This window comes from Candidatus Woesearchaeota archaeon (assembly GCA_021734105.1).
Classification (GTDB): domain Archaea; phylum Nanobdellota; class Nanobdellia; order Woesearchaeales; family SKGA01; genus SKGA01.
On record JAIPJP010000006.1, the window covers coordinates 1 to 50,784 of the forward strand.

The window sequence follows — 50,784 nt, forward strand, 5'->3', positions numbered from 1 at the left end:
AAAAAGGCAACAAAAAAAGCTACCACTAAGCCTCGCACTAACAAAAAGACCGCTAAAAAAAAAACAAAGAAAACAGCTAAAAAGAAAACTGTTAAAAGGGCCACTAAAAAATAATTCTTACCAATGACTAAAAATCAATCGGAATTAAATTTAGCTGCAAAAATCACTCATTACAAAACAGCTACAAAGAAAAATAGAAATTGGGCGATTAGTAATTATGCCTTAACACTTGGTTTTCTTACTTCTTTGGCATACAATGTCAACAAAATTGAACAAATACAAGCTAGCGAATTAGAAATAACAACTCAAAATAATAAGATACAATATGAAATAATTAATCGTCAAAGAAAGCTTATTCAAGTAAGTCTTGCAGGCGTCGTGCTTACCACCATTGGAGGAACAAGAAGAGCCATACACGCAGTACATACATATTACTACGTAAAAGATCTAGAAGAGAAAAACTATCTCCATTCTCAAGAATAAATAAATGCGGGTAAATCTTATTAAGTCCAATACCATTTCTTTTTAAATGCAAATACTATAGGCAAAAATCATAACTACGCCAAATAAAAATAATAAACAACAAAGCAAGAACATGAAAACGTTTACAAATGATGAAATTGATGCTTTAGAAGATTTCTTAAGTCAAGAGATTAAAGAACGATCCTACACCTATACGCTTAATAAAAGTTTCATCGATTATAAACACATTATTTTTGATGCAAAAGAATATCTTGCAACAGAATTAACTGAAATAACAGCAAGACATGCGCAAGCAAGAAAAATTTTCTCACGAAAAGAAGCAAAATATCTTCATCCAGATGAGAAACTTGCTGCTGATAATACATTCATTAGTTGGTTTGAGTTAGTTCAAAAAAATGTTTGGCTCTGTTATAGAATACTCGATGAAATCGTCGCTGTTAAGAAAGGTGAAGATAAAAATTACAAAAATAAACCTCTACATATCCTTATTCCAGATAATCGTGTTCGTAACGCTATGCTGCGAAGTATTTTTCAAACCAAACAAATATTTAATGCCTACCATGATAAAAAGATGCAATTAAAAGCAAGTATCGTAAGAAAAACGCAACAATATACTCAAGCTATTGATAATATTATTACTGATGAAGACTTAACTATTGCTCAACGTGAACGAATACATAGTAGACTAAAAATTAGTTTTCCTTTCAACACCATCACTACGCAAGAATTCGATAAATTCAGCCAATACGAAACTGAATATTTGCACACAAAAGCCAATAGTATTTTCGGCAAAGATAATAATCAAAAAAAGTGATCAATTTTTTTCTGTCGTTTTTTTCCTCGTACGTTTCGTTTAGGGGGTTCAACGCGTGCATAACTAAAACCCCAATCTTTCATCATGTCAAAGGCATTACTTGTAATTGCAGGCGAAGCCATAATTCCAGTTACTTTATCTATTCCTTTGTCCAGTTTTACTTTCTCAACATAACGCCGAAGCTGCGTGACTGCTGCAAGTCCTGCAGTATATCTCTTACATTCAACTATCGCAAGTGTGCCGTCGCCTAGATGTCCAAATACATCAATAAATCCATATTTCGTGTGTTCTTCTCGACTAAGTGGCTGAAAATCTGGTCGTACAAGTGTTGGTTGATCACGGATCATATCGCTCATTTCCGCTTCATTGCCTGAAAGGTCTTGTTTTTGTCCATCTTCAAGTCGCTGCGAAAATAAGTCATAAACTTTAGTAATTTCTACATCTATTTCATCTTCCTTGCAACTTGCTCGAAAAAGAATATATTCATGTTCAACCCCATATTCCAAATTAAAACTCACTTGAGCTGGCGGCCGTAGATAATTAATAGGATTACCTCCTTCTGGTTGGTGAATAAGAACGGACCTATCTTGTTTTATCATGATAAGTCTATCACCAAAATCTAAATAGCTTTCAGCTCGGCCACTATACGTGACCCCGCAATGACAAAATAAGCAAATAAATTCTCCTCGAGAAAGGCTTTCATTAACCTGCTCGATAACATCAAGAAGTTCCATACAAAAATATAAAGCAGTACTTAGTTAAAAAGATTCTGTTAATTATTTGAATAAAAAGAGTTTAAACATAAGTATGCAACAAGCTCAAGCTGGCACACCTAAATAAATGTTGTGTTTGTCTCGCACAATTTTTATCTTTGCAGTTCCTTTGTCTTGATATAATCCTCGAACAGTAATAACTCTGTTTGCTGCAACGCAGAGTCGTTCGTTCTTCTCTCGTCCAGGTGCTACTATGCGCATCTTTACCACATCATTTTTGTGCAGTGGTTTGTCTACTGTTTTATCCTCATAAATCTTGAAAGGATTGTAGTCTTTATGTGGTGTGAGAATAAAGTCTTCTGTTTCAAAGGGCGTTAAAAGTTCATGAAATGCTTCAAAACTGACTTCAGATACTGGATTGCGACCTCCTTTATACAAAAGAAATTTTTGAAAGCCAATAGTTGGATAATGACTGTTTATTGTTTTTGCTAAGCTGACAAGTGGCGCAATATCTTTTGTAGGATTATCATTGTGGCCAGGAACAATAAGTGGTGCAAGAAGAACTGCCAGACCAATTCGTTGTGCATAGGCAACCATCTCCAGAACTTTTTGTGTTGGGTACATTCGTCCCGAGAGTGTATTATTCGTTGTTTCATCAAGCGAATTTAAGGAGAGATTAATTCTTGTAAGTCCTGCTTGGTGTAACGTATCGATGAGTTCTGTAGTGAGAAGCGTTCCGTTAGTATTTATGGAAATAACCTCGCAGTTTGGAATGGTAGAAAGTTCTTGTAGCAAGTCTTCTAAGAAAGGATACAACAGGGGTTCGCCATGTGGCCCAATGTTAAATTCTACTGGGTGTGTTTTGTTTTGTGCTAGTTTTGTTGCTTCAGCCACTAAATACTCAGGATCAATAAGAACATCGTGTGTTTTTTTGTTCACACCTTCATCTACGCTACAATAAATACAGTTCAGATTACAACCAGTAAGTGGTTTGAGTTCTAAGACATTCGTATTTCTATCAATAATACCAAATTCACTACTTCCTACAAGAGGTATTTCACTTGCTCCATCAATAAAAATAATTTTTTTTCCATTAAGCAGATGAGTCATATTGCGTAAACCGTTTTCCAAAATTCTGTTGAGTTTATTATCAGCACTTTTTTCGCTGGTGTTTGGAAAGTCAATAGAAGACATATTAATAACAACATTTGAATCAATACTAGTGAATTCTTCAAGCGGTGTAGTAAATCGATAACGTTTACCATACGTGGCATGTATTTGATTGCCATCTACCTGAAAGGAAAAGCGTGAAAATTCAATGAGCGCCATAAGAGGAAGTGAACAGTCTTGCAGTTTTAAAGCTTATGCACAACTGCCTTGTAGAATCAATAAGTTTAGAGCAGGTTACATGTTTTGCAAAATTATCACGATAAACAATATTCACTTGCCAGACAGAGTCGCAAAAAAACCTTCGCAGTTAAAAAAGGAAGATAAAATTACAATCTTGTTGTGACAAAAAACGCGCCAGAAAGTTTATAAAACATTAGACAAGAAATTTCCAGTACAGCAATGAATTTAAAAGAAGCCTTCGAAGTTAAACCAGGAGACAGAGTTATATATAAAAATGGTCCAGTAGGTGAAATACAAGTTGTTCAATCTTCTTGGAATTGGCTCCAAGAAGGAATAGAAATTGTTAGCGGTCTTGAGTATATTGTTTCTTCAGTAAAAGGATTCAGCAAAAGTGGAAAGCAAGTATTGTTTCATTATATCAAAGATAAAGGTTTGTTATTTGCTAATAAAGAAGATCCTTTAGTTAAGATTTATTTTGAATTAGAAATGTTTGATGATACTATTCCCTCAGATTTTTTTGAAAAATTTTCTGAGTATAAAGAAAGAACAAGCGTATACACTTCAGAAGATTTAAGCGATGAAAAAATTCATGAAATTATTCAACCATGGGAAGTCTTTGTTGAACTTGCCGATAAAAAATCTAAATTTAACGCATATAATATCTTAATTAATGATTATGTATGGTATCTTCAAGAAGAAATTAAGCGAACAAAAAATAACGATATGGATTTTTTTGAAGATATTTATGCAATGAGATTAGAGGAATTAGAAAAAAAAGAAGAGATTAATATGAGTGAAGAATACAGCTATTTCAAAAAAAGTTTAGAAATTCAAAAAAATTATTTTGAAGGAACTAAAAAAGTGTGCGAAGTTCTTGCTAGCAAGTACAATATCGATACATATGGCAATATTATTAAACGATTTGCTAATAATGGTGTTACATTAAAAGATATCAAACTTTTTTATGATAAGGGTTGGCTTGGAAAAAAAGAATTTCAACAAGCAATTATATGTTCATACAACCAATTAAAAATAGATCTGTTTGCTAAATACGAATGGTAAAAAAAGATGAAATTTGAAGAAGCATACGCATTGGAACCTGGAGATAAAATTATTTTTGTCCCGCCTCAGCATATTAAATTTGGTATAGGACCTCAAGAATCTTCTTGCCATACACCAACACAAGGAGTTCTATTTGCAGGTGATGAATACATCGTTAGTTTTTTAGCAGGTTACAGCAAAGAAAATAAAATTGTATTTGAGAATACATTCAAAGAAGGCATGGAAATATTTGCACTTGATGTGCACATAGCTTCACTCGGACTATATCTTGAAAACTTTGATGAACCTGTAAATTATAAATTTTTTGAAAAACAAAGACCACTACATCTCGAGTCTTCTATATATGACATGGAAAATTTCATTGACACCATAGAAAATAATTTAATTCCAGGTAACGATTACCTCACAGCAATAATTGATCACGATGCATTAGATAGTTTATATTATCTTAAAATAGACAAATATCTTAATTATCTTGATATAGAAATTAATACAGCAAATAAAGTGGATTTTGATAGTTTTGAGCGAAGTATCACCGCATACAATCAAAAAGAAAATAAACCAAGTAAAGAGTCAGATAATAATGAGCTTTACGGCTTATTTCTTAGAAGACAACAAGAAAAAAAGAATTTTTTCCAAGGAACAAAAAATATTTGCTCCATATTACAAAAAGAACATGATATTAATTATTATGGTGAAATTATTGAGTTGTTTAGAAATAGAAGCGTCTCAATTTCTGAAATTATTAAATTTTATGAAGAAGGTTGGCTTGGAAAAAAAGAATTTCAAATAGCTGTAATGAAAGGGTATAATCAACTATATCCTGTTGCCGCATTCAAAGAGTATAAATGGTAACGTTTCAACAAAAAATTATTCGGCAATAACCTTTTGCACTTTATCTTTTTTCAGAAGTATCGCCGCTATATTTTCAGGAAGAGAAGTAATAGTTCCAGTATTATAAGGTCCGAAAACTTCTTTATCTTTACCCAAAAATTTTGGTACAGGCGTTACAAATTTCACAAGGAGGGTTCCTTGCTTTGTTTGTGTTGTTTTTGTTTTTACAGTTGTTAAGGAGGCTTTCGTTGTTTGTTCATTTGTTTCTTCAGGTACTGTTTCTTCTGATGATATTGGCGCAGTGACACTTTCTTCAAGTTTAGTATCATCAACGTTATTCATAATAGAGGACTCTCCAAATCCACTAGTACCTGCATAAGACTGTGTATCTGTAACCATGTTTGCTGCTAATTCTGCATGTTTTTTTGTTGCCATGATTGGTGCTTCGTGAACAAATACTTGATCTAAAACACCTTCTTTATATTTTTTCAAAATAGCTAATGATTCATCAAATAATAATCGTTCTTCATAAAGCATGTTACGCGTATCTACAAATCCTGAATTATCTGTTCGAATAACATTAAGAGCCAACTGAAGTATTTTTTGCTCGCGCCGCTCATAAATTTCTTTTAATATTCGTTTAATATTGGAGAGTTGAATACGCATTTTCTCCTGTTCAATTGCAGAAGTTTTATCAAAGAACGCCTGTCGTTCTTTAAGATAATCTATTACATAAAGCCAAAATTGTTTATCTAGATCTTGAAGCTCTTCAAGACTACGCTCTTTTCGAAGCAAGTCAAATAGCGTTTCGTACGTAATATGTATATCCATTTCCCCCTAAGCAAAAGAATTAGAACCACGCTATATAAATCTTGCTTCTCATGGTTAAAAACAAGCCAACAAAGATACTAGAAACTATATATTAAGAACTAGAAATCAGTCAATTTCTTCTCAACAATAGTTGTATTTCCCCCAGCACCCGTTTTTTTGGTAACATGAATGAATTTACCTTCTTCAAGTTTGGCTATTTTTCGTTGGAAAGTTTTATAACTTGCTTTTCCACCCATTTTTTCATATTCAGTAAACAAGTCACCAATTTTTTTCCCGCTATGTTCTTTAACAATCTTAAAAATGAATTGTTCATCATCAGTGAGTTGTGTACTATTCTTTATCGTAAAGTCATCCAACTTTTTCATTGCTGTTTGTACATGCTCAGGCAATATTTTCTTTTGTGATTTTTCTTCAGCTAAAAGCGCGCTTTCTTTAAGTAAAAATAATCCACTTCTTATATCTTTAAGTTGGGAAGTTTTTTCTGCAACAAGTGCAAACGCACCATCTTCCCAGACACCCTCATAAAATGCATAATCTATTCTTTCTTTTAAGATGCCTGTTGTTTCTGAACCATTATACGCGCGAAACTCTTGAAGCTCAGGCGTCAATCTACTTCGAATACGCTCATCAAGACTAATAAGCCAAGATTTGTAATTTGTAAGTAAAAATATTGCTTTATGATACACATCCTCAACAAGCGTATAAAGAAAATCAAAGTCTTCGGCTTTATCTATCTCATCAAATACAAGCACCACAGAGTTTTTATTCAAAAGTTGTATTGCAATTTTAAAGAGTTCGGTTGTTTTTTTGTTTTGCGTGAATGCATAACCGAGTTGCTCACAAATTTCTACAACAACTTTATAACTCGTGTTAGATTGCCAACAATTGATATACAAAGGCACTACTTCATCTGTTTCATCTTCAAGTTCTCGAATAACGTGCCGAACAGCGACTGTTTTTCCAACACCAGGCGGTCCAAAAATCAAAAGATTTCTACCTGATCGTTTTGCAAAAAGTGGCTTAATACATGTTGCAAAATATTGTTGTTCTTGCTCTCGATAAGGAATAGTTTTTGGTAAAAATTCATAGTCAAGTGCCGCCTCATTTTTAATGAGTGTTTGGTTTGAAGATAACACATTATCAAAAAGTCCCATGAAAAAACCTAATAATTACCTACTTTTAAAGATAGCGGTTCTAAAACCGAAAATCGTTCAGAAAAACTCCAAAGAAACAATTATTAAACAAACAATCCAAAAACAACCTTATGAAAAAAATAATTCTTCTCGGACTCTTGAGCGTATTAATTATTCTTGCTGGCTGTACAAGCTATTCCTCACAAGATATTCCTCAAATTCCTAGTGAATGCGAGTTAGAAACTGACTTCACAAAAGGCTCGCAGTATCCTCAGCTACTCTTCGGAAAAATGTATACCTGCATTATTGAAGATAGTGGTGTCGTCATCTCACAAATGTTGATTAAGCCACTAAAAAAGAATATTTTTGAAGAAGAATTTGCCAGAAGTGTTATTGCATCTACTGAACCTCAGCAATACGATGAGTTAGAAGGATTTGAATTATTAGAAGATGAAACTATCAGCTGCAAAAACAAAATCTATCGATATAACACTATTAAATCACCCCCTCATGAAGAGCCAGAAATACAACCTGGTTGGACATATGAAGAACCTAAGCAATTAGCGCATGTAGACAAAAAGAGCCTTACCGAACAACTTCCTCTAATGGATAGCTCATTTCAGATAATCGACAATAATTTATTTATCGTTATTCACTCAACATATCCTGCAAACGAGATCATTCCAGAATATGAAGCAATAACTGTTGCTAAAGAAATGGGTTTACTCTGTGAAGAATAAAATCTACCTGAGTAATTAAAAAGAGAAGTAAGAAAAGAAAGAAATCAAACTTAAAGCTCAACAATCACTCGAAATTTAGCAGTTTTTGCTTCTTCATTTTTCAGGTTTTCAACAGTAAATTCTTTGTAGCCTTGCGCTTTTGCCCAGGATTCTGCTGATTCCTTAGTTTTGAAAGTTTTTGGTCGAGGAGCTCGATTTCGTCCACGAAGCCGTGAAAACCGTCGTGTTACTCGTAATGCATCTTTTACCATGATAGAAAGAAGGACTATCTTACCATTTATAAAGGTTATTATAGGATGAGGTGCTCTTATCAACACAGCTGCCTTGCAGAAGACCTAAACACGAACAATTTGCTATAAGCAAAATCGTCATGAGTGTAGAGATAACTTTGCTATGAAAACAGTAAGAAACAATTTACTTATCTTGATGCGCTAAAAATCTTTGATTTTTTAGCAGCTCACAAGAGTAGTATACATAAAAAAAGTAACTCAGTCTTAGTAACTCAAGTCTTAAAATGGTCGTAACAACCGTCCATCAACTTTGAAAAGCGGCTCTTTAAAGACTTGATCCAAATGAATAGGTGCACGCACATCTCCACCAAACCAAGCATTACTTCCTATTGCTAAGTGTGCTGTTCCCGCTGCTTTTTCATCGACAATTGTTGAGCCAATAATAGATGCTTCTGGATTAAGACCAATGCCTAATTCCCCTATTTTGCGAATACCCATTGTACTTTTTGCCATACGATGGGCTTGGGCTAAACTTTCTTGCAAGAGCCTACTTTCAGTTGTCGCATTCCAAGAAACAATCTCGCCTTTATGTATCTTGCAAATAACTGGTCGTTGTACAAGATGCGTTCTTTTTGTTGTGCGCATACTACCATCAATAACAAATGTGCCCGTGACTGATTTTGTATCTGGCGCAATATATGTTTCAGCAGGTATAGCATTTCCTCCTGTTCCTGGTTGGGTATAACGTCCCGAAGCAACAATTGCTTTATGATCTGCAATACCTAAAACAATATCAGTTCCTGCCGGAGTGAATACCTGTAGTTCACTTCCATTATCAAGTGTTTTTTTGACTTTCTCAGCTTTTCGTTCAAGTAGCCTTGTATCTGCTTGGAGTGGTCGAAGAATTCCTTGAAGTTTACTATTATCAACCATGCCCAGACTTGCTGTTGAAATAAAGCGATGACCTTTTTCTTTGCAATAGTTTCGAAAAGAACTTCCTAAAAAGGCCATTTGACCCATTCTATTAGAAACGTTTATGACAATGGCGCTTTGGGAAGGTAGTTTTTTGAGTTGTTTAAGCATGATTAAATCTGCTGGTTCTCCTCGAGATTTTGTTGTTTGATACACCGTGCTATGAGTAATTCCTAAATTATTTGCAGCAACACTATAGGCATGGGTAAGTGCTGGTGCAAGCATGTTTTGTGGACTAACGCCTTTATCACCAATAATAAGCAGTTCTTCATTAGTAACCCCCAGATTATTCGTTATAACATGTTCAAATAAAGATATGGGCATTTTTGATTGAAATTTTGCCAGATTAATGGAGAACATACATATATTTTTTATAATAACTCTTTTTAAACATTAGGATTAAACTAGACTAAAATAGAATTATAGCCCGAAGTCAAGGATACGTTTACCATTAAAACAGCGTCGTAATTTGCTTCCTGTCTACTACTTTCCATCTACTACTTCAGGTCTACGTCCTGTCCGCTAGTTCCTAATTAATTATTCGCTGATTTGCTGATTCTTAGTTGCTGTTTAGGGAACCAGAGCAAAAAAACCTTTGCAGTAGATAAAAACACTTCCTTTGGAAGCATCAGCTATACCCAGAAACATTTATAAAGAAGAACGCGTAAAAAGAAAGTATGAAAAGCAAGTTATTGCTAATAACAATGTGCATTATACTTTTTAGTGCAAGTTCTGCTCTCGCGCTTGTGGGCTCTTGTAACAATCAAAATAACTTTGAGACGCTCGTTTGCGGCGGAACTCCTAATAGCGTGAGTGGTTTTGGCGCAGTAGAAATCTGCGGCAATTGTTATCCTTGTGGGCAGGCCGACGGCATATGCCCTGAAGACTTCTATTCTACAGTTACACAAATGCAAGGTAATTGCAGACTTTGCCCCGATCCTGATTGTCCAGCGACAATTAAAGGATATGTGTTTGAAAAAGGCATAGAAGTGCCAAATGCAGAAATTATTACTACATACAACGGCCAAGGAGCAATTGAAGAAGTAGATAAAATTAATAAGACGAATACAAGCGGACAGTACACAGGCAGCATTCCGGCTGGCAAGCATAAGATGTTCATCCAATTTGGTTCATTTAAAAGTCCCACACAAATTGTGGAAATTAATCGCGGGGAAAATAAAGAAATAAATTTCACCATTAATAGAGGTTCTTGTAACGCTGATTGTACCATTGGAAGCACAGGCCTTTGTAGTGCTAATTGCAATAATCAAGAAGGATGTGTATTTCCCGAAAATACAACCATTGATAGTTCATTAACATCTGAATTCATTGCAAGCAAATGCGATAGTTTAGAAGGTGGAACAAGTATTCTTAATCTAGGTGAGTTTAATAATGAAGTTCACCGAATAACTTGTTGCACAGGACCATATCAAAAAACAACAGTAATTAAAGCACAAGTCGGCGCATCAATTAAATCAAAAATAAAAAGTTCTTCTGGCTGGAATACACCTGTTATCCTTTCTGATGAACCACTCATTCTAAAAGTTTTATTTGGAAAATAAAGTACATATACATTTCTCTAGGCTACAAAGCAGTATCCTCTTGCTAAGAATTACAAAGTAATTTTTTAGGACCATATAAAGAGTTTTGCTCGAAAAAATAATTGTTCATCCTGAAGAGTTTAGCTATCTAAGGAACAGATAAAATACAATAAATAATGCTTTCTACAATAAAATACCGCAGCATTTTTTAAATAACTATAAAAATAATCACTCTTTTCTAGAAGCATGAACAAAAAAATTCCTATAAAGAAAATTATTGCAGAAAAGAATCCTACTGAATGGATTATGGATAAAAAAGGCTATTTTCTTATCGATCCACGACCAAAAGAAGGTATTATTTATGCTCACCATTATACTAAAGAAAAAAAATATGATATTTCCATTGAAGGTAAAGACGCTGAAAGCATATATTATACTATTCTTCGAGAAGCATTAGTAAGTACACTCATGCATGCAGCTTATTTAGGCAGTGAACTCCAAAAAGCTGAACAATTTATTCTGAGCAATCAAGGAACCTACGTGCAAGATAAGCCCATTCAATTTCCCGATAACAATGAAAAGTAAACAGACGCCTGAACTGCTCATGCCAGCGGGCGATTTAGAAAAGGCAAAGTTTGCATTTGCTTTTGGTGCAGATGCCGTTTATGCAGGCGTACCACTCTTCTCGCTACGTACTAAAGAAAATAAGTTCAATATTGATGAAATCAAAGAAATTATTGACTATGCTCACAATCTGAACAAAAAAGTATATGTGACAACTAATATTTATCCTCATAACGAAAAATTAGAACCGTTTTTTGCAGCAATTAAAGAATTAGTAAAACTTGGTCCTGACGCATTCATTGTAAGTGACCCTGGAGTTATCCATCACTTTAGAACAACGTATCCACAGGTCTATTTACATCTCTCAGTCCAACAAAATAATGTGAATTGGGCAAGTGCGCAGTTTTGGGGCAGTCAAGGCATCAAAAGAATAATCCTAGCAAGAGAACTAACGCTTGATGAAATAAAAACTATTGTAGAGAAAAATCCTGACATGGAATTTGAAGCGTTTGTGCATGGCGAGATGTGTATTGCATATAGCGGAAGATGTCTGCTTTCTAATTACTTAACAGGTCGTGATGCTAATCAAGGTGCGTGCGCGCAGTCTTGTCGTTGGCAATATAAAGTGCTTGAAGAAAATCTTCGTCCAGGCGAATATCATGACGCGTATGAGGATGAGAACGGCACATACATCATGAATTCTAAAGATTTGTGCGCAATAGAATATCTTAAGGAATTAGCTGATATCGACATATGTTCCTTTAAAGTTGCTGGGAGAAATAAAGGAGTTAATTATGTGGCAATTGTTGCAAAAACCTATCGCCAAGCAATTGACAAGCTTGCTAAAGAAGAAACACCAGACTATGAATCACTCATCAAAGAGCTTGAGTCAGTGGGCAATCGTGGTTTTATTCCTGGTTTTCTAAAAGGTAGGCCAGAAGAACAAGGACAGCGATACGACAAGAACACCATGCTCCAAACCCATGTCTTTACCGGCATTCTTACAAACTATAACAAAGAAACAAAAGAAGCAACCTTTCTTGCCAAAAACAAAACTGATGTTGGCGACACTATCCAAATCATAACACCCACGCAAACAATCACGCACACCATTACTGAGATGAAAAACAGCGAAGAACAACCAATAACATCCATCGCTCCTGGTGCAGGAAAGTTCACCATCACATTACAAGAAGACCAAAACATAGATAGCGATTTCTGCATCGCAAGAAGAGCAGGCAAGCAAAAAAGAAAAGAGTGAGTAAGCGATACAAACATAGAAAAAAGTGCTGCCTTGCAGAAGAATTTAATTCAGCGCATGTTATGTTTTGTTAAAAACATAACATCTCAGTGATGAATGATAAGACGTTCGATGCCGCGCATCGGACAGCACTGCGCAGCACGACAAAAAAGAAAAAATGAAATCTCCAACACCTGCTCAAATCAAATCCTTTCAAAAAAAAATTCTCATATTCTACAAAGAAGAAGGTCGTCATGATTTGCCGTGGCGCCATACTACTGACCGCTACAAAATAATGGTTTCAGAAATAATGCTCCAGCAAACACAAGTCTCCCGCGTCATCGAGAAATATAATAATTGGATAGAAGAATTTCCCACCCCCCAATCTTTAGCAAAGGCAACGCTCGCACAAGTTCTAAAGGCGTGGTCTGGTCTTGGCTATAATGCTCGAGGAAAGCGATTATGGGATGCTGCAAAAATCATTGTAGACCGACACAAAGGAACGGTCCCAAAGAACTCAGAAACGCTGTTGAGCTTGCCCGGAATTGGCCCTTACACTGCTCGCTCCATTCTTATCTTCGCGGATAACGCGCCACTTGCAACTGTTGACACCAATATTAGACGTATTCTTATTCATGAATTTAATCTGCCAGAAACAACCAGTAACAAAGACTTATTCGAATTAGCCGAGCAACTCCTTCCAGAAGGAAAATCTCGTGATTATCACAACGCCCTCATGGATTATGGCTCAATAAAATTGACAAGCAAAAAAAGCGGTATCAAACCTAAAACAACACAAAGTAAATTTGCTGGTTCAAGAAGATTTTATCGAGGACAAATTATCAAATATCTCACAACAAACAAAACTATAACGCTTAAGCAAGCAAAAAAATTGTTCCCTAATTGCAAACATGACTTACAAAGCATTTTCGATGAGCTTATTGCTGAAAAAATATTAGAAGTTAATACGCGCTCTTTTTTTATAAAGAACTAAAACATTTATATGTTATTTCATCATCACAATAAATTATGAAACTAGGAAAGAAAGGCGAACCTGAAAAAAGCATCCTTTTTAGCAGACCAGTTCCTAAGAAAGCATTCTCTGGAAAAACACCAAACATCCTCATTGGTAGTTATGGTTATCCTGAAGTGAATGTTGGCGCGCTTGTTGATGAAGAAAACAATACGACCATTGATAATCCTAAATTTCTTGCTAAAACCAACCGCGATATTAATAATATTCTTACGCAACGTCAATCTCTTATTAATTCTCAGCTCAAAGTTCGCGTTAAAGATATCAAACACAAGTTTGCACAAACTTCGCAAGATATTGCAAAAAGCGCGCTTCCTGTTGACTCTGAAGTACAACTAGAAAAACCATTATCATTAAACGCATCATTTTATGATCAAGCGATGCCTCATGGTCCTAGTGCTCTTCTAAAAAAAATGGATCTCACGAGTAATCCTAAAATTCCTAAGCATATTGAAAGCGCAACGAGTGATAGTGATGTGAAAGCGCAAACAGTAATGGATGAGTTAGGTAAGAAAGGTTTTGATGAATATTATCTTACTCGTCTTCTGAGTACTGGAACCCTTGGGATCGATAGAAAAATTGTGCCGACCAAATGGGCTATTACTGCTGTTGATGATAATCTTGCAAAGGAACTACATAAACAAATTCTTGATTTTCCTGATGCAAATTATGCGCTCCATACAGGTAATTATCTTGGTAATTATTATATTATCCTCATTATACCTGGAGATTGGAGTTTTGAACTTATTGAATACGTACATAAAGGAACTATTTACAATCAAGGTAACGACATTATTGTTGGACAAGACCATGAGTTTGCGCAAGGAAGAAAAAAATATGCAGAGAATACGACGGGAGGGTATTATGCAGCGCGTCTCCCCATTCTACAATTTCTAAAAAAGCATCGTAAACAAGGACGAGTCATTATATTTCGCACTATTACTGAAGAATACACGGTGCCACTTGGCGTGTGGGTAGTTCGTGAAGGGGTACGAAATAGCCTTAACAAACCAGTCAATTCTGATGAGATAAGTGATAGCGAGTCACTTCTTCGCGCAGCAAAAAAAGAAGCAAAAAAACTTAATATCGCAGACCCCGACAAATTTATTAATCTTAGCATTGTCTTAAAAGAAGAACAAAAAAGTTTGAAGCGTTGGTTTTAGTAGTTAGGATAAGAGTTCAATAAAATAATTTTTATCTTAAATTCAAATCAAAGAATAATGCCAGAAAAAGATAGAAGACATCAAACTTTTTAATGCAAAAAATAGTTTTCTTACACTAAAAAAATCTTCCATGCCTCAAAAAAATGAGGGTGAACAATCTCGCGCTAGAATTAACATACAAAACAAATTCCCAATAGCATAAAAAATTTTATTCAAACAAAGAATTAAGGAGGAAACACTTTAAAAAAAATTAAAACGCATCATCAAGTACTGGTGTTTGAAAAAGATTTACCAAATTATCGCCGTCTCCATTTGAATCAGGAATTATTGACTCTACAAGCAATAAGGGTTTTTTAGTTACAAGTTCTCCTTTATGAGTATAATAATCTTGAGGAAGCGCATAACCTTGAATAGCAACATTTTTTGTTGGAAAACCATAACTAACCGCTTCTTCATACTCTTTACGATGAGAATCTAAATACAATGAATAAGAAAATAATCCTTGAATAGACTGGCCCAACATATCTACAATCTCAAATTGCCTATGCGAATGTTTATATAAATTAACCACAACAGGTTGCGAAGGAATTTCTCGAAGAAATACATCATTAAGAAAAATGTATCGGGGATTAGTTACTTTTTCTAAATGAGCATATTTAAAACGAAAAACATCCGTAAGGGTTGCAATACAATGACTCAATGGTTGCGCTGAAAAATCTTGAGGTGTAAAACGACTATATTGAATAGCTAATAAATTAATATGATAAGGATTAGGTTCTGAAAGAAATGCATAGTTTGCTAAAATATCAGAAACATTATCAAGTAAAAAAGATTGCAACCTATGTGTTTTAAAAAGATGTGCTAGTTCAAACTCATTATCGTTAATAAGTGCAGCGAGTTGTTGCTGTGTAAATTCTTCCATTAAAAACTTGACTCTTAACGCATTTAAAAAAATTTCTATTAAAAAAGTTTAATTATACTTAAAAACAACATAAAAAATTATTTCCAAAAGAAATCCTGGTAAAAAAACGTGTTCCAAAAGAAATAAAAAATAGTTACGCCTATAACACTTGTCAATTGTTTAATCTCGCCAAGTTACATCAACATCATCTGTTCTTAAATAAGGATCGATTTTAGAATTTTCAACCTCTGTACACTGACCATTACCACCGACCCCCGAACGCAGTCCATCCGCACCACTCCCCGAACCCTGACCCTCATCACCAACCACTGAACCCTGACCCCTTGTATGCTGCAATATCCCTTGCCAGGCTATCATTGCTGCATTATCCACATTAAATTCATTGGGCAAAACAAAGCATGTTGCTCCTCGCTCCGCACACATCAGGTGCGCCATTTCTTGGAGTCGAGTATTGCACGCAACACCGCCGCCTAAGAGCAATTCTTTTTTCTCTGTGTGCGCTAGTGCTCGTTCAGAAACTTCAAGAAGCATTGCAAACACAGTTTCTTGAATACTATAACATAAATCTTCAATACGATGGTTTCCATCTTTAATAAGTTGCTTCAATTTTGTTTGAAGTCCTGCAAAATTTACATCCATGCCTTTCACTCCATAAGGAAGCGAAATAAAATTTTCTCCTTCGCTAGCTAACTTTTGAATTTTTGGTCCGCCAGGAAAACCTAAACCAAGTTCTCTTGCAATGGTATCTAAAAAGTTTCCAACACCAATATCTAATGTTTCACCAAACACGCGATACTTCTTGCCCTCATATGCAATGACTTGTGTATTTGCCCCACTTGCATATAACAATACAGGGTCATCGCATCGTTGCTCAGAATCACTCTCGCCGTAAGGTTTTCCTTTCAGTCTACCAATTTCTAAGTGCGCAATGCAATGATTCACACCAATAAGTGGAATATGCAATTGCAATGCTAAGCTTCGGGCTACCGCCGCGCCAATACGAAGCGCGTGTCCGATGCCTGGACTTTGTGAAAATGAAATAAGACTCAGCTCAGAAAACGTAACGCCAGCCTTCTCAACTGCTTGTTTAATGATTTCATCGCAAATATCTGTATGATGGTCAGAAAGTTCAGCGGGAATGAGCCCGCCTTGTTCTGTAGTAAAGAGTTTTCGCTCATTAGAAAGCACTTCGCCATCAAACGTCACAACGCTCACACCGAACGTGTGAGCAGTACTTTCTATTCCTAAGCATAATTGTTTGTCAGGCATAAAAAAAAGAGAAGAAAAGATTATTATAAATCTATTGAAATAAAAAAGTTGTTGAAATTATTATTGAAAAGTGTAATTAGGAACTTTCTTCACGATTTCTTTATCAACGCTTTGCATGAATCGATACACGCTTGCTTTGAGTTCTTCGAGTTGATCAGATAACGCCATAAAAAGAGTTTTGTCGATATATTGCAAGTCATAGGCCAACATAAGAAGCACTTCAACTTCTCGACAGCTTCCATAACTATATTGCAAGTGATTAAAAAATACCTTATTTGACACGTTACTTGCTCCTTCAACAATATTTAAAACGATGCTTGTCCCTGCACGTTGGAGTTGAGAAAACATGTTGCGCTGTTCGGTGTCAGGTAGCAAGGACAAGACATCATAAATCTCCAAGAGAAACGAATAAGATAAATGAAAAATTTTTAATTTCTTAAAATTTCTTCCCATACTCTATTCTTGAGCTAGGTGGTTAAAAGGTACTTCTATTGATTTTCCGAAAAGTTTTCGAGTTTCGAAAAAAAAAGTTCTCTTTGAGGCAAGCTAAAGCAAGCTCCAAAACTTCTCAGAGGTTTTTCGCTGTGAGGCAGTTTGTTTGTGTAATAAAAAAAGATGAAGGAATTGTTTAGTGTAAAAAAAGAAAAGAAGGGGAAAGAAGAAAACGAACAGGACTAGAACACGTAAAAAGAAGAATAAGACGCGAGGAAGAAAATCAAAGGAAGAAGACAATAATGCTGTCGCTAATCTTATAACGGTATCAATTAATCATTTTTTTAGAAAAAGAAAAAAATGAAGAAGAGACCCGTGCAAAAGAAATTAGACATTAGTAAACATTCACGCTAGTAAATACAAAAAGTACGAACGGTTAGTAACCGCGGACTGAATACCTCGTTGCCTCGGTACGTACATCCCGGTCCTATCAACCCCATCTTCTATGGGAGTTCTCATGTCTCTTTTCAAGGAGAGTTTCGTGCTTAGATGCTTTCAGCACTTACCTCTTAACGCGTAGCTGCTCGTCGTACCCTATCGGATAAACGATCCACCAGTGGCGTCGAACCATCGTTCCTCTCGTACTAAATGGTCCTTCCCTTCAGACAATAAACAATTCCAGTAGATATTAAACAAACTGCCTCACAGCGTTCTGAACCCAGCTCACGATCCCTTTTAATGGGTGAACACCCCCACCCTTGGCACCTTCTGCAGCGCCAGGATAGGAAGAGCCGACATCGATGTAGCAAGCCGCGCCGTCGATATGAGCTCTCGGGCGCGACAACTCTGTTATCCCCGGAGTAACTTTTCGGTCATGCCTACCCCCCAGTCAAGGAGGTGTAGGAGTTCGCTAGACCAAACTTTCGTTACTGAGATCAATCTTGTTATGATCCCAGTTAGGCTGACTTTTGCTCTTGCACTCTACAGCGGATTTCTGACCCGCTTGAGTCAACCATTGGGCGCCATTGATACCTTTTCAACGGCGTGCCACCCCAGCCAAACTGTCCACCAGCAGCGGTCCCACATTACGTGGTAGAGTAATGTAAAATTCAAGAAATGGTGTTACATTGTTGTCTTCACAGAATCTGGCGACTCTGCTTCAGAGACTCCCATTTACGCTATATAACAAATCTCACATCACAACAACTGGCTACAGTAAAGTTTCACGGGGTCTTCACTTCCCACTGGAATTCTCCGGCTTTTGCACCGGAAAAGAGTGTTCGGAGGGTACTAGTTAGGGACAGCGGTAATCTCGTTACGCCATTCATGCAGGCCGTCAATCAAACGGCAAGGCATTTCGCTACCTTAAGAGAGTTATAGTTACCCCCGCCGTTTACCAGCTCTTAGCTCCCTTGAAAAGGAGTTTTAAGTACAGGCACTGGGCAGACGTCACCGACTATACACACTATTACTGGCTTGCAGTCGGTTATGTTTTTGTTAAACAGTCGGACTACCTTTGTCACCAAGCCCTACAAAAGCATATATACATACACTAAAGTAGGGACCCCTTATACCGAAGGTACAGGGCCAATGTTGCTGAATTCCCTTAACTAGTTTTTCCCTTCACACCTTAGGCTTCTCACCTAGGGGCACCTGTGCTGGTTCTGGGTACGAATTTTAGTGATCTTTTTGTGTTCCTTTTTCATGGGCTCCAGGCATCAACGAAATAGTGCATACACACTACCATTCCTAGAATTGCTCAGTTTCTCAACATGACGTTACTCCACTGACCTGTTCTAGTTAGCAACAACGATAATCGTTGTTCATCTAGCCCGAAGCGTCAGAAACACAACTTGTGTTACCACACATACACTAAAAGTACAGGAATATTAACCTGTTTCCCTTTCCCGAATATTCGAATTACGAAGTCGGTTAGGATCGACTGACCCTTGACTGATCTACATTGTCAAGGAACCCTTGCCCTTTCGGTGACAGCGATTCTCACGCTGCTATGTTCCTACTCTCACCAGGATTTTCATTACTGCAGGATCCACACATGCTCGTGCACATGCTTCTTCTCTTGCAATACGCCTGCCTACCGCACTGCTTTCGCAGGCCCGTAGTATCGGTAATCTATTTAGCCCCGTCCATTTTCGGCGCCCACAACCTTGACAAGTAAGCTGTTACGCACTTTTTAAAGGGTGGCTGCTTCTAAGCCAACCTCCTCGCTGTCTGTGGTTATGGACAACCTTCACCCTTTAACACTGAATAGATATTTTGGGACCTTAACTACGGTCTGGGTTGTTTCCCTTTCGCGACTCACCCTTACGACGAGCCGCCGTCCCCCAAGGTCTACGACGTAATGACATTCGGAGTTGGAAAGTGAACCGAGGGATTTCTCCCCCTAAATCCTCTATCCGTCGCTCTACCTTCATTACAATCTCGCTTGAGACTTGACTACGGCCAACTTTGGCAGGAACCAGCTATCACCGGTCTCGATTGGCTTTTTACCCCTAATCCCAGGTCAGAAAAGCACTTGCTCGTAGCACTTCTTCAGGCCTCCACGATGTGTTACCACCGCTTCACCTTGCCCAGGAATAGATCGACCGGCTTCGGGTCGTGTCCAAGTGACTTAAGGCACTTTCATACCTCGCCCCTCGTAAACTGCGGGCTCTTGATTTCTCTATGACTCCTCCTTTAAGGATTAATCTCGCCACTCAGACACACTCCCTGGCACGTTATTCAAAACGCACGATGCACATCCGTAAATGCGCATCCCACCATAACTAGTAGGTTTCAGGACTTTTAACTCTCTGTCAAGAGTACTTTTCAGCGTTCCCTCACGGTACTATGCTCTATCGGTCTTGAATTATATTTAGGGTTGGAAGTTGCTGCCTCCCACATTCATGCATAATATCCAATATACACTACTCTTGGACACGTCAGTATCTTTTCATTTTTTTCTTACGGGACTATCACCCTCTTAGGTCTTTTGTTCCAAAAAAGTTCAGATAAAATGATGAAGATCCAATAACGGCCACACCACATCTCCTTTACATTTCTATAAAGGATTCAGTTTGCCCTTCGCTGCTTTCGGTCGCTCTTACTTACAGCATCCCATTTGGTTTCTTTTCCTGCGGGTACTGAGACGTTTCAATTCCCCGCGTTAGCCGCTCTTATCGAGCTTTAAAACGAAGTCGTATTCGGAAATTTCCGGTTCAAAGGTTGCTTGCGCCTCGCCGGAACTTTTCGCAGCTTGCCACGTCCTTCTTCGCATATCAAGCCAAGCCATCCACCTACTAGCCTTATTTATTTGTAGTAAACATTGCTAGCGTGATCTTTACTAGTTGTCTTTTTTCCTTTGCACGGGTTTCATCAACATAAATATGAATGTCAGTATTCTTATTTCCGCGGGGATACGCGGTTGTCTCTAATCCCTTTTGGCCAACAACGTTTCAGTCATTGGACAATTTCATCTATGAATAAATGAATATGATGTATGATTTGTTAAGTTAATTTTTTCATCTGGTTGGCAAACAAGGTAAATCGCACAAAGCTATTTCCTAATGTTCATCGGCATAGTAGCATTTTTGCATTTCAAAAAAATAGCAAAAAGTGGACTCATCGGTAGTCTCGTTTTACTCAGGACCAATTCATCCTGTCTGGCACAATACTATAAACTGGACTCATCGGGATTCGAACCCGAGGCCCCCGCCTATCTTGACAGAACGTTAAATTCTGATAATCAGAAAATTGTTCTGCGTGCAAGGGCGGTGCTCTACCGGACTGAGCTATGAGCCCATGCCAGTGATGAAAATGAAGGAAGGCAAACGACAGTCAACGTCAATCTTGAGTTTTTCTTTTTCAAAGCATCTTACAACACAATCGTGTGATAAGAAAAAAAAAGAAAAGGAGGTGATCCAGCCGCAGGTTCCCCTACGGCTACCTTGTGACGACTTAATCCGCCTCACTGAAGTTAGGTTCAATCTACTCAAAAAAATAAATTTTACCAAACTCCTGCTCGGTTGATTTGACGGGCGGTGTGTGCAAGGCGCAGGGACATATTCAACAGAATTTGATGAAATCTGTTTACTAGGGATTCCGGCGTCATGCGGATGAGTTACAATCCGCAATCCGAACTGAGGTAATGTTTAAAGGATTAGCTTCTCCTTTCGGAGTCGCAGCCCATTGTCAATACCATTGTTGCGCGCGTGTAGCCTAGAAGATTCGGAGCATACAGACCTACCGTTGCCTACACCTTCCTCCTTGTTTCCAAGGCAGTCCCCTCAAAGTGCTCAGTCCTACATGTAGCTGTTAGCAATAGAGGGTATAGGTCTCGCTCGTTGCCAGACTTAACTGGACACCTTACGGCACGAGCTGACGGCGGCCATGCACTACCTCTCGGCTCGTCGGGTAAGCCCTTCAGGCTGACCTTCTTCCTGCCGTCGCTTCTAGTAAGGTTCTCTGTGTATCGTTAGATTAAACCGCACGCCGCACCCCTGGTGGTGCGCCCCCGCCAATTCCTTAAAGTTTCAGTCTTGCGACCGTACTTCCCAGGCGGTGAGCTTAACATCTTCATTTCGACACTACGCATCCTCAAGAGATGCGTAACATCTTGCTCACAGCGTTTACTGCTAGGACTACTCGGGTATCTAATCCGGATCGCTCCCCTAGCCTTCGTCCCTCACCGTCAGATCCGTTCTGGTCAGATGCCTTCGCCATAGATGGTCCTCCAAGGATTATCACATTTTACCGCTCCCCCTGGAATACCTCTGACTCCTCCCGGTCTCTAGTTTGGTAGTGTCTCAAGCACGCCGACAGGTTGAGCCTGTCGATTTCACAAGAGATTTACCAAACCGGCTACGGACGCTTTAGGCCCAATAAACGTGGTTGCCACTCGTGGCGCTGGTGTTACCGCGGCGGCTGGCACCAGTCTTACCCACCACTTATTCGCTAAGATATTTACTCTTAACAAAAGCCTATACAATGTATAAGCACTTAGGATCCCCTTATCACACTTGCGTGCATTGTAAAGGTTTCGCGCCTGCTGCACCCCGTAGGGCTGGAACCAGTTTCTCAGTGTTCCTCTCCGGGCTACCTCTCTCAAGGCCCGTACCGATCGTTGGCTTGGTGGTCCATTACACCACCAACTACCTAATCGGCCGCCGCCCCATCCTATGGCACAAGTTTCAGAGAAAGACCATTCCAGGTACAATCCCCTATCGCTGTTTACCCTCAGTTTCCCGAAGTTATCAACGACCATAGGTTAGGTTAGCGACGTGTTACTGAGCATTCCGCCGATAAATAAATATCTGACTTGCATGGCTTAGTCGAATCCTAATAGCAGCAACCTCCCGCAGGATCAACGGGAACTATGTTATTGAGTACGGTCGGTTGTTAGGTTTTACTTTTACTATTTGGTTTTTGGTCGCAAAGATTAACAAGAATTGTTAATTTCAAAAATTTTCAATTTTTGTTAAATTATCTATAACAAATAAGTTAACAAATCTACAAGAAGTGTTTTCCATTCAGTTTTAGACAACTTTGCTAATTTTAAGGTTTGACGAGTTACGTCGTTTGCCTTCCAGATACGATAGACTAAGTTTATCGTACGTATGAGTTTTAACTTATGTCTTTGCCAATCAACGGTTCGTGATTGGGAGAATGGTGGTCATGTGCATGCATTGTTTAAATGCACGTAGCGCCAAGGAAAAGTTGAAGGCTTTTTAAAGATTTGCCTTTCTTGCCTCGCTTGGCACGGAGTAAAGATTTGCTTAAAACGTACAATTCTCCCCCAACAGCGCATTTGTAAAAAATGCGAGTAGCAACAAGGACTTCGATTTAATTTATAAAGATTTGCCTTCTTTACAAAGTATGAAACAATAAGGATATTTATTCTCGTAGTAGCTACACAAAAACTATTGCTCAACACATTCCTAAAAAACTTAATACGGATTAAGTCAAGCGCTGATTGAGTCAAGCGCTAAAGCATAAAGAAAAATAAGCAATAAATTTCGTCTAAACTAGTTACTAATAGCTCGCTGTCCGCTGCTTCCTGTGTGCTAGTTGTTGTTTAATTGTTTATTAATTGACTGACTCTTAGTCACGGTGTAGACCAAAGCAAAAAATAAATCTTCGCAGTATGTAAAAAAGTTCATTTCCAAACAAACCCCTTTTTCCGAAACATTTATATATTAGTTTGCCCTACCTCCTCTTTGTTGACTTTAAATCAACAAAATACAGTATACAAAACTGTGACGGGATAATCATGAGCAAAAAAGAACAACAAGAAACTAAGCAAAAAACAACCAGTAAGCAAAATGCTAAAACGCACGTTGCAAGTACAGCAACAGAAGAATTAGAAAAGAAACTTACAGCAAGTAGCGAGAACTTTTTGCGACTGCAAGCTGAGTTTGCTAATTTTAAAAAACGAGCAGAAGAACAACAAGCAAGAATATATGCATCAGCTACCTGCAACGTACTCAAAGAATTTGTAAAGGTATTTGATGATTTCGAGCTTGCACTTAAACACACCAATAATGCTGACGAATTCAAAAAAGGCATGGAAATGATTTTTGCAAAGTTCATAACAACTGGTGAAGAAATGGGTCTTGAGCGCATTAAAACAGTTGGAGAAAAATTTGATCCGTATCAACATGAAGCTCTTCTTGCAGAACAAAGTAAAAAAGAAGAAAATTCAATTTTAGAAGAATTACAATCAGGCTACAAAGTAAAAGACGTTGTCATTCGAACAGCGAAAGTAAAAGTAGCAAAAAAATAGTAAACAAAAACAAACAAAAAAAAATAAACAGTTATAAACAGTTATAGGCTATCGAGCAAAGCGAGGTGCACAACACTCGCCTATGCAAGAATGGCTAAGTAAAGGTAGAAAAAAAATAATAAAAATAATAATTAAAAGAAATGAGTAAAAAAATGAATCGTGACGTTATTGATGATATTTTTGGCACAGAAGAAGAAGTGAGAAATATTATGCGAAGAAAATTACCAGACTATTTAACAACAAATATACAACAACCACGACTATATATTATTATTGAAGATAATAAAACAAATCAGGAGTCATTATACATCCTTAAACCAAAACTAAAAAATAACAATCATCGAGGAACTGAAGCAATAAAAACATTTAGTATAAACCCCTCATATACTACAAAAACAAATAAAAATTATTTGCAGTTAGACAAATTAAAGGAAAACAAAAATTATCAAAACTGCGCATAAAAAAACAATACAATAACAATGATCTGTATTATCTACGCGCCACTCCGACGGAGCCAACCCTCGGCGCGCCACACAAAAAAATTGAATGTGATGGACGATAATACATCATAAAAAAAATCAAAAAAACAAAACAAAGGTGATATATTATGAGTAAAGTTATAGGAATCGATTTAGGAACAACATTCTCAGCTGTTGCTGTACTCGAAGGCGGAAAACCAGTAATAATGCCTAATGCAGAAGGATCGCGAACAACACCAAGCGTAGTTGCAATTAAAGGTGATGAACGACTTGTAGGACAAGTTGCAAAAAACCAAGCAGTTCTAAATCCGGACAACACTGTTCGTAGTATAAAGCGACACATGGGTGAAGACTACAAAGTAACACTTCAAGGTAAAGAGTACACACCGCAAGAAGTAAGCGCGATGGTTCTTCAGAAATTAAAAACGGATGCTGAAAATTATTTAGGACAAAAAGTTGATAAGGCCGTTATCACAGTTCCCGCATACTTTAGCGATGCGCAGCGACAAGCAACAAAAGACGCAGGTAAAATTGCAGGTCTTGAAGTACTTCGAATTATTAATGAACCAACAGCTGCAAGTTTAGCATACGGTCTTGATAAAGGAGAAGAACACACTATTCTTGTCTTTGACTTCGGCGGAGGAACATTTGACGTTTCTATCTTAGAACTCGGTGACGGCGTCTTTGAAGTAAAATCAACAAATGGAGACAATCATCTAGGTGGAGATGATATTGATCAAATCTTAATTGATCACATCGCTGATGAGTTCAAAAAAGAAAACGGTATTGATCTTCGAGAAGATAAAACAAGTTTACAACGCCTCAAAGAAGTTGCAGAGAAAGCAAAAATAGAATTATCTAGTAAACAAACAACAGAGATTAATCTACCCTTTATTACTGCAGATGCAACAGGTCCAAAACACCTTAACATGAGCGTTAGTAGATCAAAATTTGAACAACTCATCGCAGGCATTATTGAAAAACTAAAAGGGCCAACAGAAAAAGCACTCAAAGATTCAGGTCTAAAAACAAGCGAAATTAATAAAGTTATTTTCGTTGGTGGTTCAACAAGAATTCCCGCTGTACAAAAACTTGTAAAGGATTTGACAGGAAAAGATGGCGATAAAAGTGTTAACCCTGATGAAGCAGTTGCTCTTGGCGCCGCAATACAAGGTGGAATTCTCGCTGGCGATGTAAAAGATGTTTTATTACTTGATGTTACACCATTAAGTTTAGGTATTGAAACACTCGGCGGCGTGTTTACAAAAATCATTGATAAAAACACAACCATTCCAAGTAAAAAAAGTCAAGTCTTTAGTACTGCAGCCGATAATCAACCCGCAGTAACCATTCGTGTTGGTCAGGGTGAACGAAGTATGTTTGCAGATAATAAATTACTTGGTCAATTTGATCTTGTTGGTCTTCCTCCCGCACCACGTGGCGTTCCACAAATTGAAGTAACTTTTGATATTGACGCAAATGGTATCGTGCATGTAGGTGCAAAAGATTTAGGAACTAATAAAGAACAATCAATTAAAATTACTGCAAGTAGTAATTTAACTGACGAAGAAATTGAAAAGATGAAAAAAGATGCAGAAGCGCATGCTGATGAAGACAAAAAGAAACGTGAAGATGTAGAAACTATCAATCAAGCAGAAACACTTGTTTTCTCATCTGAAAAATTGTTCAAAGACTTTGAAGGCAAAGTAGATACTAAAGCGCTTGATGAAGTTAAAAAAGACATTGACGAACTCAAAAAACTCATTGAAGCAGAGAAAAAAGACACTTCTGCAATTAAAGCTAAGCTTGATGCAGTAAATGAAAAAATGCAAAAACTTTCGACAGAAATGTATGAAAAAGCAGCAAAAGAGCAAGCAGCAGGTCAACAAGCAGACGCAAACGATAAGAATAACAAGTCAAACACCAATAAGCAAAAGTCTGAAGATGTTGTAGATGCAGAGTTTGAAGAAGTCAAAGACGAAAAAGCTACAAAGAAAGATAAAAAGGAAAAAAACTAAACCTTTTTATGTTTCTAATCTTTTTTTAGTACTAGCTACCCAAAACATTTGTTTTGGGAAAGCGGTACTATTGAGGTGGAGTCATTGGAATTAACAAAAAACGTACATAACTTTATTGCTTTCATACAATCATTAAGCCCAACAAGCAGAATTGCGGCAGTTCACGACACAGATCCTGATGGAATGAGTTCTGCGGTTCTACTTAAAAAAGGCTTAGAAAAACTCAACTTTAAACTAGAATTAAATATTCCTAAGCATCATGGAGAACGTAATATTCATGACGAGCTACTCAAAGAACTAAAAGAGCACAATATTGATACAGTTATTTATCTTGATATTGCTGCTGAGACATATCCTGATATAAAACGATTAGAAAATTACAAAGTACTTGTTTTAGATCACCACCCCACAATAAAAGATATTCCAGTTAATTTTACCATTATTAAACCAGAATCATTACAAGACGAATTAGATAATCATCAGTTTTGTACTGCAGAGCTTGTTTATCGATTATTTTCTGAACTAACTTCAATGGAAGAATTACAATGGCTTGCTTGTGTGGGAATAATTGGTGATTCTTGTTACAAGCCTAGAAAAAATTTTGTTGATAAAGTATTAACAGAAAATAAAGTACACATCAAACCAAATATTTTTGATACGGAGTTTAGCGACGTGACTGAATTTTGTTCATATGCCGATTGTGTAGGCACTAAACACGCTTATAAAACAGTGTTTGAAAGTTTATATTATGCTAAAGAGTACAAACAAGCAATTGAAAGCCTTAAAGAATTTGCTCCAGTAAAAACTGAAATTCACAGAGCACTTGATAATTTCGAAAAAGAAAAAGAAGTACATGGCAATATTATTTTTTATAATTTCCAATCAGATTATTATATTAACTCTGTTGTCTCAACCATTTTGTCACACAACAACACAAAACCAAGCACTACGCTTCTTGTTGCTCAAGAAGTGGGTTCGTTTATGAAAATTAGTGCTCGAAGACAAGATATGAAAGAAAATATGGGTAAATTACTCCAAAAAGCAACAAAACATTTGCCTGATGCAACAGGCGGAGGACACATCCCTGCAGCAGGTGCTACTGTTCGAAAAGAAGATTTTAATGATTTTAAGAAAAATATTCTTAAGGAACACAAGAAAAAGTAAATAACAAAATCATAATAATAAAATCATAAAAATCCACATTACAAGTATCTTACTCACACCCTAAAAAACAAGGTATAAAGTGCGCATTGCATAAACTAGTGAATTTTTAAGATTCAGCCAACGAAAAAAAAATTTTGATAAAAAAGGGCAGTAAATCCCAAACAAATTCCTTCAAAATTTTTTTAGTATGAGCGTAGTATAATAATATTTAGTATACTAATATTATGAGTAAAGAAACAAAAGGAGTGATAGTTTGACCAAAAAAGATTACTACAAAACGCTAGGCATTAACAAAGACGCCAGTAAAGAAGAAATTAAGAAAGCGTATAAAAAGATGGCTAAACAATACCATCCTGATTTAAACGAAGGCGACACTGAAGCAGAAAAAAAATTTAAAGAAGTTAATGAAGCAGCAAGTGTTCTTGGTGATGATAATAAGCGAGCACAATACGATCAATTCGGCAGCGAAGGTATGAAATATGGCGGTGCTGGTGGTCCAGGCGGTGGCTTTGGAGGTTTTAATTTTTCAGGTTCTGGTTTTGATTTTAATGATATTTTTGACTCTTTTTTCGGCGGCGGAGGAGGTGGCTTTAATACTGCTGGCAGACGCGGTCCCCGACAAGGAGCCGATCTTCGATATGATTTAGATGTAACCCTTGAAGAAGTTGCAACAGGTGTTGATAAAAAAGTTAAGATGAAAAAGAAAATCACCTGTAATGATTGTGATGGTCATGGTGGTCATGGAATAACTACCTGTGCGCAATGTGGTGGTAAAGGTGTTACAACTACTGTTCGACGAACTCCTTTTGGTGCTATGCAAACGCAAACAACATGTAATGCCTGTAACGGCATGGGTGAGGTTGTTGATGAAGTCTGTACTACTTGTCAAGGAAAAGGTTTTGTGCATGGCGAGAAAACTATTAAGATTACTATTCCTGAAGGTATCGAAGACGGCATGCGGCTTCGAATGCAAGGCGAAGGTGAACCAGGAGAACCTGGCGCGCCAGCTGGAGATTTATACATTTTCATCCATGAAAAAAATCATCAATTTTTTCGTCGCGATGGAACAAACCTATATATTGAAGTTCCCATTACATTTAGTCAAGCAGTTTTTGGTGATAAAATCACGGTACCGACAATTACAGGAAAAGCAGAACTTAAAATTCCTTCAGGAACACAACCAGGTACTCTTCTTCGCATGAAAAATAAGGGTTTACCACATGTACAACATAGCGATATTGGAGATCAATACGTTAAAATTCAAGTGGAAGTGCCAACAAGTATAAGTAGAAAGCAAAAAGAAGCACTTAAAGATTTTGAGAAGGGGCAACAGGAAAAGAAACCTCACGAAAGACTTTTTGAGAAAATTAAAAGTGCGTTTGAGTAAATATTAACGCCACCTTGCAAATAACTTAAAGTTCATCGCATTTGCAAACAAAGTAAAGCAAATAGCTGCGATAAATGATAGACATTTCGAGCAGAACCTTAAGAAAAGCAGAGATTTTCTTGAGGCGCCAAAAATACACAGTATTTTTTTAGCACGAGAACAATGCTGCGCAAAAAAAGAGCATTTAAATAACAAGAATAAACTACATTATAAGACAAACAAAATTTAATACAATAACAAATAATAAAAAAAATAGAGAGGTTAAACATTATGACAGAACAACAAACAAGTAAAGAAGAACAAATTGGCTTTCACAAAGGCTCCCTTGCAACATTAGCAAAAGAACGTGAAGAACTAGCCCGAATCTTAAATATCGTTGAACAACTTATGCAAATGCATCTTGGTGGTTTAAAAGAATTAGGCGTTGATCTTCAAGCAGATGCGCAAGTAGCAGAAGCAACAAAACCAGCTCCAAAAATTGAAAAAAAGAAACCCATTGAAGACATTTTGTAAGCAAGCAATTTTTTGTTGCCTTAAAAGTAAATCAAGCAAGGAGTATTCGCTAAAAAATTGAAGATTTTTGGCGTGCCAAAAATGAAATAATTTATGTGCGTTGCTAAAAGCAAAATTACCGCGAGCGATATGAGCTAATTATCTGCTTTGCGCAAAAAAAATCTTCGCAATATGGAGCACACAAAAATGGAACAAATTTTCTTTTCTTTTTCTCAACTTTTCTCACTCACCATAGCACATACTGATACAGGCAATTTTCTCATCAATTCAAACACATCAACTCCAGAAAAACAATTTCTTATGCCTGGCATAATTAAGAAAACACGAGCAGGTCTTTTCTTTATTCAAATTGAAGATAAGTCATTCACCACGCATAAAAACAGCAAATTCGAAGTAGGACAAGAAGTTGCGTGCGTCGTGGAGCCAAAAATACAAGATAATCAAATTAAAGATTTTTTAGTTGTCGGTTTAGAAAAGATACATAACAAAGATATTCTTAAAAGTCCGGAGTAAATTGTTCCCAAACAATACCAAGCACTCATGTTGTTTTAGTATTCCTCATTGTTAAAAAAATAACGTGAAAATTTGAAAAAGAAAGTTTACTAAAAAAATTGCAAGTCAATCATGACTTCTTCTTATAAATACAGATTTTGCTTAATAAGTGTTTCGCATAAATATTTAAAGAAAACAAACCATATAAAAAGATAGTATGAGACTAGTTCACAAAATGTTAATTCTTCTATTTCTTTTATTAAGTGCACCTGCACTAGTTAATGCTCAGCAAAACAATCTTAACGTAAATAATTCTCTAACAGATGATGATTTTGTTATTACATACTCACCAACCCAAGCTTCTATTGATTTTAACTGCACCGATAACTTTAACTCTGTTAGTGAGTGTGAGAAAAGTTGTAGTGAAAGTTGCGTTCTTAAAGAAGGGTATTGTTTTGCATGTGAAAAAACTAAGAAAAACAGTTTTTTATCCAGATTATGGAATACAATAAAAGGACTGATGCAAACAACCACAACAAGTTCACAAAAAGATGAAAAACAAAAAATAACACCCGAAACACAGTTTACAACAAATAGTGAGTTAATTGCAAATATAACACTAAAAGTAATCACCCAACAACCTGATAAAAATACTGCTGTTGCAATACGAAGAGCAATGGAAAACGCGAGCATACAAGAATTATTTAAACTTAAAAGAGTTATTAACGAGTATTGTCGGAAAAAACAATCTACATCTTATGGTAATTACATAGATAATCCTGAATGTAAATATTTAATGAATGAGTTAAAAAAAAGGGGCGATATGCTTAAAGAAGAAACGTTTGCAAACATTCAACAAGACGATCCTGATTTTGTTAAAAAACTTAATGAACTACAGGCGTTACTGGAAGTTTCTTTGAGCGCAACAGGCGAAGAATCTTTCTTTTCAAAAGAAAATATAGAAAAAATTAATCGAGAAACAAAAAAGAAATTTAGAAAGTGGTTTGAAGCACAACTCGTTGCAGATAATGATTCGCTAGAAGAAGCAGTACAATTATATATCCTCATTAAATCAATGGAGCGTGCAAATGACGATTACACCAATGCAGAAAGTAAGCCGGGTTTACTTGGAAATGATATTAAAGAGCGTATTGAAAATGCAAAGTATAATGTTGCAAGGCAATTGTTACGAAAAATATTTGAAATAGATGTTTGTAATCCAGACCCTGCAAAACTTGAGGAATTAAAAAAGTTGCTTCGACCAAAAACAAAAGTTGGCAATCCTCGATTGTTTTGTTATGAAATGGCACATAAAGAGGCGTGTGATAATATTTTTTCTGGAGACTTAGTAAGTGCTTATACTTGGTTATATGACAAAGGAGATTTTAAAAATAATAATCCTGAGCAGTTACCCGCACCTCCAATAGATTGTACTAATAAAACAATACAACAAGACATTAAGAAAAGCTCTATTGATTTGCAAAACACAACATCTCTTAATAGTTCAACACTTGCCAATTCAACCAATCAAACAACACAAAAGATTCCCACTCCGCAAACTACTAGTAATCAAGAACTCCCAGAAGAAACACAAGAAGTAACACAAAAAGAAATACAGCAAATAACACAAGAAGAACAAGAAATAATACCTTTGTCATGCGAAGTGCTCATCACCAAACACGAACTCGTAGGATGGGAATATGAACTCTTGGAGTGTAGACAAAGTTTCGAAGAAAGTATAATGTATTGGAATGAGTGTGGTTTTCCACCGCCGACAATTATGGTAGAGCCTGAAGGCTTTGAGTGCTATGAAACAATGGACAACAGCATAGATACCAACCTAATAGTTCCTTGTCAACCCAGACCAGTCCCGCCACCAGAAGTGGTTATGTGTGTAGAACAGTTCTTAAACGAACAACCTATATAAAATAAATGCAATAACAAAACAAAAAAAGTTTTAATAATTACGCATTAAATGCGTCAAGAGGGCTTGTTAATCCTTACACTTCTTTAGGAATAAAAAAAATTCTTAACGCAGATATTACGCAGGTATACACAAATTTGTCTGTCTGCTTGTTCGCCTTAAGAATTCTTTAAGGCGTCTTTAAAACCACATACTCTTCTTTTTAAAGAAAAGCCAACTAACCTATAGTTTTAAAAAATAGTAAATAATCCAATAAATATATGAAAAAATTTGTTGATATTGAAACTCCTTATTCAGGAAATACTAAACAAGAAATAAAAAGAAATCTTCTTTATGCAAGAGCGTGTGTTAGAGATAGTTTGCTTCGTAAAGAAACACCTTTTGCTTCGCATTTATTTTATACGCAACCCGGAATACTAGATGATACAATCCCTCAAGAAAGAGATCTGGGAATTAATGCTGGAAAAGACTTAATTGAATCTCTGCCAGATATTGTTACTGTTGTATATCAAGATTTAGGGATTTCTAGAGGCATGCAATACGGAATTAGTCGGGCTGAACAAAACAAAAGAACTATAGAATACAGAATTCTTGGAGATGGCTGGGAAAAAAAAGAGATTGATATCGCAAAGAAACACGCTCATGCTTTACTCTGGGGCTTTAATGGGCAATAAATCCCTTATCCTAACACAATATAAAACATCTTCTTTTAGTAATGGCTCAAATTAACTTTAAAAGTATGTTTCATAACACTATGCTCTCACCATAAAATTTCTCGCTAAAAAATAATAAAAACTAAGAACGAATCATTATGTGAAAGCAGTTAATTTTTCGAAATTAGAATCAAAAAGATCTGCTTTAAAAAGATAGAATACTGCCTTAAAGAAATTATCCTTGGTGAACAAAGCCAATAGCAACATATATTTATATAGTCATAGAAAACAACAACGTTTTATGCAAGAAGAAAAATATCACCACATCAATTTAGAAAAACCTAAACAATATAATTTTGTTCGAGGCAGCTCCATAGAAGAAACTACTGCTTTTCTCACTTCAAGTAAATTGTCTATGGGTTTGCCACCCTACAGCGAGCTTAATACATTATATTTTTGTGCCCATCATAATTTTCCAAAAACATTTCCATTCTCAAAAGGTTTTGCTGCAAATAAAGAAGAAAACATTATTGAAGTGATTAAGGACTTTGCTAAAATGCATGCATTTCAGGATTATTTAGCTAAATCATTTCATTTTATAGCTCAACAAGGAGTTAATTTTGATGACTTCTCAGCTCAAGAATTATTTAAAAAATATAAAAAAATATTCAATGCAAAAAATATTTCTGAAGATAGTGTACATGCAAACTATTTTGAAGCGTTTAAACGAAATGGTGTTGCAATATATTTTAATAATGATTTACTCGCCCATACTATTGAGCCAGACCCCGAATTTGATTATTATACTGAAAATAACGCAATAAAAATTACTTCTAAAACACCCATCACGATAGATACAGTTATTGCTATTGAACCATTAGGTAAACAAGAAAAAATACTTCTTGAAGAATGGTTATAAAAAAATAATGTTCTGCAACACAAAAATGACTAAAAATCATCGTTTAGGATTGCTTTAAAAAAGAATTGCAAGGTCTACTGTAAAAAGATAGCATGATAGCATGAGCAACAATTATATTGCGAGTTCATTTGTTGATAAATTCTTTTGAGCAGAGTAAGAATACTTCTTCGCAATAAAAAAATTAATTCATCTCTATACAAAGCCTTTTCTACCAAACATTTAAAAAGAAAACTTATTAAAAATACGTATCATGAAAGCAATTATTCTTTGCGCGGGGTACGCAACAAGACTTTACCCGTTAACGAAACACACTCCAAAGCCACTGCTTCCTATTAAAGGAAAACCAATTGTTGAATTAATTATTAAACAACTAGAAAATTTAGCAAAAAAAGGGGAACTTGATGAAATTATTATTGTTACAAACAATAAGTTTGCAGAAACATTCACGAAGTGGGCTGAAAGTTTTGACTCGCCAACAACTATTGCTATTGTAAACGATGGCACAACATCTAATGACGATAGACTTGGTGCAGTTGGTGATTTGCTTTTTGCTGTGAAAAATCAGCAAATCAATGACGACGTGTTTCTTCTTGCTGGCGATAATCTTTTTGAAACTAATCTTGAGGAAATGGCAGATATCGCAAAAAATAAACATGCAAGCGTTATTGCAACCTACGATCTTAAAGACCCTCAACTTTTAGCTAATAAATTTGGCGTTGTACAAATTGATGAAACTAATAAAATTCTTACCTTTGAAGAAAAACCTGCCAATCCTAAATCAAGCTTAACAGCAACCGCAGTCTATCTTATCAAAAAAGACGACCTACATAAAATTAAGGATTTAGTCGCAGAAAATAAGAGATTAGACAACATGGGCGAGATGATTATTTTCTTAACTAAAGTTTCAGAAGTATATACTCGACCTATCGATAATTGGATCGATATTGGTAGTTTGGAAGATTATAAAAAAGCGAATGAAAAATAAACCTTTTCTTCAATTAGCTTTGGTAGCATAATAAGAAATGTGATAATTTCATTTTTTCTTTTTTTGATTTTCAAGCGCGTCTAAAACAAGGTAATTGCGAATGCTTTGATCGTAATAATAATCACCTTTTGTATATTCAATAGTAGAAATAATATCTTTAAAATCTTTTTTGCCGGCAGTAACCGCCATTTGATAATCTCGTACTGTTGATGCTGATGTTGAAGAATAATGATGGGCGGCACTTGCTTGTCCTGCAATAAATATTTCTTGTTCTCGCTTGGATAATGCTTCAAAATTATCATTAAAATTTTTAATTTCGCCAGCCGTATAAAGTTTATTTGCCAAGAGTTCTGCATTATAAATAATCGTCATGACTGCTGCGCGATTATGTTCTTCTGGCGTGTCATAGTCTTCCATACTTGCTGGAATGCAAAAATTATCAGAAAAATATTGATTTAAAGATGGCGCGCCGTTTGGTTGAATAATTTGTGAAGTAAATTGGAATGGTCCGTGGCTAAGCCATGAATCTCCCAGTGCAGGTATATTATAGATAAATTCAGGTCCTGCTTCTTTAAGGAGTTTATCAAAAGATGCAAGATTAAATGCGGGGTTAATATCAGGGAATAATTCTGTTAACGTGTAAGCAACTAGAATATTTTCGTTAAGATTGTTCATATAATTATCTAAGAATCGTTTTTTTTCATCGTGAAATGCTATACTTATCATACCATCTTTGGTTGCTGCTGAATCTCCGATACCATAATAATCATGTTTGTCAAGTGAAGAAAGCATATCATCTAACGTCTCACCTAAAGTTTTTTTAAATTCTTGCAGGTTTGATTTGGATGTTGTTTTTTGGTCGTATGCTTGGGCCCATATTGTTGCAAGGCCTGCAAATCGACCATTCATTTTTGCTACTTTTCGCGTCCACATAAAGTTCATTGCAAAATCAAAGTCTGTTTTTTCTGTAGCAAATCCAGTATACATTTTGTACATACCGTTAAGTCCTGTTGTTTTCATGAGTTCATCAAAAGAAAGATGATTAACAAGTGAAATAGTTTTATTCATTATATTTGTATCAACAGTTAATAAGGAATCATCAACATATGCTTTTTGTGCGCTGAGATTTCTCATAAATGCGTCTTTTTCATAAAAATAAGTAGTATCCTTGTCAGTAACAAGTCCAACGACTGCACCTTCAGGAAGAAAGTTTTCTGCAACTCTAGTAAAAAGTTCTTTGTCCGGCCTGCTTGTTGAGTCACTTGTTGAAAAAATTGCTCGCCCTCCGGAATAAAGAAGAAACCCTGCAAGAAGTGTTCCTGCGGCTAGTTTGCCTACTTGTCGTGCCTTGCGTAAAATGCTCGATTGGTGCGAAGTGTGCGAAGTGTGCGAAGTGTGCGAAGCGTAGCGGGTGTGTAGATCACGTGATAACTGTTTACTAGAATGCTGGCGAATAGTTTCGCCTAAAGACGCATCGGTAAATTCTATGACTCGTTCTTGTTGTAAAGGGCGAGCAAGTGGTTTTTTGGGTGTTGTAGAGGACTGAATGTTTGTATCTAACGTAGGTGAGAGCTCAACTATAGAACCAGGACTATAACCTTCATCTTCGTCTGCGCGATGAATTTCAAAAGGAATATCATCTAATTTCTTCTTATTTCCCATATAGCATATTATGGTAAAACTACTATTTAAATCTTTCGTTATTTTTATTACCTGTTAGTAGTAAACTGGTAATTCCGCGTGTTAAATGGCAAATAGCAATCAATTCAAACAAAGAAATTCAAGGAATACAGAACATCTACGAGCCTAAAAGCATAAAATTCATACAATAATCTCACTCACTTCATAAAGGACAAAGCAGAACATAGCCATCATAAAAAAAGAAATGGGGAGCATAGCAAAAAGTTCAATCTAAAAAAGAGATGCTAAACTCCAAAAGAAAAATCTCTTTGAAATATAGTACACAACTCTGCGTACACCTCAGCAAAATAATTTTAGATACTTTTCTCCCAATAGGCATCGCCAATATGATGTAACAACGTAACAACTTTACCAGAATCCATTTTGCGCATATCATCACTAGAAAATAATGCAGTTCCCACAGCAAGTGGCTTACCAAAACCTTCGTCAACAATGACAACAAGAGCGCCCAAACAAAAGGAGTCCATACGAACTATTCCTGGTCGCATAACATCTGCACCGTTCACAACAAACTTAATTGCTCCTTTATCAACAACAACGTGCGGTAATAATGTCGGATTATCTACTAAAAGTTTTAGTGAAGGACACCAAACATCATTAAACAAAAGAAAATAGAGTTTGTTATCAACAAATAATGCAGCATCATCTTGGACAACTTGAGATTTTTTAGTAAAAAGCCCCCTTGCAAAAGTATGTGCTTCAAGAAATTGTTTAATATCGCTTTTGGAAAACTGTTTTCGCATAAAGAGCCACTAGCGGCGATTATTTATAAAATAATTCTTTTTGAAAATAAATTTATTTATTAATTCAGCATAAACTTTATATAAGCAGCCAAAATGTTAAAAGTAAATCCAAATATGGGTGGGGTGATTAGTACGAAAAGTCATAAAAAACATTTAAAGAATAAAATAGCTCATCCCGCAGTAGATCAAGAAGCAAAAGAATCTGCTGAAATGAATGAAAGTCTTCCTGGACAAGAACCAAATGAAACAAGACGACATCATGATGAGCGCAGTGTAGCTAACAAAGAAACAACAACTTACAAAAGTAAACCTGCAAAAACAGGAACTGGTCCTGCGATCTGGCAAGTAACAACTATTGCATTAGCAGTACTATTAATCGCATCTATATTCACCCATGGATTTAGCGATATTTCCATTAATATAGATAAAGAAGGAAAAACAAATAATAAATTAACCGGACAATTAACTAGTGCAGTTTCTGATAAACTTGCTGTAGAACTCTACGTAATGAGTCAATGTCCATACGGTGTACAAGCTGAAGACACCTTATTTCCTGCAGTACAAGAATTAGGCGAAGAAAATTTTGATTTACAGGTTGATTATATTTCAACTGACTTAGGAAATGGCGCGTTCCAAAGTTTACATGGCCAACCAGAAACCGATGGCAACATTGTTCAGCTTTGTGCCCGAGATGTCGATGCAAGCAAATATCTTGATTTCGTTTTATGCATGAACAAAGATGCAAGCGCAATTCCAAATAATTGGGAAGCGTGTGCGCAAAGTTTAGATTATGATGTAGAAGCAGTACGTACTTGTTATCAGGGTGATAAAGGAAAAGAACTACTTTCTGAATCAGCAGCTAATAGTGTTAATGCAGGCGCATCAGGTAGTCCAACAATCATTGTTAACAATCAACCATATACCGGCGGTCGCGAAATTAATGATTTTAAGCGAGCATTTTGCGCTGCATTTGGTAATGATAAACCCACAGCATGCGATGATCTTCCTCCTGTCAAAGAGTTTGAAATGATTGTGCTTAATGATGAAAAATGTAATTCATGCGATACTTCAGGAATTGTGGGTGCAACAACAGGTTATTTCCCTGGCGCAACAATTAGAACTGTTGATGTTAGTAGCACAGAAGGAAAAGCACTTGTTAAAAAATACAACGTTGATATCGTACCCACCTATATATTTGCACCTGGCGTAACAGAAACACAAGTGTGGCAAGATGTACAATTTCAAACAAGTTTTGAAGCACTAGACGATGGTAGTTATAAATTATTAGATAGTATTACTGGTGCAACATGGTTTATCGATGAAGAAAAGCAAAAAGCTCGATTAAGCGAAATGGGAATTGTAAGCGGCGATAATAAACCACAAATTGATTTCTTTCTAATGAGTTATTGTCCGCACGGTAATCAAGCTGAAGAAGCAATGATTGGTGCATACGAACTCCTCAAAGATGATGCAGAGTTCTTCCCACACTATATTTATTATGAAAACTATCAAGGTGGCGGACCTAATTATTGTCTTGATGAGGAGAATAAATACTGCTCCATGCACGGCGTAGTTGAAGCTAGACAAAACGTTCGAGAACAATGCGTTCAAGAAAAGTACGGTCTTGATGCGTGGTTTGAATTTGTAATCGAAATGAACAGCGCATGCACATCACAAAACGCAGATGAATGTTATGTTGCAATTGCAGAAGACCTAGGCTATGATGTTGACTACATTGCAAATTGTGAAGAAGAACGAGCAATTGAATTTGCAGCAGAAGATGCTCGATTAATGAAACTCTTTGGTGCAAGCGGTAGTCCTGGAGTATATATTGATGGGATCTCATTTAGTGGCTCTCGAAGTGCAAGTGGTTATCAAGCAGGCCTTTGCGCAGCATTTGATGATGCTCCAACAGCATGCGATAATGTAGTTGTTGTCAATGATGCACCAGCAGTAGAAGGTAGTTGTTAAAACCATTCTTGTTTATTTTTTTATTTTTTATTAGTTTCTTTTTACTTTCTATTTCTAAAGTTATTTTTAAGTATAGTAATACTTATTTCATGTACACGCTAAACAGTAGCGCGTGTGGCTTCGTTCGTCACTAGACTGGCCTAGAAAAGTTTATAAACAGTGTCTCTCCCTAATACTATATCCAAAGAGGGTGTTGAGGGTTTATAATTGGAGGAATAGAAATGGATTCATTTATTCAAGATGCTATGATTAATGCTCAAGAGCGTGAAGAACGCCCAAAAGCTTCTAAACCAGAAAATGTGCTTGATGCAGAGCTTGAAGAATTGCTCAGTAGCCAAAAAGCAAAAATTAAAGTTATCGGCGCAGGTGGTGGTGGTTGTAACACTATTAATCGTATTGCTGAAGTTGGCATTATAGGAACTGAAACTATTGCAGTAAATACTGACGCGCAAGATTTACTTTATACAAGTGCGGATAAAAAGGTGCTTATCGGTCGAGATTTAACTAAAGGTCTTGGTGCCGGTGGCCAACCGCATGTCGGTGCTGAATCTGCTAAGGAGTCCGAATCTGATATTCGAAATGGCATTCAAGGCAGCGACATGGTCTTTATCACCTGCGGCCTTGGTGGTGGTACGGGTACCGGTTCAGCTCCAGTCATTGCCGAGATTGCAAAAAAATCTGGTTGTTTAACGGTTGCAATTGTAACGCTTCCATTCCAAATGGAAGGTGGACGACGTACAGAAAATGCAATTTTAGGTCTTGAACTTCTTGAAAAGAATGTTGATACGCTCATTGTTATTCCCAACGATAAACTTTTAGAAATAGCACATGACTTACCATTACACACTGCATTTAAAGTCGCAGATGAAATTCTCACTAACGCTGTAAAAGGTATTGCAGAGCTGGTAACCAAAGCAGGTCTTGTTAACCTTGATTTTGCAGATATTCGTGCTGTTATGGGCGATGGTGGTGTGGCGCTCATCGGTGTTGGAGAATCAGATACTGATGATAGAGCCGCTGAAGCTGTTGAAAAAGCAGTAAATAATCCTTTACTTGACGTAGATATTAGTGGTGCAAATGGCGCGCTTATTAATGTTGCAGGCGGTAATGATCTTAAACTTGATGAAGCTAAAACGGTTGTACAAGCCATTAGTGAGCGTTTAAGTGATGATGCCCGCATCATATGGGGAGCACAAATTAGCGAAGACCTTGAAGGCACTATTCGAGTCATGCTCATTGTAACAGGCGTACAAAGCTCCCAAATTACAGGCCGTAAATCGGAAAAATTTGATGGAAAAAGCGAAAAAGAAACTGATTTAGGTATTGAATTCATCAATTAGCATAATAACGGGTCTAAGCGGTGCTAAAACGCATACATGCGTTTAATTAACAACAGCCTTTAAAAGGCAACCTTTAAAAGGAGAAGCGCGCTTCTGAGGTAGGATTACACGATGAAAAGAGAAAAAATTCGTTCCTTCTACAAGGAATGCGTTCGAGTATTTCGCATTACTAAAAAACCTACCAGGGAGGAATATAAAGCAATCATGAAAGTTGCAGGATTAGGAATCCTTCTTATTGGATTGATTGGTTTCATCATTCACGCAATTGATTATTTTTTCAAAGTAAAAGGAGTTTAAAATGAGCAACAATACCAAGTCCCAGAATAATGATAACCAAACAACTGTTAAAGACACCGATAGTCAAACCACTGATGAAGCGCAAATTTATGCGGTGCGAACAACAGCTAATCGAGAAGATCAAGTATTAAGTTTTCTGGGTAGTAACGCAAAGCGAAAGAACTTATCAGTTTATGCAGCAATTAGACCTCACGGCATGCGCGGTTACATCTTTGTTGAAGCAGGGAGCAGAAGCGATGCAGAGCAAGCAGCTTATGGTATTCCTTACGCTCGAGGACTTTTACCTAACGTTATTGAATATAAAGAAATTGAACACATGCTTGAGCAAGTCGTCAAAGACATGAATATCAAGAAAAATGATATCGTTGAAATTATCAGCGGTGCTTTTAAGCGTGAAAAAGCAAAAGTTTCTCGTATTGACCGGCAAAAAGAAGAAGTTGTTGTCGAACTACTTGAAGCGGCAGTTCCTATTCCCATCACACTTCGTATGGACGCTGTAAAAGTTATTCGTCGTGAAGGCGATGACGATGAAGAATAACGTCTTCTTTTTTTCTTTTTACAAAGAAAGAACAATCCAACAATAAGTAAGACATTTTTCTAAGCTCATGTATCCAATATGAAAAATAAAACTATTTTCCTCTTTAAACATATTATAAATTTTCAATAAGTATATAAAGCAACCTTTGTTTCGTAGCATTATGCCACCACCTAAACGACCAGCACCAAGAAAACCTATGAGTCCTGAAGATAGAGCTCAAATGGAAGCTGAAGAAGTACGTAGAGTTCGCCTTCCTAAAGGTGAAGAAACTATTGGCTTACTCATGGCTCGGTTAGGCGGTAGTCGTTGTCGCGTACAATGCCTTGATGGTAAAGAGCGTATTTGTCGTATCCCAGGAAAACTAAAGCGTTATTTATGGGTGCGAGAAAATGATATTGTGCTCGTACAACCATGGGAGTTTGGTGGCGATGAAAAAGGAGATATTATTTTCAAATATCGACCTGTACAGGCTAAGTGGCTTAGAAACAAAGGTTATCTTGATGAGCTTGAAAGTCAAGACGAATTCTAAAAAACATATTCTCAATTTATAATTCATACTGAAAAATTTCACCATTTCTTGGATGACCAGCAAATTCAGCTGCATAGACTTCTTCATCACTCATACCTAAAAGAAATGTTTTCATAGCATGTATGGTTTGTCCATGTGAAACAATCAGAACATTGTTTAGTTCATCTCGTTTGGCAAATAAATCTTGCAAGAATGAGCGTACACGGCTTTTAAGTTCTTGAAAACTTTCTGCATTTGGTGCTTTTTTTGTATACCAGTCAGCATCATAATATTGACGATATAATTCAAGTGGTAAATTATCAAAACCAGATATTCTTTCATCTATTCGAGAATCAATTTTTAAGGGTAATTCATGATATTGATTAATAATTGATGCTGTTTGTAGCGTACGATAGAGTTCTGAGACATAGACTTCATCAAAGTGAATATGGGCTAATTCTTCTGCTACTTGTTGTGCTTGTTCTTTTCCTTTTTTGGTTAAAAAAACGTGTGTTCCTGGCGACTCTGAACAGAGTTTAAGCACATTATAATTTGTTTCTCCATGTCGAATAATAAAAAGTTTCATTATCAATCTCCTCGATCATCTCGCAAGACCATAATAATAGTTACAATAACACCTGTAACAATTGCAGCGTCTGCAAGATTAAAAACTGGCCAGATATGAAAATTTATCCAATCAATAACTCCTCCAACAAATATGCGATCAAATAAATTCCCTAAAATACCTCCCAATAATAATCCAATCCCTAAAAGATACTTTTTTTCTTGTTCCACATAATAAATTAAAAATCCTAAAGCAAAAAGACTAATAATAATAAAAATTATGTTAATCGCATTAACGCTGTCAAATAAACTAAACAAGCTTCCCGTATTAATAATAAAGGTGATATCAACAATAGCGCCTGTTGTAAATAAATCGCCCAGTCGAACAACTAATTTAGTAAGTTGGTCTAAAACGAGCACGAGAAGTGCAAGGACAATATAACCTCGATATTGTTTTACCATTTTTTTTGTTCGAGTTTTTCGAGTCGTTGACTAATAGAAGAAAGTTCACTACGAATCGCGTCTAATTTAACGTCAATTACTTCTAATGAATGTGCTGTTGTTTTTCCTTGTGAAGTTGTTTGTTGTCCTCGAATCGGTTGTTCTTGTTGTTGAATATAATGCTGAGCAAGTTCTTGCCCTTTTGTTGATGAGGATGCAGCAGGAGAAGGTGTTGTTTGTTGTGACGAGAGCTGTTGTGAGGCTGTTGGTTGATGTTGCTGCTCTGGTGCATCATCTTCAAAAGGGGGAAGCCCAGTGAGATCATCTCCTGATCGTTCCATAAATGATGCAACCCCTGATGATGGCGTGCCTGATTGTTCAAATGAAGTAGAATTAGCAGGTGTCGAGGTTGCATGCGAGGAATCTGGCGATGAGGCATTTGGTAAAGCAGAAGCCCCTACATCCATTGTAGAATTCATCGCGTCTTGCATGGGTGGTAGCCCTGCTGTAAATGCTGGATCGTTAATATCAAAATCATCTTTTTTGTGAAAAATTTTACTTAAAAAACTCATAGCTCTCACCTAATGTACTAGTTATTCTTCTTCTGTAATCGCATCAGACATGGTTATGTCTTCAATTAAAGCATCCGATACCTTATCTAAGAGTTTCTCTCCAGTACCTTCTACAATCCGTATTGCTTGACCTGCAAGATTCATTGTTTGATTAGTTGTCATGTTTACTGCATCATTATCCGTTCCATTTGACTTATTAAGCAATCCATCAGTTGGTACACCTGCAAATTTCATCACAAGTAAAAACACAATAAGAAGTACTGCTGCAATAACTACTGCCTTTAAAACGCTCTTAAGAAGCTTAAAAAAGAGGATAAAAATAATAATAACTGCTAGCGCGACAATTCCAATGGTTAAAAGATCTGGCATACACCTCATAGCCTCATTGTTATTTAAAAAGGTTTGGATAAGAATTATAAAGAGGAACAGGTGTTAAGAACAAATATGAAGTTTAAAAAGAGATTGCTAAGCTTATTTAAAAAACGATCTTCTCCGCTTGTACGTACAAACAACATACAATTCTCTTATGGCGAAAAACAAGTTCTTGCAGGTATTAATCTCACGTTAAAAACAAGCCAGATTGTTGCAGTTGTTGGAAGAAGTGGTGAAGGAAAATCTACTTTTTTACATCTTCTAGCAGGAGTCGTCACAAAAAAATTTAAAGGTAAAATCCGCTTTGCGGGACTCAAACGAGGTCTTGCAAAAAAAGATATGGGTTTTGTCCCTCAGGAAATAGCTGTTGTTCCTGATTTATCCATTGCAGAAAATCTTGTTTTTTTTGGTAGACTTCATGGGCTGTCTAAGAAAATTGCATTGCAACGCGGTGAAGAATTACTACAGACACTGCAACTTGATGTTGCATTAGATAGATTTCCAAATGAACTTTCTGGCGGTCAAAAAGTGCGTCTTAACATTGCTGTTTCACTGCTTCATAATCCATTAGTTATGATTCTTGATGAACCATTTGTCGGTCTTGATTATCAAAACAGAAAATTATTGTGGCATTTTCTTGAGCTGCAAAAGCGTAAACGAAAAACAATAATTCTTACCACCCACATGCTTGTTGAAGCAGAACATCATACCGATCTTATTATTCTTCTGCATAAAGGAAAAATATTTAGCAAAGGAAAACTTGCAGATATTAGGCATAAACTTAATACTCATTTTATTCTCGAACTCAAGTTTGGACCGCTCTCAAAGGAAAAACAAAAAAATATCTTAGCATATTGTGTTCAACATGATATTGCCATCATGGATAGCTTTGGCACCTATATGATGTTCTCTGTTACTAGTGCTGGTCAAAGAAATTACTTCATAAAATTTATTCAAAAACTTAATATTGATTGTTATGAATTAGGATTTAGAGAACCTAATCTTGATGAATTATTTTTGAAGGTGAAAAGCGTATGATAAGAATGACTAAAAGAATTCTTGCGAGAATTAGTATGATTCCTCAAAGCTTTGCAGGTTTTTTTGGTAAAGAAATGAAGCTTCTTTTGCGAAAAAAGAAATATCTCTATCTTTCACTCGCCCTTCCTGTCATTATTGGTCTTATTTATGTATTCATGCTCAATACATCACCTGATTCTCTTACTGTATTAGTCTGTGATTTTGATCAAACGGAGTTTACAAAAGGCGCGCTTGCCGGCATTGATAGTTTTAAAATAACAATTAACACACAAAATAATTGTCGCGAGCTCATGCGCGATGCAATAATAAATAAAGAGTATTTATTTGGCATGATTATTCCCTTAGGATTTACTAGCAATATAGAAAATTTACAACAAGCAAGTATTACTACTGTTTATGATAATAGCGAACCTGCAATTACAGCTCTTGCAGAATGGAAAATTGATTTAGCAATTCAGCCTCTTCGAAATAAAATTGTTGAAAGTTTTGCAAAAGAGTTACAAACAACAACTGCGAATGCACAAGACAAAATAGAGATTGCTATCCAAACAATCGACTCAATTTCAATTTCATCTCTTGTACGTACTAAGCAAAGCATTAGTGATGCAAATGATGAACTTACTCGTGTTGCTAATAGTGATACAAAATTCTTTTCTAATCCCATTAACAATAATAAACTAGGCGTTCACAAAGAGCGTAGCATGCTCGAGATTGGTTTTGCCCCTCTCTTTACAATTCTCAATATGTTTCTTGTGCTTATGCTTTGTTCAACAGGTGTGATGTATGATAGAAAAATGAAATTATTTTCTCGAATTCGTGCAAGCAATAGTCTGCCAGGAACATATATTTTTTCAAAACTTGCATTTTTTACTTTACTTACCATCATACAATTTGTTGTTCTTTTTGTACTATTCAAACTCTTTGGTGCTACATTCTCCATTCACTTTTGGCTACTTATTAAAGCAATTCTATTTATTGCTTTAATTAATACCCTTGTTGGATATCTTATTGGTCTTATTAGCGATAGTGAAGGGGTCGCGGTGCTTATCTCGCTTATATTCACACTTCCCTTACTCTTTTTATCAGGCATGTTTTATCCATTAGAACTTATGCCAAAATTTGTTCAATTTCTTGCACACATTATGCCTTTACAAGCTCAAATGCTCATGCTCAAAAAAGCGTTGCTTTTTGGAGGAGAAATCGCAAATAAATTATTTTTAATGCCGCTTGGATTATTCATTCTAAGTGTTTTGCTAATGAAAAAAAAGTAGATGCTAAAAAAGGAAAAGTTAGCTAGTAAAAACTTAAAAAAATAAAATAATTAATTAGAATATTTATTTTACTAAAATCGCATCAACGTACGTGTTTTGTCCTGGTCGGCTCGTAATTCTTGCTTTACCTTTTGCTGTTTCTACAATGCTTCCTTTGGTTAAGATGTTACGCCGTACAAAATGTCGGTTTGCAGGATTTTCTAAAATAGTTGTTATTGCAACCACTTCATGTTTTTTAGTTGCTGGATCAAATAAATTTACCTTATCTGCAGAAAGAAGCTTGTCCTTTGTATTGCCACCGACTGTTCGTTCTTGCTTAACTTTTAGTGGTGCAACTTTTGTTAGTGCTGGAAGTCGACCAAGTTGTCCTAAACGTTTTACTTGAACACGTTTATATCGTCCTCCAGTCGCTTTTCGTTTTGAACGTAATTGTAGTATTGCCATATAAGCTGCAAGAAACAAGGTTTAATTTATAAAGCTTTCTGGCTAAAGGACTCATCACAAAAATAACCTATTACCTTCCGCGAAGCATTGTTTTTGCAAAGTTTAAAAAGAATGAATCAATAACCAAGAGCAGTGCGCTTCAAAAGAAACAAAAAAATTCATTTACCTTCACTTTTTAAGGTCATATGCGTTATTTTGGCAACGCGTTTTGACTGGTAAGTCTTCGCTCAGCCCGTCTTAAACGTCGGATACCGTTCTTTAGAGCCTTTCTCGTTGATTGTTCTCCTATTTTAATCATCTCCTTAACATGTTTACTTCGAATATCAAAGAAACTATAAGATTGAATAGGGGGTTCTATAAGAATAAGATTGTGTTTTTTAGTAGCTTGCTGTAAAATTCGTTTCGTTAATGCATGAGTCATTATCCGTACGCTATTTTGCAACACGTGAAATGCACTAGATACACTAGTGATGGCCTGCCATCGCTCAGACACATCTACAACAATAATAACATCTAAACCCGGTGGCAAGAATTCTATAGGAATGGGTGAATAAAGTCCTCCGTCCGCATAGTATTGTGTACCAATTTTTTTAGGTGCGAATAGTCCTGGAACTGCAATACTTGCACCAAGTACTGGATGTAATTTTCCTCGATTAAACGCTCGTACTTTCCCATTGTTAATATTTGTCGCAATAACTGTTAATGGTATGTTAAGATCTTTAAATGAGTTTACTTCTAAAATATTTAGAATGTGTCGTATGAGCCTATCACCTTTCAAAAAACCTAATCCTTTTATGGTAAAATCTGCTAAAAGAAATGGATTTAAAGAAGTGAATTCTTCTTCAGCAACTAGAATTGATTTTCCTGAAGCAACACATGTTCCAATAAGTGAACCAACTGAACAACCAGTAATGGCTACAGGAATGATGCCATATTCCTCTAAAACTTTAACAGCGCCAAGTTCTCCAAAACCGTGACCTCCGCCACCACTAAGAACTAATCCTACTCGTTTACTTTTTATCCAATCTAAATCTGCTGTTGTTAAATCGTTTTTTCTCACCATCTCTACTCAACTTTAAATCTTCCCATATTTAAAATAATCGTCTAATTCATCTTTAGTAAGCTCAATAGTTTTTGAATAATCGGATGATTTTTTGTTCGTTGTTGAATTTGTTCGTGGTGGAGTATCTCCACGACCAAGATTTACCCGTACTGTTCGACGACCACTTCCAAATCCTTGTTGAGTAAATTTTTGAATAAACACCTTTTTTTTCTTTAGTAACCACCAGCCAAAAAGCAGTCCTACCGCCAACCCTCCAAGGTGAGCAACATGTGCAACACTGGATGCTGGGTTAAAAAGCCCGACAAAGTCTATTGTTGCAAATAAAATTCCTGCAGTTCTCATGCTCATTGGAATGACAAAAAAGAAGAGTACACGCAAGTTAGGCAACAACAATATAACTAGACCAAGTATACCCATTATAGCGCCACTTGCACCAACTGCTGCAGCATCAGGCGTTCCTATCACATAACTATAACCAATGTAGGCTAGTGCTGCAACGAGTCCAGCTAGAAAATATGCAAACCAAAATCTTTTTCTTCCAATTCTCGCTTCAATAAGCGGACCAAAAATCATAAGTGCATACATGTTAAAGAGTAAATGGCCAAAGCTGCCGTGAAGAAACATCGAAGTAAATATTCTCCATACTTCTCCTGCCACCACTTTGCTTGATATCAGCATAAGTAGTTTTTGAAAGCCAGGTATAAGTAATTGTAAAATGAAAAATACGATGTTTATCCCTAATAATACCAGCGTGGGACTTCTTGTTTTAATTACTTCTTGCTGACGTTTTACATTCATGGAATGTATAAGAAAGAGGTTCTTTTTAAGCTTTGTTGAGCTTTACTTCATTACTGTTCCTACTATTAAATAAAGAATATTTATAAATGATAGTGTTTTTCCCTACAACTATACCAAAGTAAAAATGATAAACAACCTACTGCAACTAAAAGCGAGAATACGTTTACAGAATATACGACAAATTTCTGCAAAAAAAACATTTGAACGTATGACTAACGCACACACAACAAGTGATTTAATTAATGCAGCTAAAAAATATCAACAATTTCATCAAAAAAATTCTTTAAGTGAAATTATTGCAAATTGGACCTTGTTAAAAAGTGTGTACGAATCGCCTGCTAATGAGCAAGAAATCTATCGATTAAGTAAAGAAAAAATTCACCATTTAAACCAAACAGATCTTGCATCAATTAACACATCTTATAACCAACTAACATATCAATTAAATAAATTATACATGGGTTCATTAAACAAGACGTTTGAGGATATTCTCTTAGTACAGGATCTGCCAAAAGGCAAGCACAACTTATAAATACTTCTTGCGGTTCACTGAACATACAAGCACGCCAGGTAAAGTCCAATGAACAATATAAGAAGTCCTATCGTTTCCGTTCTAGGTCATGTCGACCATGGCAAATCATCTGTTCTAGATGCAATTAGAGATACAAACATCCTTGCTTCAGAAGCCGGGGCAATCACGCAAGCAATCGGTGCATCTATTGTACCTTTAGAAACTATTCAAAAAAAATGTGGAACACTCCTTAAAAATATGGGTATTACTCTAACAATTCCAGGTTTACTTTTTATTGATACGCCAGGTCACGCGGCATTCACTTCTCTTCGAAAACGCGGAGGCAACCTTGCAGACATTGCAATTGTTGTAGTTGATATTAATGAAGGTTTTAAACCACAAACTATTGAAGCAATTGAAATTCTTCGTGCTGCAAAAACCCCTTTTATTATTGCAGCAAACAAGCTTGATCTTATTCCTCGTTTCCAATCACAAGATACTAGCAAACAAGTTCTTGGTCTCATCGGAACTCAAAATCCTGCTGTACAACAAGTTATCGATACCAAAATTTATGAGCTCGTCGGGCAAATTCATGAAAAATTTGGTATGCAGGCAGAACGTTTTGATAGAGTATCAGATTTCACCCAACAAATTTCTATTATTCCACTTTCTGCAAAGAAAAGTCTCGGACTTGCTGAACTTTTAATGGTTATTAGCGCGCTTGCACAAAAATTTCTTGAAAAAAATCTCTTGCTTGATGAAACAGGTAGAGCAAAAGGAACTGTGCTAGAGGTCAAAGAAGAACAAGGCCTTGGCACAACAATGGATGTTATTATATACAACGGCCAACTCAAAGTCAACGATATAGTAGTCATCGGAACACAAGACGGTCCCCTCGTAACACGCGTTAAAGCAATGTTTGAGCCAGAAGCACATAATGAAATGCGCGATAAAAAATCTTCCTTTCGATCAGTTAAAGAAGTCATCGCAGCAACAGGAGTAAAACTTAGTTGTCCCGAACATAAAGGTGTCATGTCAGGTATGCCACTTATGAGCGCAACATCACCTGATGAAATAAACACTGCAAAAGAATTTATTACTCAAGAAATAAATAATACTAATATCATTCTCGATAATGAAGGCATTATTATTAAAGCAGATAACATTGGCAGTCTTGAAGCATTAAGTGTCTTACTTGGAGAAAAAAATTTTAAAATTAGAAAAGCTAGTGTTGGCCCCATTAGTAAAAAAGACATCACAGATGCTGAAAGTAACTATGAAACTAACCCCTTAACAGCAGCAATTCTTGGTTTTAACATTCCACAAGTTAATGGTGGAAAATTTGTCAAAGTAATTACTAGCCCTGTCATTTATCATCTTATTGAACAATACGAAGAATGGTCTATTACAAAAGAAAAAGAAATTGCTGCAAAGAGTCTTGAAGGACTCATGCGTCCTTGTAAAATTCAAGTACTAGCTAATTGTATTTTTCGTCAATCGAACCCTTGCGTTGCAGGAGTAGAAATTAAAGAAGGGATTCTAAAAACAAATATGCCACTTATAAAAAATAGTGGTGAAAAAATATCTTTTGTTAAAGAAATGCAACTTGATAAAAAGAACGTAAAAGAAGCAGAAAAAGGAAAACAAGTTGCAGTATCCATTCCTAACATAACAGGTGGTCGTCAACTTAATGAAGAAGATGTTCTTTACAGCGATATCCCCCCTCCTGATTTTCGCAAACTTAAAAAACACAGTAAACTTTTAACTCCTGAAGAAATAGAATTGCTTAAAGAAATCGCTGAAATCAAACGTAAACAAGATCCATTCTGGGGAAAATAAAAAAAATGAAAAAGGGAACTGCACAGCGTATTCGACCAAGGGGAGAATACTCTATTGCTCGCCTATGCGTAAATGGCGCTGAAATCAAACGTAAACAAGATCCATTCTGGGGAAAATAAAAAAAAAATGAAA

At 36.3% G+C, this 50,784-nt stretch carries 48 protein-coding genes, 1 tRNA gene and 2 rRNA genes; 30 read left to right on the forward strand and 21 right to left on the reverse strand.

The genetic code is table 11. The annotated features are described in order from the left end of the window. Positions 1-123: 123 nt before the first annotated feature. A complete protein-coding gene (locus tag K9M74_01645) occupies positions 124-483 on the forward strand; it encodes a hypothetical protein (protein ID MCF7798585.1) in 360 nt (119 codons plus the stop codon). A gap of 112 nt (positions 484-595) precedes the next feature. Beyond that, entirely contained in the window at positions 596-1,297 is a 702-nt protein-coding gene (locus tag K9M74_01650; protein MCF7798586.1) for a hypothetical protein, read from the forward strand. Here the strand turns inward: K9M74_01650 and K9M74_01655 are convergent. Together K9M74_01655 and K9M74_01660 are read right to left on the reverse strand one after the other, a co-directional pair. Continuing rightward, entirely contained in the window at positions 1,285-2,031 is a 747-nt protein-coding gene (locus K9M74_01655) for an endonuclease NucS (GenBank protein ID MCF7798587.1), read from the reverse strand. The two genes, K9M74_01650 and K9M74_01655, sit on opposite strands and share 13 nt — an antisense overlap. 84 nt (positions 2,032-2,115) lie before the next feature. After that, positions 2,116-3,339, reverse strand: coding sequence for a radical SAM protein (locus tag K9M74_01660; GenBank protein ID MCF7798588.1), 1,224 nt, complete (start codon positions 3,337-3,339; stop codon positions 2,116-2,118). Positions 3,340-3,579: 240 nt separating this feature from the next. Between K9M74_01660 and K9M74_01665 the strand changes: the two genes are divergently transcribed. After that, complete coding sequence (locus K9M74_01665) at positions 3,580-4,422, forward strand: hypothetical protein (GenBank protein ID MCF7798589.1); 843 nt, start codon at positions 3,580-3,582, stop codon at positions 4,420-4,422. 6 nt (positions 4,423-4,428) lie between these two features. Then, positions 4,429-5,277, forward strand: a complete 849-nt coding sequence (locus tag K9M74_01670) for a hypothetical protein (protein MCF7798590.1) — start codon at positions 4,429-4,431, stop codon at positions 5,275-5,277. Between the two features lie 15 nt (positions 5,278-5,292). On the opposite strand, the gene K9M74_01675 is transcribed toward K9M74_01670, so the two are convergent. Then, entirely contained in the window at positions 5,293-6,087 is a 795-nt protein-coding gene (locus tag K9M74_01675) for a hypothetical protein (protein ID MCF7798591.1), read from the reverse strand. 98 nt (positions 6,088-6,185) lie between these two features. Beyond that, positions 6,186-7,241 (reverse strand): AAA family ATPase, encoded by a 1,056-nt coding sequence (locus tag K9M74_01680; GenBank protein MCF7798592.1) that lies wholly within the window; start codon positions 7,239-7,241, stop codon positions 6,186-6,188. 110 nt (positions 7,242-7,351) lie between these two features. On the opposite strand from K9M74_01680, the gene K9M74_01685 reads away from it, so the two are divergent. Beyond that, positions 7,352-7,960, forward strand: a complete 609-nt coding sequence (locus tag K9M74_01685) for a hypothetical protein (GenBank protein MCF7798593.1) — start codon at positions 7,352-7,354, stop codon at positions 7,958-7,960. Between the two features lie 50 nt (positions 7,961-8,010). On the opposite strand, the gene K9M74_01690 is transcribed toward K9M74_01685, so the two are convergent. After that, positions 8,011-8,211: a hypothetical protein gene (locus K9M74_01690; protein ID MCF7798594.1), complete on the reverse strand. Its 201-nt coding sequence runs from the start codon at positions 8,209-8,211 to the stop codon at positions 8,011-8,013. Positions 8,212-8,469: 258 nt separating this feature from the next. Beyond that, entirely contained in the window at positions 8,470-9,522 is a 1,053-nt protein-coding gene (locus tag K9M74_01695; GenBank protein MCF7798595.1) for an aminopeptidase, read from the reverse strand. A gap of 317 nt (positions 9,523-9,839) precedes the next feature. On the opposite strand from K9M74_01695, the gene K9M74_01700 reads away from it, so the two are divergent. The 5 genes from K9M74_01700 to K9M74_01720 all read left to right on the forward strand — a co-directional run bounded on the left by K9M74_01700 (position 9,840) and on the right by K9M74_01720 (position 14,703). Next, entirely contained in the window at positions 9,840-10,724 is an 885-nt protein-coding gene (locus K9M74_01700) for a hypothetical protein (GenBank protein ID MCF7798596.1), read from the forward strand. A 225-nt stretch (positions 10,725-10,949) separates the two neighbouring features. Then, the gene (locus K9M74_01705; GenBank protein MCF7798597.1) at positions 10,950-11,288 is read left to right on the forward strand and encodes a DUF4346 domain-containing protein; all 339 of its coding nucleotides are present in this window, start codon (positions 10,950-10,952) and stop codon (positions 11,286-11,288) included. Next, positions 11,278-12,528: a U32 family peptidase C-terminal domain-containing protein gene (locus K9M74_01710; protein ID MCF7798598.1), complete on the forward strand. Its 1,251-nt coding sequence runs from the start codon at positions 11,278-11,280 to the stop codon at positions 12,526-12,528. Before K9M74_01705 ends, K9M74_01710 begins: the two co-directional genes overlap by 11 nt. 157 nt (positions 12,529-12,685) lie before the next feature. Continuing rightward, the gene (locus tag K9M74_01715; protein MCF7798599.1) at positions 12,686-13,501 is read left to right on the forward strand and encodes a Fe-S cluster assembly protein HesB; all 816 of its coding nucleotides are present in this window, start codon (positions 12,686-12,688) and stop codon (positions 13,499-13,501) included. A gap of 35 nt (positions 13,502-13,536) precedes the next feature. Continuing rightward, entirely contained in the window at positions 13,537-14,703 is a 1,167-nt protein-coding gene (locus K9M74_01720) for a hypothetical protein (protein ID MCF7798600.1), read from the forward strand. Between the two features lie 250 nt (positions 14,704-14,953). Here K9M74_01720 and K9M74_01725 read toward each other — a convergent pair whose 3' ends face one another. From K9M74_01725 to K9M74_01750, 6 genes are all read right to left on the reverse strand, one after another. Continuing rightward, positions 14,954-15,625, reverse strand: a complete 672-nt coding sequence (locus K9M74_01725) for a hypothetical protein (protein MCF7798601.1) — start codon at positions 15,623-15,625, stop codon at positions 14,954-14,956. 159 nt (positions 15,626-15,784) lie between these two features. After that, entirely contained in the window at positions 15,785-16,894 is a 1,110-nt protein-coding gene (gene tsaD / locus K9M74_01730) for a tRNA (adenosine(37)-N6)-threonylcarbamoyltransferase complex transferase subunit TsaD (GenBank protein ID MCF7798602.1), read from the reverse strand. Positions 16,895-16,954: 60 nt separating this feature from the next. Then, positions 16,955-17,347 (reverse strand): four helix bundle protein, encoded by a 393-nt coding sequence (locus K9M74_01735; protein MCF7798603.1) that lies wholly within the window; start codon positions 17,345-17,347, stop codon positions 16,955-16,957. A 395-nt stretch (positions 17,348-17,742) separates the two neighbouring features. Then, positions 17,743-20,646: ribosomal RNA gene (locus tag K9M74_01740) — 23S ribosomal RNA — on the reverse strand. Positions 20,647-21,007: 361 nt separating this feature from the next. Continuing rightward, positions 21,008-21,127: transfer RNA gene (locus K9M74_01745), tRNA-Ala, on the reverse strand. Between the two features lie 109 nt (positions 21,128-21,236). Next, a 16S ribosomal RNA gene (locus K9M74_01750) occupies positions 21,237-22,699 on the reverse strand. The 16S and 23S rRNA genes sit together here with 1 tRNA gene alongside, the layout of an rRNA operon. A gap of 895 nt (positions 22,700-23,594) precedes the next feature. On the opposite strand from K9M74_01750, the gene K9M74_01755 reads away from it, so the two are divergent. From K9M74_01755 to K9M74_01805, 11 genes are all read left to right on the forward strand, one after another. Further along, complete coding sequence (locus K9M74_01755) at positions 23,595-24,107, forward strand: nucleotide exchange factor GrpE (GenBank protein ID MCF7798604.1); 513 nt, start codon at positions 23,595-23,597, stop codon at positions 24,105-24,107. A gap of 140 nt (positions 24,108-24,247) precedes the next feature. Next, the gene (locus tag K9M74_01760; GenBank protein MCF7798605.1) at positions 24,248-24,568 is read left to right on the forward strand and encodes a hypothetical protein; all 321 of its coding nucleotides are present in this window, start codon (positions 24,248-24,250) and stop codon (positions 24,566-24,568) included. 146 nt (positions 24,569-24,714) lie between these two features. Next, positions 24,715-26,604, forward strand: coding sequence for a molecular chaperone DnaK (gene dnaK, locus K9M74_01765; GenBank protein MCF7798606.1), 1,890 nt, complete (start codon positions 24,715-24,717; stop codon positions 26,602-26,604). An 84-nt stretch (positions 26,605-26,688) separates the two neighbouring features. Further along, entirely contained in the window at positions 26,689-27,768 is a 1,080-nt protein-coding gene (locus K9M74_01770) for a DHH family phosphoesterase (protein MCF7798607.1), read from the forward strand. A 253-nt stretch (positions 27,769-28,021) separates the two neighbouring features. Continuing rightward, a complete protein-coding gene (gene dnaJ, locus K9M74_01775; GenBank protein MCF7798608.1) occupies positions 28,022-29,155 on the forward strand; it encodes a molecular chaperone DnaJ in 1,134 nt (377 codons plus the stop codon). A gap of 270 nt (positions 29,156-29,425) precedes the next feature. After that, a complete protein-coding gene (locus tag K9M74_01780) occupies positions 29,426-29,668 on the forward strand; it encodes a hypothetical protein (GenBank protein MCF7798609.1) in 243 nt (80 codons plus the stop codon). A 186-nt stretch (positions 29,669-29,854) separates the two neighbouring features. Next, a complete protein-coding gene (locus tag K9M74_01785) occupies positions 29,855-30,181 on the forward strand; it encodes a hypothetical protein (protein ID MCF7798610.1) in 327 nt (108 codons plus the stop codon). A gap of 214 nt (positions 30,182-30,395) precedes the next feature. Then, positions 30,396-32,087, forward strand: a complete 1,692-nt coding sequence (locus K9M74_01790) for a hypothetical protein (GenBank protein MCF7798611.1) — start codon at positions 30,396-30,398, stop codon at positions 32,085-32,087. Between the two features lie 257 nt (positions 32,088-32,344). Beyond that, positions 32,345-32,758, forward strand: coding sequence for a hypothetical protein (locus tag K9M74_01795; GenBank protein MCF7798612.1), 414 nt, complete (start codon positions 32,345-32,347; stop codon positions 32,756-32,758). 280 nt (positions 32,759-33,038) lie between these two features. Further along, positions 33,039-33,656: a hypothetical protein gene (locus K9M74_01800; protein ID MCF7798613.1), complete on the forward strand. Its 618-nt coding sequence runs from the start codon at positions 33,039-33,041 to the stop codon at positions 33,654-33,656. Positions 33,657-33,906: 250 nt separating this feature from the next. Further along, positions 33,907-34,641, forward strand: a complete 735-nt coding sequence (locus tag K9M74_01805; GenBank protein MCF7798614.1) for a nucleotidyltransferase family protein — start codon at positions 33,907-33,909, stop codon at positions 34,639-34,641. 48 nt (positions 34,642-34,689) lie between these two features. On the opposite strand, the gene K9M74_01810 is transcribed toward K9M74_01805, so the two are convergent. Both K9M74_01810 and K9M74_01815 read right to left on the reverse strand, forming a co-directional pair. Further along, positions 34,690-36,303, reverse strand: coding sequence for a hypothetical protein (locus K9M74_01810; GenBank protein ID MCF7798615.1), 1,614 nt, complete (start codon positions 36,301-36,303; stop codon positions 34,690-34,692). A 332-nt stretch (positions 36,304-36,635) separates the two neighbouring features. Continuing rightward, on the reverse strand, positions 36,636-37,085 hold the full coding sequence (locus K9M74_01815) for an RNA-binding protein (GenBank protein ID MCF7798616.1): 450 nt from the start codon (positions 37,083-37,085) through the stop codon (positions 36,636-36,638). 93 nt (positions 37,086-37,178) lie between these two features. On the opposite strand from K9M74_01815, the gene K9M74_01820 reads away from it, so the two are divergent. The 5 genes from K9M74_01820 to eif1A all read left to right on the forward strand — a co-directional run bounded on the left by K9M74_01820 (position 37,179) and on the right by eif1A (position 41,760). Continuing rightward, positions 37,179-39,056, forward strand: coding sequence for a GILT family protein (locus K9M74_01820; GenBank protein MCF7798617.1), 1,878 nt, complete (start codon positions 37,179-37,181; stop codon positions 39,054-39,056). Positions 39,057-39,277: 221 nt separating this feature from the next. After that, complete coding sequence (gene ftsZ / locus K9M74_01825) at positions 39,278-40,396, forward strand: cell division protein FtsZ (protein ID MCF7798618.1); 1,119 nt, start codon at positions 39,278-39,280, stop codon at positions 40,394-40,396. 111 nt (positions 40,397-40,507) lie between these two features. After that, positions 40,508-40,693, forward strand: coding sequence for a protein translocase SEC61 complex subunit gamma (locus tag K9M74_01830; protein ID MCF7798619.1), 186 nt, complete (start codon positions 40,508-40,510; stop codon positions 40,691-40,693). A 1-nt stretch (position 40,694) separates the two neighbouring features. Continuing rightward, complete coding sequence (locus tag K9M74_01835; protein MCF7798620.1) at positions 40,695-41,231, forward strand: transcription elongation factor Spt5; 537 nt, start codon at positions 40,695-40,697, stop codon at positions 41,229-41,231. Positions 41,232-41,451: 220 nt separating this feature from the next. Beyond that, entirely contained in the window at positions 41,452-41,760 is a 309-nt protein-coding gene (gene eif1A, locus K9M74_01840) for a translation initiation factor eIF-1A (protein ID MCF7798621.1), read from the forward strand. Between the two features lie 16 nt (positions 41,761-41,776). Here eif1A and K9M74_01845 read toward each other — a convergent pair whose 3' ends face one another. The 4 genes from K9M74_01845 to K9M74_01860 are packed head-to-tail and all read right to left on the reverse strand — an operon-like array spanning position 41,777 to position 43,685. Beyond that, complete coding sequence (locus tag K9M74_01845) at positions 41,777-42,325, reverse strand: histidine phosphatase family protein (GenBank protein ID MCF7798622.1); 549 nt, start codon at positions 42,323-42,325, stop codon at positions 41,777-41,779. Between the two features lie 2 nt (positions 42,326-42,327). Continuing rightward, positions 42,328-42,765 carry a signal peptidase II gene (gene lspA, locus K9M74_01850; GenBank protein ID MCF7798623.1) on the reverse strand — a complete coding sequence of 146 codons (438 nt, stop codon included), beginning with the start codon at positions 42,763-42,765 and terminating at the stop codon, positions 42,328-42,330. Beyond that, a complete protein-coding gene (locus tag K9M74_01855; GenBank protein MCF7798624.1) occupies positions 42,759-43,316 on the reverse strand; it encodes a hypothetical protein in 558 nt (185 codons plus the stop codon). The genes lspA and K9M74_01855 overlap by 7 nt, the downstream gene beginning before the upstream one ends. Positions 43,317-43,337: 21 nt before the next feature. After that, entirely contained in the window at positions 43,338-43,685 is a 348-nt protein-coding gene (locus tag K9M74_01860) for a hypothetical protein (protein MCF7798625.1), read from the reverse strand. 75 nt (positions 43,686-43,760) lie between these two features. Here K9M74_01860 and K9M74_01865 point away from each other — a divergent pair, with 75 nt between their 5' ends. Together K9M74_01865 and K9M74_01870 are read left to right on the forward strand one after the other, a co-directional pair. Next, positions 43,761-44,726 (forward strand): ABC transporter ATP-binding protein, encoded by a 966-nt coding sequence (locus K9M74_01865; GenBank protein ID MCF7798626.1) that lies wholly within the window; start codon positions 43,761-43,763, stop codon positions 44,724-44,726. After that, complete coding sequence (locus K9M74_01870; protein ID MCF7798627.1) at positions 44,723-45,997, forward strand: ABC transporter permease; 1,275 nt, start codon at positions 44,723-44,725, stop codon at positions 45,995-45,997. The genes K9M74_01865 and K9M74_01870 overlap by 4 nt, the downstream gene beginning before the upstream one ends. Positions 45,998-46,060: 63 nt before the next feature. Here the strand turns inward: K9M74_01870 and K9M74_01875 are convergent, their stop codons facing one another. From K9M74_01875 to K9M74_01885, 3 genes are all read right to left on the reverse strand, one after another. Beyond that, positions 46,061-46,441 carry a 30S ribosomal protein S8e gene (locus tag K9M74_01875; protein MCF7798628.1) on the reverse strand — a complete coding sequence of 127 codons (381 nt, stop codon included), beginning with the start codon at positions 46,439-46,441 and terminating at the stop codon, positions 46,061-46,063. A 190-nt stretch (positions 46,442-46,631) separates the two neighbouring features. Continuing rightward, positions 46,632-47,504, reverse strand: coding sequence for a patatin-like phospholipase family protein (locus K9M74_01880; protein ID MCF7798629.1), 873 nt, complete (start codon positions 47,502-47,504; stop codon positions 46,632-46,634). Positions 47,505-47,516: 12 nt separating this feature from the next. Further along, positions 47,517-48,302 (reverse strand): rhomboid family intramembrane serine protease, encoded by a 786-nt coding sequence (locus tag K9M74_01885; GenBank protein MCF7798630.1) that lies wholly within the window; start codon positions 48,300-48,302, stop codon positions 47,517-47,519. Between the two features lie 208 nt (positions 48,303-48,510). Here K9M74_01885 and K9M74_01890 point away from each other — a divergent pair, with 208 nt between their 5' ends. Both K9M74_01890 and infB read left to right on the forward strand, forming a co-directional pair. Further along, the gene (locus K9M74_01890) at positions 48,511-48,834 is read left to right on the forward strand and encodes a hypothetical protein (GenBank protein ID MCF7798631.1); all 324 of its coding nucleotides are present in this window, start codon (positions 48,511-48,513) and stop codon (positions 48,832-48,834) included. Positions 48,835-48,882: 48 nt separating this feature from the next. Next, positions 48,883-50,652, forward strand: a complete 1,770-nt coding sequence (gene infB, locus K9M74_01895) for a translation initiation factor IF-2 (GenBank protein ID MCF7798632.1) — start codon at positions 48,883-48,885, stop codon at positions 50,650-50,652. Positions 50,653-50,784 lie beyond the last annotated feature (132 nt).

Coding starts and splice junctions, on each gene's coding strand:
- K9M74_01720 (MCF7798600.1), top strand. CDS start 13,537: ATGAAACTAGGAAAGAAAGGCGAACCTGAAAAAAGCATCCTTTTTAGC.
- K9M74_01865 (MCF7798626.1), top strand. CDS start 43,761: ATGAAGTTTAAAAAGAGATTGCTAAGCTTATTTAAAAAACGATCTTCT.
- K9M74_01800 (MCF7798613.1), top strand. CDS start 33,039: ATGCAAGAAGAAAAATATCACCACATCAATTTAGAAAAACCTAAACAA.
- K9M74_01710 (MCF7798598.1), top strand. CDS start 11,278: ATGAAAAGTAAACAGACGCCTGAACTGCTCATGCCAGCGGGCGATTTA.
- K9M74_01675 (MCF7798591.1), bottom strand. CDS start 6,087: ATGGATATACATATTACGTACGAAACGCTATTTGACTTGCTTCGAAAA.
- lspA (MCF7798623.1), bottom strand. CDS start 42,765: ATGGTAAAACAATATCGAGGTTATATTGTCCTTGCACTTCTCGTGCTC.
- K9M74_01780 (MCF7798609.1), top strand. CDS start 29,426: ATGACAGAACAACAAACAAGTAAAGAAGAACAAATTGGCTTTCACAAA.
- K9M74_01655 (MCF7798587.1), bottom strand. CDS start 2,031: ATGGAACTTCTTGATGTTATCGAGCAGGTTAATGAAAGCCTTTCTCGA.
- K9M74_01860 (MCF7798625.1), bottom strand. CDS start 43,685: ATGCCAGATCTTTTAACCATTGGAATTGTCGCGCTAGCAGTTATTATT.
- K9M74_01805 (MCF7798614.1), top strand. CDS start 33,907: ATGAAAGCAATTATTCTTTGCGCGGGGTACGCAACAAGACTTTACCCG.
- K9M74_01645 (MCF7798585.1), top strand. CDS start 124: ATGACTAAAAATCAATCGGAATTAAATTTAGCTGCAAAAATCACTCAT.
- K9M74_01715 (MCF7798599.1), top strand. CDS start 12,686: ATGAAATCTCCAACACCTGCTCAAATCAAATCCTTTCAAAAAAAAATT.
- K9M74_01760 (MCF7798605.1), top strand. CDS start 24,248: ATGAGTAAAAAAATGAATCGTGACGTTATTGATGATATTTTTGGCACA.
- K9M74_01890 (MCF7798631.1), top strand. CDS start 48,511: ATGACTAACGCACACACAACAAGTGATTTAATTAATGCAGCTAAAAAA.
- K9M74_01680 (MCF7798592.1), bottom strand. CDS start 7,241: ATGGGACTTTTTGATAATGTGTTATCTTCAAACCAAACACTCATTAAA.
- K9M74_01665 (MCF7798589.1), top strand. CDS start 3,580: ATGAATTTAAAAGAAGCCTTCGAAGTTAAACCAGGAGACAGAGTTATA.
- K9M74_01810 (MCF7798615.1), bottom strand. CDS start 36,303: ATGGGAAATAAGAAGAAATTAGATGATATTCCTTTTGAAATTCATCGC.
- K9M74_01660 (MCF7798588.1), bottom strand. CDS start 3,339: ATGGCGCTCATTGAATTTTCACGCTTTTCCTTTCAGGTAGATGGCAAT.
- K9M74_01700 (MCF7798596.1), top strand. CDS start 9,840: ATGAAAAGCAAGTTATTGCTAATAACAATGTGCATTATACTTTTTAGT.
- K9M74_01820 (MCF7798617.1), top strand. CDS start 37,179: ATGTTAAAAGTAAATCCAAATATGGGTGGGGTGATTAGTACGAAAAGT.
- K9M74_01855 (MCF7798624.1), bottom strand. CDS start 43,316: ATGAGTTTTTTAAGTAAAATTTTTCACAAAAAAGATGATTTTGATATT.
- K9M74_01845 (MCF7798622.1), bottom strand. CDS start 42,325: ATGAAACTTTTTATTATTCGACATGGAGAAACAAATTATAATGTGCTT.
- K9M74_01795 (MCF7798612.1), top strand. CDS start 32,345: ATGAAAAAATTTGTTGATATTGAAACTCCTTATTCAGGAAATACTAAA.
- K9M74_01685 (MCF7798593.1), top strand. CDS start 7,352: ATGAAAAAAATAATTCTTCTCGGACTCTTGAGCGTATTAATTATTCTT.
- K9M74_01705 (MCF7798597.1), top strand. CDS start 10,950: ATGAACAAAAAAATTCCTATAAAGAAAATTATTGCAGAAAAGAATCCT.
- K9M74_01885 (MCF7798630.1), bottom strand. CDS start 48,302: ATGAATGTAAAACGTCAGCAAGAAGTAATTAAAACAAGAAGTCCCACG.
- K9M74_01790 (MCF7798611.1), top strand. CDS start 30,396: ATGTTAATTCTTCTATTTCTTTTATTAAGTGCACCTGCACTAGTTAAT.
- K9M74_01875 (MCF7798628.1), bottom strand. CDS start 46,441: ATGGCAATACTACAATTACGTTCAAAACGAAAAGCGACTGGAGGACGA.
- K9M74_01695 (MCF7798595.1), bottom strand. CDS start 9,522: ATGTTCTCCATTAATCTGGCAAAATTTCAATCAAAAATGCCCATATCT.
- K9M74_01755 (MCF7798604.1), top strand. CDS start 23,595: ATGAGCAAAAAAGAACAACAAGAAACTAAGCAAAAAACAACCAGTAAG.
- K9M74_01725 (MCF7798601.1), bottom strand. CDS start 15,625: ATGGAAGAATTTACACAGCAACAACTCGCTGCACTTATTAACGATAAT.
- dnaK (MCF7798606.1), top strand. CDS start 24,715: ATGAGTAAAGTTATAGGAATCGATTTAGGAACAACATTCTCAGCTGTT.
- K9M74_01830 (MCF7798619.1), top strand. CDS start 40,508: ATGAAAAGAGAAAAAATTCGTTCCTTCTACAAGGAATGCGTTCGAGTA.
- K9M74_01690 (MCF7798594.1), bottom strand. CDS start 8,211: ATGGTAAAAGATGCATTACGAGTAACACGACGGTTTTCACGGCTTCGT.
- K9M74_01870 (MCF7798627.1), top strand. CDS start 44,723: ATGATAAGAATGACTAAAAGAATTCTTGCGAGAATTAGTATGATTCCT.
- infB (MCF7798632.1), top strand. CDS start 48,883: ATGAACAATATAAGAAGTCCTATCGTTTCCGTTCTAGGTCATGTCGAC.
- K9M74_01735 (MCF7798603.1), bottom strand. CDS start 17,347: ATGGGAAGAAATTTTAAGAAATTAAAAATTTTTCATTTATCTTATTCG.
- tsaD (MCF7798602.1), bottom strand. CDS start 16,894: ATGCCTGACAAACAATTATGCTTAGGAATAGAAAGTACTGCTCACACG.
- K9M74_01835 (MCF7798620.1), top strand. CDS start 40,695: ATGAGCAACAATACCAAGTCCCAGAATAATGATAACCAAACAACTGTT.
- ftsZ (MCF7798618.1), top strand. CDS start 39,278: ATGGATTCATTTATTCAAGATGCTATGATTAATGCTCAAGAGCGTGAA.
- K9M74_01815 (MCF7798616.1), bottom strand. CDS start 37,085: ATGCGAAAACAGTTTTCCAAAAGCGATATTAAACAATTTCTTGAAGCA.
- K9M74_01670 (MCF7798590.1), top strand. CDS start 4,429: ATGAAATTTGAAGAAGCATACGCATTGGAACCTGGAGATAAAATTATT.
- K9M74_01785 (MCF7798610.1), top strand. CDS start 29,855: ATGGAACAAATTTTCTTTTCTTTTTCTCAACTTTTCTCACTCACCATA.
- K9M74_01650 (MCF7798586.1), top strand. CDS start 596: ATGAAAACGTTTACAAATGATGAAATTGATGCTTTAGAAGATTTCTTA.
- K9M74_01880 (MCF7798629.1), bottom strand. CDS start 47,504: ATGGTGAGAAAAAACGATTTAACAACAGCAGATTTAGATTGGATAAAA.
- eif1A (MCF7798621.1), top strand. CDS start 41,452: ATGGAAGCTGAAGAAGTACGTAGAGTTCGCCTTCCTAAAGGTGAAGAA.